The organism is Pseudazoarcus sp. NS34, assembly GCF_059703725.1.
This window is the reverse complement of sequence record NZ_BAAKIZ010000002.1, coordinates 339,495-396,484: the sequence shown is the minus strand read 5'-3', so window position 1 is coordinate 396,484 and position 56,990 is coordinate 339,495. Positions and strand designations below refer to the sequence as shown.

At 62.0% G+C, this 56,990-nt stretch carries 49 protein-coding genes, 2 tRNA genes and 1 pseudogene (2 of these 52 cut by a window edge); 32 read left to right on the top strand and 20 right to left on the bottom strand.

All coding sequences use genetic code 11. The features are described 5' to 3' along the window. The 7 genes in view from AC6H0N_RS08215 to AC6H0N_RS08185 are tightly spaced (at most 4 nt apart) and all read left to right on the top strand, a layout consistent with a single transcriptional unit that may run on beyond the window. On the top strand, nt 1–475 hold the final stretch of the coding sequence (locus tag AC6H0N_RS08215) for a hypothetical protein (RefSeq protein WP_497573608.1). 515 nt of this gene lie to the left of the window's left edge; only the last 475 of its 990 coding nucleotides appear in the window; its start codon lies off the left edge, out of view; its stop codon occupies nt 473–475. Next, on the top strand, nt 472–870 hold the full coding sequence (locus AC6H0N_RS08210) for a hypothetical protein (RefSeq protein ID WP_497573607.1): 399 nt from the start codon (nt 472–474) through the stop codon (nt 868–870). The genes AC6H0N_RS08215 and AC6H0N_RS08210 overlap by 4 nt, the downstream gene beginning before the upstream one ends. Continuing rightward, nucleotides 867–1,646, top strand: a complete 780-nt coding sequence (locus tag AC6H0N_RS08205; RefSeq protein WP_497573606.1) for an SCO family protein — start codon at nt 867–869, stop codon at nt 1,644–1,646. The genes AC6H0N_RS08210 and AC6H0N_RS08205 overlap by 4 nt, the downstream gene beginning before the upstream one ends. Further along, nucleotides 1,643–2,587, top strand: coding sequence for a cytochrome c oxidase subunit II (coxB, locus tag AC6H0N_RS08200; RefSeq protein WP_497573605.1), 945 nt, complete (start codon nt 1,643–1,645; stop codon nt 2,585–2,587). The genes AC6H0N_RS08205 and coxB overlap by 4 nt, the downstream gene beginning before the upstream one ends. After that, complete coding sequence (ctaD, locus tag AC6H0N_RS08195) at nt 2,584–4,245, top strand: cytochrome c oxidase subunit I (protein ID WP_497573604.1); 1,662 nt, start codon at nt 2,584–2,586, stop codon at nt 4,243–4,245. The genes coxB and ctaD overlap by 4 nt, the downstream gene beginning before the upstream one ends. Next, entirely contained in the window at nt 4,238–4,873 is a 636-nt protein-coding gene (locus tag AC6H0N_RS08190) for a cytochrome c oxidase subunit 3 (RefSeq protein ID WP_497573603.1), read from the top strand. Before ctaD ends, AC6H0N_RS08190 begins: the two co-directional genes overlap by 8 nt. Nucleotides 4,874–4,877: 4 nt before the next feature. Continuing rightward, nucleotides 4,878–5,156, top strand: coding sequence for a cytochrome C oxidase subunit IV family protein (locus AC6H0N_RS08185; RefSeq protein WP_497573602.1), 279 nt, complete (start codon nt 4,878–4,880; stop codon nt 5,154–5,156). Here AC6H0N_RS08185 and AC6H0N_RS08180 read toward each other — a convergent pair. The 4 genes from AC6H0N_RS08180 to AC6H0N_RS08165 are packed head-to-tail and all read right to left on the bottom strand — an operon-like array spanning nt 5,153 to nt 9,625. Further along, entirely contained in the window at nt 5,153–5,794 is a 642-nt protein-coding gene (locus AC6H0N_RS08180; protein ID WP_497573601.1) for a 3'-5' exonuclease, read from the bottom strand. The genes AC6H0N_RS08185 and AC6H0N_RS08180 overlap by 4 nt on opposite strands. Next, on the bottom strand, nt 5,791–7,686 hold the full coding sequence (locus AC6H0N_RS08175) for a DUF294 nucleotidyltransferase-like domain-containing protein (RefSeq protein WP_497573600.1): 1,896 nt from the start codon (nt 7,684–7,686) through the stop codon (nt 5,791–5,793). Before AC6H0N_RS08175 ends, AC6H0N_RS08180 begins: the two co-directional genes overlap by 4 nt. Before the next feature lie 26 nt (nt 7,687–7,712). Beyond that, nucleotides 7,713–9,125: a PhoH family protein gene (locus tag AC6H0N_RS08170; RefSeq protein WP_497573599.1), complete on the bottom strand. Its 1,413-nt coding sequence runs from the start codon at nt 9,123–9,125 to the stop codon at nt 7,713–7,715. A 41-nt stretch (nt 9,126–9,166) separates the two neighbouring features. After that, on the bottom strand, nt 9,167–9,625 hold the full coding sequence (locus AC6H0N_RS08165; RefSeq protein ID WP_497573598.1) for a peroxiredoxin: 459 nt from the start codon (nt 9,623–9,625) through the stop codon (nt 9,167–9,169). A gap of 147 nt (nt 9,626–9,772) precedes the next feature. Here AC6H0N_RS08165 and AC6H0N_RS08160 point away from each other — a divergent pair, with 147 nt between their 5' ends. The 6 genes from AC6H0N_RS08160 (at nt 9,773) to thrC (ending at nt 18,902) form a co-directional block, all read left to right on the top strand. After that, nucleotides 9,773–10,567 carry an undecaprenyl-diphosphate phosphatase gene (locus AC6H0N_RS08160; RefSeq protein WP_497573597.1) on the top strand — a complete coding sequence of 265 codons (795 nt, stop codon included), beginning with the start codon at nt 9,773–9,775 and terminating at the stop codon, nt 10,565–10,567. A 138-nt stretch (nt 10,568–10,705) separates the two neighbouring features. Next, on the top strand, nt 10,706–12,007 hold the full coding sequence (locus tag AC6H0N_RS08155; RefSeq protein WP_497573596.1) for a pyridoxal phosphate-dependent aminotransferase: 1,302 nt from the start codon (nt 10,706–10,708) through the stop codon (nt 12,005–12,007). 45 nt (nt 12,008–12,052) lie between these two features. Then, nucleotides 12,053–13,363, top strand: a complete 1,311-nt coding sequence (locus AC6H0N_RS08150; protein WP_497573595.1) for a homoserine dehydrogenase — start codon at nt 12,053–12,055, stop codon at nt 13,361–13,363. Nucleotides 13,364–13,540: 177 nt separating this feature from the next. Next, on the top strand, nt 13,541–16,243 hold the full coding sequence (locus AC6H0N_RS08145; protein WP_497573594.1) for a putative bifunctional diguanylate cyclase/phosphodiesterase: 2,703 nt from the start codon (nt 13,541–13,543) through the stop codon (nt 16,241–16,243). A gap of 103 nt (nt 16,244–16,346) precedes the next feature. Then, nucleotides 16,347–17,384: a DUF3080 domain-containing protein gene (locus AC6H0N_RS08140; RefSeq protein WP_497573593.1), complete on the top strand. Its 1,038-nt coding sequence runs from the start codon at nt 16,347–16,349 to the stop codon at nt 17,382–17,384. 84 nt (nt 17,385–17,468) lie between these two features. Beyond that, nucleotides 17,469–18,902 (top strand): threonine synthase, encoded by a 1,434-nt coding sequence (gene thrC, locus AC6H0N_RS08135; protein WP_497573592.1) that lies wholly within the window; start codon nt 17,469–17,471, stop codon nt 18,900–18,902. A 68-nt stretch (nt 18,903–18,970) separates the two neighbouring features. Here thrC and nadC read toward each other — a convergent pair whose 3' ends face one another. Together nadC and AC6H0N_RS08125 are read right to left on the bottom strand one after the other, a co-directional pair. Further along, nucleotides 18,971–19,819 (bottom strand): carboxylating nicotinate-nucleotide diphosphorylase, encoded by an 849-nt coding sequence (nadC, locus tag AC6H0N_RS08130; protein ID WP_497573591.1) that lies wholly within the window; start codon nt 19,817–19,819, stop codon nt 18,971–18,973. Nucleotides 19,820–19,845: 26 nt separating this feature from the next. After that, nucleotides 19,846–21,363: an NAD(P)H-hydrate dehydratase gene (locus AC6H0N_RS08125; protein WP_497573590.1), complete on the bottom strand. Its 1,518-nt coding sequence runs from the start codon at nt 21,361–21,363 to the stop codon at nt 19,846–19,848. A gap of 213 nt (nt 21,364–21,576) precedes the next feature. On the opposite strand from AC6H0N_RS08125, the gene tig reads away from it, so the two are divergent. The 8 genes from tig to AC6H0N_RS08085 all read left to right on the top strand — a co-directional run bounded on the left by tig (nt 21,577) and on the right by AC6H0N_RS08085 (nt 29,790). Beyond that, on the top strand, nt 21,577–22,884 hold the full coding sequence (gene tig, locus AC6H0N_RS08120; protein WP_497573589.1) for a trigger factor: 1,308 nt from the start codon (nt 21,577–21,579) through the stop codon (nt 22,882–22,884). A gap of 22 nt (nt 22,885–22,906) precedes the next feature. Then, the gene (clpP, locus tag AC6H0N_RS08115) at nt 22,907–23,542 is read left to right on the top strand and encodes an ATP-dependent Clp endopeptidase proteolytic subunit ClpP (protein ID WP_497573588.1); all 636 of its coding nucleotides are present in this window, start codon (nt 22,907–22,909) and stop codon (nt 23,540–23,542) included. Nucleotides 23,543–23,559: 17 nt separating this feature from the next. Next, nucleotides 23,560–24,828: an ATP-dependent Clp protease ATP-binding subunit ClpX gene (gene clpX / locus AC6H0N_RS08110; RefSeq protein ID WP_497573587.1), complete on the top strand. Its 1,269-nt coding sequence runs from the start codon at nt 23,560–23,562 to the stop codon at nt 24,826–24,828. A gap of 201 nt (nt 24,829–25,029) precedes the next feature. After that, complete coding sequence (gene lon, locus AC6H0N_RS08105) at nt 25,030–27,438, top strand: endopeptidase La (RefSeq protein ID WP_497573586.1); 2,409 nt, start codon at nt 25,030–25,032, stop codon at nt 27,436–27,438. Nucleotides 27,439–27,635: 197 nt separating this feature from the next. Further along, nucleotides 27,636–27,908, top strand: coding sequence for an HU family DNA-binding protein (locus AC6H0N_RS08100; RefSeq protein ID WP_497573585.1), 273 nt, complete (start codon nt 27,636–27,638; stop codon nt 27,906–27,908). 39 nt (nt 27,909–27,947) lie between these two features. Further along, a tRNA-Val gene (locus AC6H0N_RS08095) sits at nt 27,948–28,023 on the top strand. A gap of 227 nt (nt 28,024–28,250) precedes the next feature. After that, a complete protein-coding gene (ectB, locus tag AC6H0N_RS08090) occupies nt 28,251–29,534 on the top strand; it encodes a diaminobutyrate--2-oxoglutarate transaminase (protein WP_497573584.1) in 1,284 nt (427 codons plus the stop codon). Nucleotides 29,535–29,604: 70 nt separating this feature from the next. Next, entirely contained in the window at nt 29,605–29,790 is a 186-nt protein-coding gene (locus AC6H0N_RS08085) for a putative motility protein (protein WP_497573583.1), read from the top strand. Nucleotides 29,791–29,799: 9 nt separating this feature from the next. Here AC6H0N_RS08085 and AC6H0N_RS08080 read toward each other — a convergent pair whose 3' ends face one another. Together AC6H0N_RS08080 and AC6H0N_RS08075 are read right to left on the bottom strand one after the other, a co-directional pair. Next, nucleotides 29,800–30,333, bottom strand: a complete 534-nt coding sequence (locus tag AC6H0N_RS08080; protein ID WP_497573582.1) for a lipocalin family protein — start codon at nt 30,331–30,333, stop codon at nt 29,800–29,802. Nucleotides 30,334–30,368: 35 nt separating this feature from the next. After that, nucleotides 30,369–30,512 (bottom strand): DUF2256 domain-containing protein, encoded by a 144-nt coding sequence (locus tag AC6H0N_RS08075; RefSeq protein ID WP_497573581.1) that lies wholly within the window; start codon nt 30,510–30,512, stop codon nt 30,369–30,371. Between the two features lie 92 nt (nt 30,513–30,604). On the opposite strand from AC6H0N_RS08075, the gene AC6H0N_RS08070 reads away from it, so the two are divergent. Next, nucleotides 30,605–30,679 (top strand) — tRNA-Val (locus tag AC6H0N_RS08070). 434 nt (nt 30,680–31,113) lie between these two features. Here the strand turns inward: AC6H0N_RS08070 and AC6H0N_RS08065 are convergent. After that, nucleotides 31,114–31,272 (bottom strand): DUF4113 domain-containing protein, encoded by a 159-nt coding sequence (locus AC6H0N_RS08065; protein WP_497573580.1) that lies wholly within the window; start codon nt 31,270–31,272, stop codon nt 31,114–31,116. A gap of 206 nt (nt 31,273–31,478) precedes the next feature. On the opposite strand from AC6H0N_RS08065, the gene AC6H0N_RS08060 reads away from it, so the two are divergent. From AC6H0N_RS08060 to AC6H0N_RS08035, 6 genes are all read left to right on the top strand, one after another. Beyond that, complete coding sequence (locus AC6H0N_RS08060; protein WP_497573579.1) at nt 31,479–31,721, top strand: hypothetical protein; 243 nt, start codon at nt 31,479–31,481, stop codon at nt 31,719–31,721. An 888-nt stretch (nt 31,722–32,609) separates the two neighbouring features. Then, a complete protein-coding gene (locus tag AC6H0N_RS08055) occupies nt 32,610–33,008 on the top strand; it encodes a hypothetical protein (protein WP_497573578.1) in 399 nt (132 codons plus the stop codon). A 7-nt stretch (nt 33,009–33,015) separates the two neighbouring features. After that, a complete protein-coding gene (locus AC6H0N_RS08050) occupies nt 33,016–33,345 on the top strand; it encodes a hypothetical protein (protein ID WP_497573577.1) in 330 nt (109 codons plus the stop codon). Continuing rightward, on the top strand, nt 33,335–34,036 hold the full coding sequence (locus AC6H0N_RS08045; protein ID WP_497573576.1) for a hypothetical protein: 702 nt from the start codon (nt 33,335–33,337) through the stop codon (nt 34,034–34,036). The genes AC6H0N_RS08050 and AC6H0N_RS08045 overlap by 11 nt, the downstream gene beginning before the upstream one ends. 61 nt (nt 34,037–34,097) lie before the next feature. Then, the gene (locus AC6H0N_RS08040; protein WP_497573575.1) at nt 34,098–35,897 is read left to right on the top strand and encodes a radical SAM protein; all 1,800 of its coding nucleotides are present in this window, start codon (nt 34,098–34,100) and stop codon (nt 35,895–35,897) included. 2 nt (nt 35,898–35,899) lie between these two features. Beyond that, nucleotides 35,900–36,502: a dTMP kinase gene (locus AC6H0N_RS08035; protein WP_497573574.1), complete on the top strand. Its 603-nt coding sequence runs from the start codon at nt 35,900–35,902 to the stop codon at nt 36,500–36,502. A 666-nt stretch (nt 36,503–37,168) separates the two neighbouring features. Here AC6H0N_RS08035 and AC6H0N_RS08030 read toward each other — a convergent pair. The 8 genes from AC6H0N_RS08030 to AC6H0N_RS07995 are packed head-to-tail and all read right to left on the bottom strand — an operon-like array spanning nt 37,169 to nt 48,371. Then, a complete protein-coding gene (locus tag AC6H0N_RS08030) occupies nt 37,169–38,434 on the bottom strand; it encodes a DUF2868 domain-containing protein (protein ID WP_497573573.1) in 1,266 nt (421 codons plus the stop codon). Next, the gene (locus tag AC6H0N_RS08025) at nt 38,431–39,501 is read right to left on the bottom strand and encodes a hypothetical protein (protein WP_497573572.1); all 1,071 of its coding nucleotides are present in this window, start codon (nt 39,499–39,501) and stop codon (nt 38,431–38,433) included. Before AC6H0N_RS08025 ends, AC6H0N_RS08030 begins: the two co-directional genes overlap by 4 nt. An 8-nt stretch (nt 39,502–39,509) precedes the next feature. After that, nucleotides 39,510–42,632, bottom strand: a complete 3,123-nt coding sequence (locus tag AC6H0N_RS08020; protein ID WP_497573571.1) for a type I restriction endonuclease subunit R — start codon at nt 42,630–42,632, stop codon at nt 39,510–39,512. After that, nucleotides 42,629–43,060, bottom strand: coding sequence for a hypothetical protein (locus AC6H0N_RS08015; protein WP_497573570.1), 432 nt, complete (start codon nt 43,058–43,060; stop codon nt 42,629–42,631). The genes AC6H0N_RS08020 and AC6H0N_RS08015 overlap by 4 nt, the downstream gene beginning before the upstream one ends. A 19-nt stretch (nt 43,061–43,079) precedes the next feature. Next, on the bottom strand, nt 43,080–43,961 hold the full coding sequence (locus AC6H0N_RS08010) for a GIY-YIG nuclease family protein (RefSeq protein ID WP_497573569.1): 882 nt from the start codon (nt 43,959–43,961) through the stop codon (nt 43,080–43,082). After that, nucleotides 43,958–45,178 (bottom strand): HNH endonuclease, encoded by a 1,221-nt coding sequence (locus AC6H0N_RS08005; protein ID WP_497573568.1) that lies wholly within the window; start codon nt 45,176–45,178, stop codon nt 43,958–43,960. Before AC6H0N_RS08005 ends, AC6H0N_RS08010 begins: the two co-directional genes overlap by 4 nt. Then, entirely contained in the window at nt 45,175–46,539 is a 1,365-nt protein-coding gene (locus AC6H0N_RS08000) for a restriction endonuclease subunit S (RefSeq protein ID WP_497573567.1), read from the bottom strand. The genes AC6H0N_RS08005 and AC6H0N_RS08000 overlap by 4 nt, the downstream gene beginning before the upstream one ends. After that, nucleotides 46,536–48,371, bottom strand: a complete 1,836-nt coding sequence (locus tag AC6H0N_RS07995) for a type I restriction-modification system subunit M (RefSeq protein WP_497573566.1) — start codon at nt 48,369–48,371, stop codon at nt 46,536–46,538. Before AC6H0N_RS07995 ends, AC6H0N_RS08000 begins: the two co-directional genes overlap by 4 nt. Nucleotides 48,372–48,630: 259 nt before the next feature. On the opposite strand from AC6H0N_RS07995, the gene AC6H0N_RS07990 reads away from it, so the two are divergent. The 3 genes and pseudogenes from AC6H0N_RS07990 to AC6H0N_RS07980 all read left to right on the top strand — a co-directional run. Then, the gene (locus AC6H0N_RS07990; RefSeq protein ID WP_497573565.1) at nt 48,631–48,885 is read left to right on the top strand and encodes a hypothetical protein; all 255 of its coding nucleotides are present in this window, start codon (nt 48,631–48,633) and stop codon (nt 48,883–48,885) included. Then, entirely contained in the window at nt 48,882–49,202 is a 321-nt protein-coding gene (locus tag AC6H0N_RS07985) for a hypothetical protein (protein ID WP_497573564.1), read from the top strand. The genes AC6H0N_RS07990 and AC6H0N_RS07985 overlap by 4 nt, the downstream gene beginning before the upstream one ends. 83 nt (nt 49,203–49,285) lie before the next feature. Beyond that, nucleotides 49,286–49,531 (top strand): annotated as a pseudogene (locus AC6H0N_RS07980) (CIA30 family protein); the annotation flags it as partial. Here the strand turns inward: AC6H0N_RS07980 and AC6H0N_RS07975 are convergent. The 3 genes from AC6H0N_RS07975 to AC6H0N_RS07965 all read right to left on the bottom strand — a co-directional run bounded on the left by AC6H0N_RS07975 (nt 49,454) and on the right by AC6H0N_RS07965 (nt 56,355). Continuing rightward, nucleotides 49,454–49,693 (bottom strand): hypothetical protein, encoded by a 240-nt coding sequence (locus AC6H0N_RS07975; RefSeq protein ID WP_497573992.1) that lies wholly within the window; start codon nt 49,691–49,693, stop codon nt 49,454–49,456. The pseudogene AC6H0N_RS07980 and the gene AC6H0N_RS07975 overlap by 78 nt on opposite strands. Before the next feature lie 27 nt (nt 49,694–49,720). After that, nucleotides 49,721–55,189, bottom strand: a complete 5,469-nt coding sequence (gene hhe / locus AC6H0N_RS07970) for a DUF4011 domain-containing anti-phage protein Hhe (RefSeq protein ID WP_497573563.1) — start codon at nt 55,187–55,189, stop codon at nt 49,721–49,723. A gap of 239 nt (nt 55,190–55,428) precedes the next feature. Next, the gene (locus tag AC6H0N_RS07965; protein ID WP_497573562.1) at nt 55,429–56,355 is read right to left on the bottom strand and encodes a PcfJ domain-containing protein; all 927 of its coding nucleotides are present in this window, start codon (nt 56,353–56,355) and stop codon (nt 55,429–55,431) included. A 201-nt stretch (nt 56,356–56,556) separates the two neighbouring features. Here AC6H0N_RS07965 and AC6H0N_RS07960 point away from each other — a divergent pair, with 201 nt between their 5' ends. Further along, a protein-coding gene (locus AC6H0N_RS07960; protein WP_497573561.1) for a CIA30 family protein crosses the window boundary here: on the top strand, nt 56,557–56,990 show its 5' portion. 67 nt of this gene lie beyond the right edge of the window; the window shows 434 of its 501 coding nt (coding positions 1–434); it begins with the start codon at nt 56,557–56,559; the stop codon falls past the right edge of the window.

Here is a 56,990-nt window from a genome sequence, read left to right as displayed (position 1 = left end):
CGCCGTTCTCGTTCCGGTGCATCTGAGTGCGGAGGCGAGAGCGCAGCACACCGGCGTGCTGGGCGCGCTTTTGCTGTGCATGCTGCTGCTGTGGGGCTACTTCGCCTTCATGCAGTTCTTCATCATCTGGTCCAACAATCTGCCGCACGGCGTGCTGTGGTACCAGCACCGCGCCGCGGACGGATGGTCTCTGGTGGCTCAGACCATTGCCGCGCTGCATTTCGTGCCGGCCTTCATGCTGCTCTTCGCGCCGTTGCGGCGCGGCCGCAAATGGCTGACCGGTCTCTGCGGCGCGGTGCTTGTCGGCAAGGCGCTGGAGGTTTGCTGGCTCGTGCTGCCGGAGACCTCCGCAGGCCTCGCCGCGCTCAGCGTTGCGGTGCTCTCGCTCGGCGGTCTTGGTGCGCTCGGTGTCGCCGGGTTCGCTGCTGTGCAGCGCAGGCGCGACCAGGGCGTGGCGGGAGGGCGCGTCGCATGAGCCATCTCCACCAAACGCCGCCGGACGACATCGTGCGCAAAGGCCACGAACCGCGCGACGCATCGGTGCGGCTCATAGCCCGCGTGGGAATCGGCCTGTTCGCGGGCATTGTCCTTTCCGGTGCGGTGGTGGCGGGGCTGTTGTCGCTGTTTGCCCATCTCGATCGACCCGAACCCGCGACGCCTGTGGAAACGACACAGCTCGTGCCGCCCGCGCCGCGCCTGGAAACGGTGCCGGCGCAAGGCCGCGCCGCGGTCGAACGCGCGGCCAACAGCAGGCTGCACGGGTACGCGTGGGTGGACCGCGCAGCGGGCACGGCGCGCATTCCGATTGAGCGGGCGATGGAGCTTCTCGCGGCGGAAGGCTGGCCGGACGACGCGGGGGGTGAGCCATGAGATGCATCGCCGCTGTTGTGCTCGCCATTTTCGTTTGTGGGCCGGTGCTCGCCTTCGATCCGTTTGAAGACGTCGGCATCGACCGGCGCGCCGGCGCGCGTGTGCCGCTCGAGCTTGCGTTCGTCGATGCGTCCGGGGCTTCGGTGTCGCTCGAGCAGCTTGGTGACGGCAAGCCCATCGTGCTCGTGCCCGTGCTGCATGCCTGCCCGAATATCTGTGAGGTGACGCTTTCCGGCATGGCACAGACGGTTCGCGCGCAAGCGTTTGAAGCCGGCAGTGACTTCAGCGTCGTGGCCTTTGGTATCGATCCCAGCGAAGGCCCCGAGCAGGCGCGCGCTGCGCTGACAAGGCTGACCGCCGCCTTCCCCGAGTTCGGTCAGGCAGTCCACGCGCTGACCGGTAGCGAGCAGAACATCCGGGCCGTTGCCAGCGCGCTTGGATATCGCTACGCCTGGGACGAGCGCATCGGGCAATACGCTCACGTGGCCGCCGCCGCCGTGCTCACGCCGGACGGTCAGCTGGCGCGCTGGCTGTACGGCCTTTCGCCGGCGCCGACGGACCTGCGCCTCGCGCTCACCGAAGCCGGCCGCGGTGAGATCGGCGACTGGCGCGACCAGCTTCTGCTGCTGTGCTACCACTACGACCCGGAGACCGGGCGTTACGGTTCGCTGGTGTGGATGCTGCTGCGCATCGGGGGTGGGCTGACCGCGGCCCTCGCGCTTGGGCTGATCGGGCTTGCGCTGTACCGCGAGCACAGGGCAGGGGCGCGGCGATGAGCGATTTCGTGCCCCTGTGGCCGGTGCAGGCGTCCGCCCATGGCGAGAGCGTTGATCTGCTCGTCATCGGGATTTCGGGCCTCAGCCTGCTTCTTTCCGCGCCGGTCTTCATCCTCATCGTGGTCTTCGCCGTGAAGTACCGACGCGGCAAGTCGGCCAACCGCGAACACCCGGTGGACCGCAATGTGTGGCTCGAGACGTCGTGGGCGCTGATCCCGTTCGCGCTCATCCTCGTCTTCTATGTCTGGGCGACGTGGCTGTACTTCGATCTGTCGCGCGTTCCGTCAGGGGCGCTGGAGGTCAACGTCGTGGCCAAGCAGTGGATGTGGAAGTTCGAGCATCCCGGTGGGCAGCGCGAGATCAACGAGCTGCACGTGCCGGTGGGGCAGCCGGTGAAGCTGACCCTGGCCTCGCAGGACGTCATCCACAGTCTGTTCATTCCCGCGCTGAGACTGAAACAGGACGCGGTGCCCGGGCGCTATACGACGATGTGGTTCACCGCCGAGCGGCCGGGTAGCTATCGCCTGACGTGCGCCGAGTTCTGCGGCACCGAGCATTCGCTGATGGGTGGGCGCTTCATCGTCATGGAGGCGCGCGACTATGCGCGCTGGCTGGAGGAATCCGAGGCGGGTCAGCCGCTGGCCGAGGCTGGCGCGGCGCTCTTTCGCAGCCATGGCTGCAGCGGCTGCCATGGGCCGTCGGCGACCGTGCACGCGCCGTCGCTGGACGGGCTCTACGGCAGCCCGGTGGCGCTCGATGGCGGGGAAATCGTCACCGCCGACGAGCACTACATCCGCGACAGCATCCTCCTGCCGCAATCGCAGATCGCCGCCGGCTACCCGGAAATCATGCCGACGTATCGCAACGTGCTTTCGGAGGAAGAGGTGCTCAAGCTTGTCGCCTACATCAAGAGCCTGGGGAGCCGGGAGGTGCAGCCGTGAAGCACGTCAGCGACGCAGCCACCGACGCGCAGTCCGAGCGCCCCAGTGAGTACGAGACGGGGGCCGAGCGCGCGAGTTATCTGCGTGCCGGCCACACCTTGAAATCGTGGCTCTTCACCACCGACCACAAGCGCATCGCCATCCTCTATCTGATCTCGGTGACGCTGTTCTTTTTCATCGGCGGCATGGCTGCCGCGCTGGTCCGGGCCGACCTGCTGACGCCGCAAGGCGACCTGCTGAGCAACGAGGGCTACAACCGCGCGTTCACCATGCACGGCGTGATCATGGTGTGGTTCTTCCTCATACCGTCCATTCCCACGACCTTCGGCAATTTCCTGCTGCCGCTGATGATCGGCGCGCGCGACGTGGCCTTTCCCCGGCTCAATCTACTGAGCTGGTACATCTACATGCTCGGCGGATTGTTCACTCTGTATGCGCTGGTTGCTGGCGGTGTGGACACCGGCTGGACCTTCTACACGCCGCTTTCCTCGATGTTCGCCAACGGTCACGTGGTGCTGGTGGCGGTGGCGGTGTTCATCGTCGGCTTCTCGTCCATCCTCACCGGGCTCAACTTCATCGTCACCGTGCACAAGCTGCGTGCGCCGGGCATGACCTGGGGGCGGCTGCGCCTGTTCGTGTGGTCGCACTATGCCACCTCGATCATCCTCGTGCTGGCCACGCCGGTGCTGTCGATCACGCTGCTGCTGATCGCCGCAGAGCGCGTGTTCGGACTCGGGGTGTTCGACCCCGCGCGCGGTGGCGATCCGCTGCTCTTCCAGCACCTGTTCTGGTTCTACAGCCATCCGGCGGTCTACATCATGGTGCTGCCGGCGATGGGCGTGGTGAGTGAGCTGGTCTCGGCGGCGGCGCGCAAGCCGGTGTTCGGCTATTGGTTCGTTGCCGGCTCATCGATCGCCATAGCGATCATCGGTTTTCTGGTGTGGGGGCACCACATGTTCGTGGCCGGGCAATCGATGTATGCGAGCGCGGTGTTCTCCTTCCTCAGCCTCGCCGTGGCCGTGCCCTCGGGCATCAAGATCTACAACTGGACAGCGACGCTCTACAAGGGCCACATCTCGCTCGATACGCCTTTCCTGTTTGCGGCGGCCTTCATCGGCCTCTTTGTGGTCGGCGGGCTGACCGGCCTGATCCTCGCGATGCTGGCGATCGACGTGCATGTGCACGACACCTATTTCGTCGTCGCCCACTTCCACTACATCATGGTCGGCGGCACGGTCTCGGCCTATTTCGGCGCGCTCCACTATTGGTGGCCGAAGATGTTCGGCCGCCGCTATTCGCACTTGTGGGGGCGGATTACGGCGATCTTCATCTTCCTCGGTTTCAACCTCACGTTTTTTCCGCAGTTCATCCTCGGCTATCTCGGCATGCCCCGGCGCTACCACGTGTATCCGGACGAGTTCCAGGTGCTGCACGTCTTTTCGTCACTCGGTTCCGGGGTGCTGGGCGTCGCCTATCTGCTGCCGTTCGCCTATCTCCTCTATTCGCTCCGCCACGGCGAGCCGGCTCCGCCAAATCCGTGGAATGCGTCAGGGTTGGAATGGACGGTTCCCTCGCCGCCGCCCAAGCACAACTTCGAGGAGCCGCCGGTGGTCGACGGGCCGCCGTACGAGTACGAGATGGAGTACCGGAATGGCTGAGCAGCTGAACGTGCGCGAGCCCTATCGCGATGCCCGGCAGCAGCGCGAGGCCGACATGTTGGGCATGTACGCCTTTCTGGCCACCGAATTGATGCTGTTCGGCGCCATCTTGGTGGTCATCTTCGTGATTCGCGGGTTGCATCCCGACGAGGCGATCGCGGCGTCACGCAAGCTGCACGTATGGATAGGCGCTGCCAATACCCTGGTGCTGCTTACATCGAGCCTCGCCGTGGCGCTGGCGGTCGCCGCGGCGCGCGAGGGCAGGGCGCGCCTGGCGGTGGGTTTGCTGTGGAGCGCCGCCGGCCTGGGGTGGGTGTTTGTGTGCGCGAAGGGCGTCGAATACTGGCTGGAGTACCGCGAAGGTCTGCTCCCGGCCGTGAGTTGGCCGACGCAATTCTCGGGGCCGGTGCACGAGTTGTTCATGAACGCCTATTTCATCGCCACGGCGCTTCACGCCTTCCACCTTCTCGTCGGAATCTGCCTGCTGCTGTGGCTCAGCTGGCGGATCGCCCGCAAAACCCTGCGCTTGCCCGGCAACGTCGCGACCGTTGAAGTCTGCGGGCTCTACTGGCACCTGGTCGATATCGTCTGGGTCTTCCTCTATCCAAGCCTCTACCTCATGCGGTGACGGGATGATCGGCATTCGATCGTATATCGCTGCGTGGGCCGGTCTTGTGGCGCTTCTGGCGGCCACTGTGGCGGTGAGCTTCTTCCTCAGCGGCGCGGCCAGTCTGGTGGCCGGCATGGGTATCGCGCTGGCCAAGGCGGCGCTGGTGCTGTGGTACTTCATGCATCTGCGTGAGGAGCGCGGTCTGGTCCGGCTGTTCGCCTTTGCCGCCTGCGCGTGGCTGCTGATTCTGGCGATTCTGATCGCCGCCGATTACACCACTCGCGTTGTATTGCCCGCCTAGCGGCGCTCGAAGTTGCGTGCCGCGCGCTCTACGGCGAGCAGGCTTTGAGGCGTCTGCAGGCCGCGCTCACGGGCGCGCGATTCCACCGCGAGCATCAGCCTTGCCACGGCGTAGGCATCGCCGAGTGCGTGAAAGCGCTGAAACGTCTCCACATTGAGCAGCGTCATCCACTGCGCCAGTCTCAGCGGCTCGCTCGAATGCTCGTCGAACAGCTGCGGCAACAGCCAGTAGAGGTCGATCCAGGTCCATTCCGGGGTAAGCCCCAGGTGTGATTCCAGCGCCCGTTCGATCAAGACCCGGTTGAATCCGGCGTTGAACACCACGACCGGGCCGGCACGCGTGAATTCCAGCAACTCGACCAGCATTGCTCGCGGGTCGTCGCCGAGCTTGCCGTGAAATCCGTCGGAAGATGCAACGCGGCCGGAATCCACCGCGATTCCGCCGATCGACAATAGCGTGTCACTCCCGATGTCCAGTCCCGTGGCATGCGTGTTGAGGACGACATAACGGGTTTCCACGTGGCTACGGCCGAGATCGGGCTCGGCCACCGCGCGCCAGTGGGCAAGTCTCTCGCGTGCTGCGGGGTCGAGTTCCGGTTTTGCCGCACGGCCTGCTCGCAGGCGCGAGAGCCAGTTCATAGCTGGTAGTCGAGCTTGAGGCGAAGCTGCAGTTTGCGCGCCTGGCGGAAGGCTTCCTTGAGGATGCGGCGGTCCAGTTCGTTGAGGTCTTCGGGGCGCACGCAGTTGTCGCCGGGCGCGTCGTGCTCGGTATCGAGATGCTGGGAGCGCAGGCGCAGAAGCTGGATGAAGTGGAATCCGTCGAGGATGGCCGAGATCTCCTCGCTGCGAACGCCCATTCTGGCGCCCGCCTGGCGCAGACGCTGGGCCGTGCCGCTGACGCTGACTTCCGAACGCAGCGCGAAGATGCGGGCGGCGTCGACAAACAGCCGTGCGCCGGACTTCTTCAGGTCGATCAGGCCGTCGTCGTCGACCACGAAATCGCGGAAGCGGCCCAGTGGCGGCGTGACCTTGAGCGCGTTCTCGGCCATCAGGCGAAGGAAGGTCGGGTTCTTGCGCGCGGCCTTGTTGAGTCCGTCGCGCAGCGCTTCGCCATGGCGTTCGTTGCCGGCGAGCACGCGGAAGTCGAAGTAGATCGAGGCGTTGAGCAAGGCCTGCGGCTCGGGGGTGCGGATCCACTTCGCGAAGCATTGCTGCCACTCCTCGAAGCTCAGGCACAGATCCGGGTTGCTGGCCATGATGTTGCCCTTGCACAGCGGGAAGCCGCAGGCCGCAAGATGCAGGTTCACGTCGCCGGCAAAGGCCAGCAGGCGCGCACGCAGCGCGTCGACCTGCACGGCCGGCGCACTGAACAGCAGGCCGTTGTCCTGATCGGTGGACAGCGTCTGTTCGTGACGGCCTTCCGAGCCGAAGGCGAACCAGGCGTAGTCCACGTCCTGCAGGTCGTGGCGCTCCAGTTCGAGGTTGATGATGCGTCGCGTCAGCGCGTCGTTGAGCGCCGAGATGAACTGCGTGAGCTGTTCGGCGGCGACGCCCTGGGCGATCAGGTTGAGCGCGAGCTGGCGGATGTCGCGGGCGGCGCGTTCGAGCGTGTCGATGTCGGTGGCGCCGTCGATGCTGGCGCGGATCTGGCGCAGGCTGATGCGCTGCAGCGAGAACAGGTCACGCTCGGACACCACGCCGGCGGCGCGCCCCTGGCTGTCGACGACGATCAGGTGCTGGACGCCGTGGGTGGCCATTTCGAGCGCCGCATCGTAGGCCGTGGCGGTGCTCGCCACCGTGATCGGTTGCGCGGTCATCAGGGATTCGATCGGCGTGGCCAGATCGGCTTCGGCAAGCACCACGCGCGGGATGATGTCGCTCTGCGTGAGGATGCCGACCGGACGACGCGCGGCGTCGACCACCACCATGCAGCCGATGTGATGTTCCGCCATCTGTTCGAGCACGCTGCGGGTGGGCGTGTCGGGCGCGACACTGATCAGCTCGTGGGCGAGCAGCCGTCCGAGCGAAGTGGTCATGGTCTGCTGCTCGGCGGCGCGCTGCGTGAAGGTCGCCTGCAGCTGCTGGCGCGACTGGCCGAGCAGGCTGGCGATGAAGCGCGTGCAGAACAGATGGAACTCGGGGCTCATCTGCATCAGCGCCAGAAAATCGGCGGCGGGCAGCTCGTAGAGGTAGCTGTCCTCGATGGCGGTGTAGGTATTGGTGGTGGGGCGCTGCGCCGACAGCGCGCCGATCGGAAAGCACTCGCCGGCGTCGAGCGTGAGCGTTTCGTAATCCGTGCCGGCCAGCACGCCATGCTGCAGGGCCTGCACGCTGCCGCGTTCGATGATGAAGAAATGCCGCGGCGGGCCCATTTCGGGCGTCAGGATTTCGCTGCCGGCGGGGTGGTGGGTGAGCTGAACCCGCTCCGCCAGAAACTGCAGCGCCTCCGGCTTCAGGCTGGCGAACGGGGTGTGGCGCAGGAGGAATTCGAGGTTGGCGCTGGCCAGCATCTGTGGAGCGGTCTGTTCCATCGAATTCCTCCCGCGAGGTCTCGCGGCTACAAGACTTCGGCGGCGTGATCCGCCAGGCGTGAGCGCTCGCCGCGTTGCAACGTGATGTGGCCCGAGTGCGCCCAGCCCTTGAAGCGGTCGACGACGAAGGTGAGGCCGGAGCTGCCTTCGGTGAGGTAGGGCGTGTCGATCTGCGCGATGTTGCCCAGGCACACCACCTTGGTGCCGGGACCGGCGCGCGTGATCAGCGTCTTCATCTGCTTGGGCGTGAGGTTTTGCGCCTCGTCGATGATCAGGAACTTGTTGAGGAAGGTGCGTCCGCGCATGAAGTTCAGACTCTTGATCTTGATGCGGCTGCGGATCAGGTCGCGGGTGGCCGCACGGCCCCATTCGCCGCCCTCGCCGGTGGTGCCGTTGAGCACGTCGAGGTTGTCTTCGAGCGCGCCCATCCACGGCGCCATCTTCTCTTCCTCGGTGCCGGGCAGGAAGCCGATGTCTTCACCCACCGGCACGGTCACGCGCGTCATGATGATCTCGGAGAAACGCTTGGTCTCGAGCACCTGCGTGAGTGCCGCAGCCAGTGTCAGCAGGGTCTTGCCGGTGCCGGCCTGGCCGAGCAGGGTGACGAAGTCGATCTCGGGGTCGAGCAGCAGATTGAGTGCGAAGTTCTGCTCGCGATTGCGGGCGGTAATGCCCCATACGCTGTTCTTGCTGTGGCTGTAGTCGGTGAGTGACTCGATTTCGACGGTGTTGCCGCGCTTGTCGCGCACCCAGGCCTGCAGTGGTGTGGCGCCTTCCTGGTAGAGGAACTCGTTGAGCAGCAGGTCGGCAGCCAGCGGACCGGAGAGGCGATAGCGGGTGTGGCTTTCTTCCTTCCACGACTCCATGCCCTTGGCGTGGGCGTCCCAGAAGTCGGCAGGTAGTTCGCGCGCGCCGGTGTACAGCAGGTCGCTGTCTTCGAGCACCTTGTCGTTGAAGTAGTCCTGCGCTTCGATGCCCAGCGCGCGGGCCTTGATGCGCATGTTGATGTCTTTCGACACCAGGATTACCGGCCGGCCCGGCTGGCTCTCGGCCAGATGCATCACCACGGCGAGGATCTGGTTGTCGCCCTTGACCGTCGGCAGCGCCTCGGGCAACTGGAAGTTGATGGCTTCGGCCTGCAGGAACAGCTTGCCGCTGGCCAGACCGTGCGAGGGACCTTCGAGCTCGATGCCCGCGCGGATGCCTTCTTCCGAGGACGACACGATCTCGTCCATGGTGCGGCTGGCCTGACGCGCGTTGCGCGCCACTTCGGACATACCCTTCTTGTTCGAGTCCAGTTCTTCGAGCGTCATCATGGGCACGTAGATGTCGTGCTCTTCGAAGCGGAACAGGCTGGTCGGATCGTGCATCAGCACGTTGGTGTCGAGGACGAACAGTTTGGCCTTCGGGGCAGACTTGCGGGTGGCGCGCTTGGTCATCGAGTGCTCTCTCTCTCGGGGGTGCCTTGTGGGCGAAAGGGTTACAGGGCCTGCGCAGCAGCAAGGACCTCGGCGGCATGGCCGGGTACCTTCACACCGCGCCACGCCCGCGCGATGTTGCCTTGTGCATCAATCAGGAAGGTGCTGCGTTCGACGCCGCGCACCTGCTTGCCGTACATGTTCTTGAGCTTCATGACGTCGAAAGCCGCGCAGGCGCTTTCGTCGGCATCGGAAATGAGTTCGAAGGGCAGCTCCAGCTTGCTCTTGAAGTTCTCGTGCGACTTCATGCCGTCGCGCGAAATGCCGAACACCGCGCAGCCGGTGGCCACGAAGTCGGCGTGCAGGTCGCGGAAATCCTTGCTCTCGTTGGTGCAGCCGGGGGTGTTGTCCTTGGGGTAGAAGTACAGCACGACCTTGCTGCCGCGCAGTGCGGAAAGGGTGACGCTGTGGCCGCCGGTGGCGGGCAGCGTGAAGTCGGGCGCTGGGGTGGTTTCGCTCATCGCGGCTCCGTTTTCTTGTTGTGTGCGACGCCAGCGTAGCGGACATTCGACGACATTGACAATCGTTGCATTTGGCCATGCTCCGGCCGCCGCGAGGGCCCGTGGCATGGGCTATCATGCTCGGCTGAATCAGTTCGCGGAGCGCCGGTGGATATCTTTCAAACCCTCATTCTTGCGTTGATCCAGGGGGTCACCGAGTTCCTGCCGATTTCCAGTTCGGCGCATCTGATTCTGGTGCCGGTGCTGACTGGCTGGCCCGATCAGGGGCTGGCCTTTGACGTGGCCGTACACCTCGGGACGCTGGTGGCGGTGGTGGTGTATTTCCGGGCCGAGCTGGCGCGCATGACGGTTGCGGGTTTCGGTTCGCTGGCCGGGCGCTGGACGCCGGACGCCAGGCTGGCCTGGGCAGTGGTGCTGGGCACGCTGCCGGTGGTGTTCTTCGGGCTGGTCGGCAAGGCCTACATCGAGACCGCGCTGCGCGGACCGGTGATCATCGGCGTGACGGCGATCGTGTTCGGTCTGGTGCTGTGGTGGGCCGATGCGACCGGGCGGCGCAGCCGCGACGAATTCAGCATCGGCTGGCGCGAAGCGGCCTTCGTCGGGCTCGCGCAGGCGCTGGCGCTGATTCCGGGGACTTCGCGTTCGGGCATCACGATTACCGCCGGGCTGATGCTGGGGCTGACGCGTGAGGCCGCGGCACGCTTCTCTTTCCTGCTGTCGATTCCGACCCTGCTGGCGTCGAACGTGCTCGTCGGCCGCGATCTGCTGGCCTCCGATGTGCCGGTGGCGTGGCTGACGCTGGCGCTTGGTACGGTCGTGGCGGGGGTGTCGGCCTATGCCTGCATCGGGCTGTTCATCCGCCTGCTGTCGCGCACCGGCATGCTGCCCTACGTGATTTATCGCGTGGTGCTCGGCGTCGTGCTGCTGTGCTTGTTCTGGTAGCGCCAAAACGCCGGCAAATTGCCGGAAAGTCGCGCGTTCTGTACCATTGAGCCCTTTTCCACACGACGCATCCGGCCTTTCGCGCCCGGGCGGTCCACCAGACCTTTAGCGCGACCTCTCTCCCATAGGACGGGCATCATGACTGTGACCAGCAAACTCTCGCTTGCACCGGTTTCGCCCGCAGGGGCCGCGCCGGCCGTGAGCAGCCCCGAGGGGCGCGCGATCCGCAAGTCGCTCAAGCTTGCCGACGTCTGCTATGACATTCGCGGTCCGGTGCTCGAACGCGCGCGCCAGATGGAAGACGAAGGTCATCGCATCATCAAGCTGAACATCGGCAATCTGGCCTCGTTCGGCTTTGACGCGCCCGAAGAAATCCAGATGGACATGATCCGCAACCTGCCCAATTCGTCGGGCTATTCGGACTCCAAGGGAATCTTCTCCGCGCGCAAGGCGGTGATGCACTACACCCAGCAGAAGAACATCAAGGGTGTGGACATTGAGGATATCTACCTCGGCAACGGCGTGTCCGAGCTGATCGTGATGGCCATGAATGCGCTGCTCAACGCCGGTGACGAGGTGCTGGTGCCGGCGCCGGATTACCCGCTGTGGACGGCTGCGGTCAGCCTGTCGGGCGGCCGCCCCGTGCACTACCTGTGCGATGAGGAGCAGGGCTGGTTGCCGGACATCGCCGACATGCGCGCGAAGATCACGGCCAACACGCGCGCCATCGTCGTCATCAACCCCAACAACCCGACCGGCGCGCTGTACCCCGATTCGGTGCTCAAGGACATCATCGCGCTGGCCCGCGAGTTCGACCTGATCCTGTATGCCGACGAGGTCTACGACAAGGTGCTGTACGACGGCGCGGTACACACCTCGCTGGCCGCGCTGTCGGAAGACGTGCTGACGATCGTCTTCAACGGCCTGTCGAAAAACTATCGTTCCTGCGGCTATCGTGCCGGCTGGATGGTGGTGTGCGGCGACAAGCGCCGCGCCGGTGACTACATCGAGGGCCTCAACATGCTGGCCTCGATGCGCCTGTGCGCCAACGTGCCAGGCCAGTACGCGATCCAGACCGCACTGGGCGGCTACCAGAGCATCGACGATCTGGTCGCCGAAGGCGGCCGCATGCGGCGCCAGCGTGATCTGGCCTACGAGCTGATCACCGCCATCCCGGGCGTCACCTGCGTCAAGCCCAAGGCCACGCTGTACATGTTCCCGCGGCTCGACCCCAAGGTGTATCCGATCGAGGACGATCAGGCCTTCATCGCCGAGCTGCTTGAGGAAGAGCGTGTGCTGCTGGTGCAGGGCACCGGCTTCAACTGGCCGAGTCCGGACCATTTCCGGGTGGTCTTCCTGCCGCATGAAGACGACCTGCACGACGCCGTCGGCCGCATCGCCCGTTTCCTCGAAAGCTATCGAAAGCGCCACGGCACCTGAGCGCGCGCCGCGCGCGCTGCATTTTCAATCCTTTTCCGGCAGAACATGAAACCAATCAACGTAGGACTTCTCGGCATCGGCACCGTCGGCGGTGGCACCTTCAACGTGCTCAAGCGCAACGAGGAGGAGATCTCCCGCCGCGCTGGCCGGCCGATCCGCATCAGCGTCATTGCCGACAAGAACCTCGAACACGCCCGCCGCGTGGCCGGCGACGATGTGCGCATCACCGATGACGCCTTCGCGGTGGTGGCAGACCCGGAAGTGGATATCGTCGTCGAGCTCATCGGCGGTTACGGCATCGCGCGCGAGCTGGTCATGAACGCGATTGCCAACGGCAAACACGTGGTCACTGCCAATAAGGCGCTGCTGGCCATGCACGGCAACGAGATCTTCGAGGCCGCCCAGCGCAAGGGCGTGATGATCGCGTTTGAAGCGGCCGTGGCCGGCGGCATCCCGATCATCAAGGCGCTGCGCGAAGGCCTGTCGGCCAACCGCATCGAATGGTTCGCCGGCATCATCAACGGCACAACCAACTTCATCCTCACCGAGATGCGCGACAAGGGTCTGCCCTTCGACGAGGTGCTGCGCGAAGCGCAGGCGCTGGGCTACGCCGAAGCCGATCCGACCTTTGATATCGAGGGCGTGGACGCCGCGCACAAGGCGTCGATCATGAGCGCCATCGCATTCGGCGTGCCGATGCAGTTCGGCGCCGCCCACGTGGAAGGCATTTCCAATCTGGACAGCGTCGACATCGCGTATGCCGGCCAACTCGGCTATCGCATCAAGCTGCTCGGCATCGCCAAGATGCGCCCCGAAGGCGTCGAACTGCGCGTGCACCCCACGCTGGTGCCGAAGGACCGCCTGATCGCCAACGTCGAAGGCGCCATGAACGCAGTGCTGGTGCATGGCGACGCCGTTGGGCCGACGCTTTACTACGGCAAGGGGGCCGGTGCCGAGCCGACTGCCAGCGCGATCATCGCCGACCTGGTGGACGTCACGCGCCTGCACACCGCCGACCCCGAGCACCGCGTGCCGCACCTGGCCTTCCAGGCCGATCAGGTGCACGACGTCAAGGTGCTGCCGATGGAGGACGTCATCACCTCCTACTACCTGCGCATGCGCGTCGACGACAAGCCTGGCGTGCTCGCCGACATCACGCGGATCCTGGCCGACAGCGGTATTTCCATCGAGGCCATGATCCAGAAGCAGGCCGAAGAGGGCGAGTCGCGCACCGACATCATCATGCTCACGCACCGCACGGTAGAGCGCAACGCCAACGCTGCCATCCGCAGCATTGAGGCGCTGCAGGTCGTGCGCGGCAAGGTCACCCGCCTGCGCATGGAGAGCCTGCAGTAAGGGTTCGGATTTCGCCTTCCCGCAAAGCCGCGGCCACGTCCGCGGCTTTTTTACGTCATGCGTCGTTCCGGCGCTACAGCTGCCCTGCGATATAGCGATACTGGCAGCATGGTTTTTAGTGCGCGTTGCCCGCAGGTGTCGTATCGTCGGTCTGCCTCCCTACGAGCTGCCTGTTTGATGAGCCCAAGCCGAATCAGAGCAAACGCGCGCGCCGCAAAACCCGATCAGCCGGTCTCGCTGCGTCCGTCGTCTGCGGTGATGTGGCTGTTCGCGGCCTTGCTGCTGTTGCTCGGGGTGCTGGGCCTGTTTCTGGTGGCGGCGCATCGTCAGTCGGTTCAGACGGCGACCTTGACCACCAGCAATCTGGTGCAGGTCATCGAGTCCAGCCTCGCAAATGACTTTGAGCGCATCGAGGGCTTGCTGGCCTTTGTAGAGCGTGAAATCGCCGCGCAGAGTCGGCTGCGCGATGCTGCAGGCGGGGAAGACCCGCACATCCATTTCGTGCTGCAGCGTCTCGAGGGCAGCTTCGAGAAAATCGCTGCGCTCAATGTCTTTGATGCAAACGGCAAACTGCTGGCCTCTTCGCGGCCGGTCGATCGTGCAGTCGAGATCGGGGAGTTGGCTCATTTTCGTGCCCTGCGCGACGACCCCTCCGCCCGCATTGCGTTTTCCGTGGTTCGAGTGGCGGGCACCACCGGGCGCCGTTCGCTCGCCATGGCGTACGCGATGCGTGATGACTACGGAAACTTCCGCGGGATCGTTGGAGCCCTGATGGATATCGACGCCGTCGGCGAGTTGTTGCGTGGCATCGATGTCGGCGAGGACGGAGTGGCGTTGCTGCGCCGCAGTGATGATCTGACCTTGCTGCAGCGCTATCCGCCAATGAATGAAGCGGACTTCAATCAGCCGTTGCCGCCTGACAATCCGATCCGTCAGCGTATCGAAGCCGGTGAGCGTGCCGGCACCTTGCGCTACACGGCCAGCACCGACGGCATGGCGCGTATCGGCAGCTTTCGGGTGATGGAGCGATACCCCTTCTACGTGCAGGTTGCGCTGGCGGAACCGCACTATCTGGCCGTCTGGTGGAACGAAGTGCGCGCTGTCGGCCTGGTGGCCTTGATCGTGCTCGGCGCCTTCGGCTACGCCATCGTGCGGCTCAAGCGCGACGACCGGCAGTTGCTGCACATTGCCCATTTTGATGGGCTGACCGATCTGCCCAACCGGGTGCTGCTGGCCGACCGCCTCGAGCAAGCCATGTACCGCGCGGAACGTGGTGAACGCCAGCTCGCGCTGGCGTATCTCGATCTGGATGGATTCAAGGAAATCAATGACCAGCACGGTCATGCCGTTGGCGATCAGCTGCTGGTGGAGGTCGCGGCCCGCATGCGAGCGTGTTTGCGTGAGGGCGACACGGTGGCGCGTGTGGGTGGGGACGAGTTTGTCGTGGTGTTGTCCGACGTGCGTACGCCGGCAATCTGCATGAGCCTGGTGCGGCGGCTGATTGCGTCGATCGATCGGCCGGCCGAGGTGGGCGGCTTGAGCCTGCACGTGACCAGTAGCGTCGGCGTCACCTTCTACCCGCAGCGCGAGCCGGTCGAAGCCGAGCAGTTGCTGCGCCAGGCCGATCAAGCCATGTATCAGGCCAAGCTCGCCGGTCGCAATCGCTTCCACGTGTTCGATCTGGAACAGCATCAGTTGCTGCGCGGCCAGCACGAGCAGCTGAAACGCATTGCCGTGGCGCTCAAGCGCGAAGAGTTCGTGCTGCACTACCAGCCCAAGGTAAACATGCGCAGCGGCGAGGTCGTGGGCGTCGAGGCCTTGCTGCGCTGGCAGCACCCGGATGAGGGTTTGCTGGCGCCCGGAGAGTTTCTGCCGGTCATCGAGCAGCATCCACTCGATATCGCCATTGGCGAGTGGGTGATCGAGGCGGCGCTCAGGCAGGGCGAGCAGTGGCAGGCAGAGGGTATCGGGCTGCCGGTCAGCGTGAATGTGTCAGCGCACTTCCTGCAGCACCCGACCTTCATCCAGCGGTTGAAGGCGGCGCTCGCGCACCATCCGGCCCTGCCGGCCGGCTGGCTGGAACTGGAGGTGCTGGAGAGCAGCGCGCTGTCGGACGTGTCGCGCGCATCGTCGGTGATCGAAGCGTGCAGCGGTCTCGGGGTGAGGGTGGCGCTCGATGATTTCGGCACCGGCTATTCCTCGCTCGCCTATCTCAAACGCCTGCCGGCCAATGTGCTCAAGATCGACCAGGGCTTTGTGCGCGACATGTTGCACGATCCGGACGACCTGTCGATTCTGGAAGGGGTGCTGGGGCTCGCCCGCGCGTTTCGTCGCGAAGTGATTGCCGAAGGTGTGGAAACCCTTGAGCACGGTCTGTTGCTGCTGCACCTTGGCTGCGAGTTGGCGCAGGGCTATGGCATCGCGCGGCCGATGCCCGGCAGCGAGATCGCGCACTGGCGCTCGAACTGGCGCCCGGATATGGCCTGGAGCGAGGCGCGTGCGCTCGATGCCACCGGTCTTGCGTTGTTGCGCTCAGGCGTGGAGCAGCGAGGCTGGTTGTCACGTCTGCAGAGCTGGTTCGAGCAGCGTCAGGGGGCGGTGCCGAATAGCGGCCAGCAGCATTGTCGGTGCTGCGATTGGGTCGGGCTATGGGTAGCGGGGGCCGGCCGGGACGCGGGCGAGGTGGCCAGCATGCACCGCCAGATGCACGAGATTGCGGGTGCGCTGGTTGCCCACGTGTTGGCGGGCGAAACCGAACTGGCCGGGCGCTGCCTGGTTGATCTGCAGGTGCTCGAAAAGCGCTTTGTGGCCGAAGTCGCCGTGCAATTGCGGCGCGCGTCCAGTGTCGCGCATCCGGCCGTTGCTCCGCTGTCGGTGTGAGCCGGCGGATCGGCTGAACCGCCAGTGCTGTGTGGTGGTCCATCAAACACGCTTTCCCGTCGCTGAGCTGTTGCCTCTCATGCCTGCTGTCTGCAGATCCGTCGTGTTGTCCATCGCAGCCTTGCTGCTTGCCGCCTGCGATCCGTTTTCATCGCCGGAAGGGCTGTTCGACGAATATGTCGAGCGCAGCGCACGGGTGCTTGACGGCGAAGCGGTGTTGAGTCCGGTACCGACGGTCGACCAGTTGCCGCGCAGGCGCGAACGCGTCGTCGATATTCCGCCGCTCGATGTCAGCATGCTCGACTTCCTCGGTCTGTATGGCTGCGAGTTGCAGCACGTCGTAGGCGAGCGCAACTCGATCATGGGGCGGGTCATGCACCCGGCCACGGTGTTCGATTACGAAGTGCGATTTCTGCGCGCAGCGGCGGCATGCGTGAAGCAGGTCGAGAGCGAAGCGCTGGCAGGGCGCATTGACGAAATCATCGACGCCAAGCGCGCGCAAATTCCGGATGCGGCGTGGAATGCGGTGTGGGGGACGAGCGAGATCGAGGAGTTCCTGACGCGCTCGCGTGGCGCCCTGGCCGCGCAGCCGGATCGCGACATGGCGAGTACTTTGGCGGCGGATCTGCGTGCGCTGGTCGATGTGGTGGGGCGCGTGCAGAGCGGGGATCTGGATGTGGACGTGAAGGCGCTCGATGGCGTCTATCAGCGCTGGCAATCGCGTCCCTTGGCCGGGCAGGCCTTGCGCGGGGCGGTGTTGGCGACGACGCGACTGGATGACGCCTCGCGCCTGATCGAAGCGCGGCTGGGGGGGCGTCCGATGTGCGCCAGGCCGGACGTGCAGCCGCGGGCGGCGGAGAACATGCGGGGCATGTTCATGAGCGTGTACGTGGGGCGCGTGCAGCCCTACCTAGCCGACCTGCAACGCGTGCGGCGCGAGCTGATGCCACCGCTGCGCGAACTGGCGGCAATCGGCGGGGGGCGCAGTGAGGCGGTTGTGGCGTATGCGCGCATGACGCTGGGCGAAGAGGATGAGGCCAGCCTGTGGGGGCGCTTTGACCGCGCCGTGGCGCGTCATACGCGGGCGTGGCAGGACTTGCTCGAACAGTGCGGTATGCGGCCGGGGCAGGAATCGGATTGACCGCCGGCGTGTGCATTGGACAGCAGTGGCAGTGGGCGGGATAATCGGTGGCTGTCTTTTCGTCGGCTTTTCAGGAATAAAACCGTGAAATACCTCTCGACGCGCGGCCAGCCGGCCGGCCCCGAATTCTGCGACATCCTGCTCGGCGGGCTCGCCCCGGACGGTGGTCTGTACCTGCCCGAGTCTTACCCGCAGATCACGCGCGCCGAACTCGACGCCTGGCGCAAGCTCAGCTACGCCGAACTGGCCTTCGCGGTGCTGTCGAAATTCATCACCGACATTCCGCCGGCCGATCTCAAGGCGATCTGCGACAAGACCTATACCGCCGAGGTGTACCGCCACGTGCGCGACGGCACCGATGCGCGCGACATCACGCCGGTGTCGTGGCTGCAGCCCGGCCGGCTGGGCTTGCTGGAGCTGTCCAACGGCCCGACGCTGGCCTTCAAGGACATGGCCATGCAGCTGCTCGGGAACCTGTTCGAGTACGTGCTGGCCAAGCGCGGCGAGGAAATCAACATCCTCGGCGCAACCTCCGGCGACACCGGCTCGGCGGCCGAGTACGCGATGCGCGGGAAGCGCGGCGTGCGCGTCTTCATGCTGTCGCCTCATGGGCGCATGAGCGCCTTCCAGCGCGCGCAGATGTATTCGCTGACCGACCCCAACATCTTCAACATCGCCGTCACCGGCATGTTCGACGACGCGCAGGACATCGTGAAGGCCGTGTCGAACGACGCAGCCTTCAAGGCGAAGAACCGCATCGGCGCGGTGAACTCGATCAACTGGGCGCGTGTCGCCGCGCAGGTGGTGTATTACTTCAAGGGCTATTTCGCCTCCACGCAGAGCAACGACGAGCAGGTCGCGTTCTGCGTGCCGTCGGGCAACTTCGGCAACATCTGCGCGGGCCATATCGCGCGCCAGATGGGCTTGCCGATCGGTCGCCTCATCCTTGCGACCAACGAGAACAACGTGCTCGACGAGTTCTTCCGCACCGGCGTATACCGCCCGCGTGCAACGGCCGAGACTCACGTGACGTCGAGCCCGTCGATGGACATTTCCAAGGCCTCCAACTTCGAGCGCTTCGTGTTCGATCTGGTCGGGCGCGACCCGAAAGTGGTGGCCGAGCTGTGGCGCGAGGTCGATGCCGGCGGTGCCTTTGATCTGAACGAAACGCCCTACATCAAGCGCATGCCGGGATTCGCATTCACGTCCGGCAGCAGCTCGCATGCCGACCGTCTCGCAACCATCCGCAAGGTGTGGGAGGAATACGGCGTGATGATCGACACCCATACGGCCGATGGCGTGAAGGTGGCGCTGGAGAACCTCAGCGACGACATGCCGATGGTGGTGCTCGAAACCGCCCAGCCGGTGAAATTCGCTGAGACCATCCGCGAGGCCCTGGGCCGTGAGCCGGTCCGCCCGGACGGCTTCGAGGGTATGGAAGAGCTACCGCAGCATGTCGAGGTAATGGCGCCGGATGTTGCGGCGGTGAAGGAGTTCGTACTCCGTCACATCGGCTGAGGAAAACCCGCCCCTGCAAGATAAAACGGCCACCTTCGGGTGGCCGTTTTGCATCGACGGGGGCGCGCTTACTCTTCGATATGTCGCAGCGACAGATCGATGGCGCGCACGTCCTTGGTCAGGCCACCGATGGAAATGCGGTGCACGCCGGTGTCGGCGATGGCGCGCACGCGTTCGAGGCTTACGCCGCCAGAGGCTTCGAGTTCGGCGCGGTCGTTGGTGAGCTCGACGGCGCGACGCATGGTATCCAGATCCATGTTGTCGAGCAGGATCATCTTCACGCCGGCGGCCAGCGCGGTTTCGAGCTGATCCAGGGTCTCGACCTCGACTTCGATGAACACGTCTGACGCAGCGATTTCGCGTGCCCGCGTCACGGCGGACTCGATGCCGCCGGCCGCGATGATGTGGTTCTCCTTGATCAGGATGCCGTCGTACAGGCCGACGCGGTGATTGCAGCCGCCACCGGTGGCCACGGCGTATTTCTGCGCCAGACGCAGGCCGGGCAGGGTCTTGCGCGTGTCCACAATCTTCGCGCGGGTGCCCATGACGGCTTCCACGTAGCGACGCGTGACGGTTGCGGTACCGGACAGTAGCTGCACGAAGTTCAGTGCGGTGCGCTCGGCGGTCAGCAGCACGCGCGCGTTGGCGACGATGTCGCACAGTGGCTGGCCGGGCTCGAGCACGTCGCCGTCCTTCACATCCCACAGCACGGTGGCAGTGGGGTCGAGGGCGAAAAAGGTGGCGTCGAACCACGCGGCGCCGCACATCACGGCAGCTTCGCGTGTGATGACGCGGCCGCGCGCGTCGGTGGCGAGCGGAATCAGGCGCGCGGTGAGGTCGCCGGTGCCGACGTCCTCGGCCAGTGCGGCAGCCACGCTGCGCTGAATTTCGATACGGAGTTGCAGGGCGTTGAGCATGGGTTGAGTGTCCGTGATGGCGTGGGTCAGAGCAGTTCTGAAGGAGGCGCGCAGGCCTGCGTGATCCATGCGTTGAAGGTGGCGCGGGCGGCGTCGATGGCTTCGCCGGCGGTCAGCCCGATCGGGCCGATGCCGGCGGCGGCCAGCTGATCGGCGGCCGCCCCATGCAGATGCACCGCCGCAATCAAGGCCGACTCGGGCGGCCAGTGTTGCGCGATCAGTGCCGTGATCATACCGGTGAGCACGTCCCCCATGCCGGCGGTTGCCATGCCGGGGTTGCCGGTGCAGTTGATCAGCCAGCGTCCGTCGGGCAGCGCGATGATGGTGCCGCAGCCTTTGAGGGCCACCAGGGCGTTGAAGCGCTTGGCCAGTTCGAGCGCCGCGCCGATGCGGTCTTTCTGGACGGCGGCGGTGTTGCTGCCGAGCAGACGGCCGGCTTCGGCTGGGTGGGGCGTGAGAATGGTCGGTGCGTGGCGTGCGGCGCAGATCTGTTCGAGGCGGTAATCCTCGGCGATCAGGTTGAGCGCGTCGGCGTCGAGAATCAACGGGATCGGCAAGGGCAGGGCGCGATCGATGACACGTCGGGCCTCATCCGAAATGCCCAGGCCGGTGCCGACCGCGCAGACGTCGGCGTTGTCGAGCACGACGGCCGGTGTGCGCAGCATGAGCTCGGGCTGCATGGGGTCCACGGTGGGGGCGTCGCGGTCCATCATGCCGACGAAAATGCGTCCGGCGCCGAGCCTGAGCGCGGCGCGTCCGGCCAGCAGTGCAGCGCCGTTCATGCCGCTGGCGCCACCGAGTATGCCGGCGTCGCCGAAGCTGCCCTTGTGGGTGTTGAATGGCCGGGGCATGAGGTGCGCACGAAACAGCGAGGGGCGCACGCGCAGCCCGCCGGCCGCGAGATGAGCCTCGGGGTCGATCTCCAGGCGGTTAACCGTCACGGCGCCGGCGTGGTCGGGTCCGTCAAGAGTCAGCAGACCGGGCTTGAGCGCGAGATAGCTCAGGGTGTGCGTGGCGCGGAAAGCATAGCCATGCACTCGCCCGGTGTCGGCGTCCAGACCGCTCGGGATGTCGATGGCCAGGCGAGGGCCGGGCAGGGCGTTGAGGCGCGCGATCCAGTAGGCGTAATGCCCGTCAACGGCACGTTTGAGCCCGATGCCGAAGAGTGCGTCGACCACCAGCGCCCAGCCTTCGGCAGGAGGTGTCGGCAGATCGGTGAGCGTCTCGCCGCCGGCTTCGTGCCATGCGTGGTAGGCGGCGTGCGCATCTTGCGGAAGCTGATCGGCCTTGCCCGCAAAGGCGACAACCACGGGGCGGCGCGCCTGCAGCAACCTCCGCGCCATGACGAATCCGTCGCCGCCATTGTTGCCGGGGCCGCAGGCAATCAGGATGGTGCCGGGGCGATCCATCGTCAGGCGCACGGCTTCTTCAGCCGCGATGCGGCCCGCGCGCTCCATCAGCGTAGGGTCGGCGCTGGCCTTCGCGCGGGCTTCGATGCTGCGGATGCCGGCGACCTTGTAGATGGGTTCGGGGCGGGCGAACATGGTGTCTCCGGGGCTGTGGTTTGCGAATTGTAAAGCGCGTGCCCGGTGGCGTCTGTGTCAAGTCTGCGCGAGCGGGCAGGCCGTGCCGGTGTGCTAGAATCGGCGGTTAGCGAAAACCTGGGTGTCTCGGCCCAAGCGCCCGTATCGGGTGGCTTTTTCCCCCGCGTTGCGGTGGCCGGCGCCTGTAACTTTGACCTTGTCGGGAAGCAATTGATGGAAAACAACCAGGAAACTTCGAGCGCGCTGGAGCGCCGCATTGACATGACCGTGGCGGTTGCCGATATCGAGAAGGATGTCGAGGCCCGCCTCAAGCGCATGTCCCGCACGGTGAAGATGGCCGGCTTCCGCCCGGGCAAGGTTCCGATGAAGATCGTGGCCCAGACCTACGGCGGCCAGGCGCGCTCCGATGCGATCGGTGCCGCGGTCGAAAAGGCTTTCACCGAGAAGATGCGCGAGAGCGAAGAGCGTATCGCCGGTCAGCCGCGCATCGAGCCGGGTGACAAGGCTGAGGACGGCATGCTGTCGTTCACCGCGATTTTCGAGGTGTACCCGCAAGTGCAGCCGGGCTCGCTGACCGAGCAGACGCTGGAGCGTCCGGTGTTTGCCGTGGGCGACGCTGAAGTCGATCAGACCATTGAAGTGCTGCGCAAGCAGCGCACCAAGCACGAAGCCGTCGAGCGCGCTGCCGCCGAGGGTGACCGCGTGGTGATCGACTTCACCGGCCGCAAGGACGGCGAGGAATTCGAAGGCGGCAAGGCTGATGATTTCCCGTTCGTGATCGGCGCCGGTTCGATGCTCAAGGATTTCGAGGAAGCGGTGACTGGTCTGTCGGTCGGCGAATCGAAGACCTTCGAGATGACCTTCCCGGACGATTACCACGCCGAGAATCTGGCTGGCCAGAAGGTCGAGTTCGATGTCACGCTGAAGGCCGTTGAAGGCCCGATCCTGCCGGAAATCGACGAAGAGTTTGCGCGTGCCCTGGGCGTTGCCGATGGCGATGTCACCAAGCTGCGCGACGAAGTGCGTCAGAACCTCGAGCGCGAGGCCAAGCGCCGTATCCAGGCCCGCGTCAAAGAGCAGGTCATGAACGCACTGATCGCCGTCACGCCGATCGAAGTGCCGAACGCGCTGGTCGAGAGCGAGGCTGGCTTGCTGGCCGACAACACCCGTCGCGACATGGAAATGCGCGGCATGAACATGAAGGACATCCCGCTGCAGACCTCGTGGTTCACCGAGCAGGCCGAACGTCGCGTCAAGCTGGGCCTGATCATGGCCGAGCTGGTCAAGGCCAACGAACTGTTCGCCAAGCCCGAGCAGGTCAAAGGCGTGATCGAGGACATGGCCCAGAGCTACGAGGATCCGTCCGAACTGGTGCGCTGGTATTACTCGCAGCCGGAGCGTCTGTCGCAGGTTGAGGCCGTCGTGATCGAGGACAACGTCGTGGAGTGGGCGCTCGGCCAGGCCAAGACTTCGGATAATCCGATTTCCTTCGATGAACTCATGGGCAATACTGCTGCCTGAACGTACTCAACACGGGACAACGATGAGCAAAGCCAGCGAAATGCACAGCAATTGGGATCCGCAAGCCCTCGGCCTGGTGCCGATGGTGGTCGAGCAGAGCGGGCGCGGTGAGCGCGCCTACGACATCTATTCGCGCCTGCTCAAGGAGCGTGTGGTGTTTCTGGTGGGTCCGGTGAACGACGCCACGGCCAACCTCATCGTTGCCCAGTTGCTGTTCCTTGAGTCCGAGAATCCGGACAAGGACATCTATTTCTACATCAACTCGCCGGGCGGGTCGGTGACGGCCGGTATGGCGATCTACGACACCATGCAGTTCATCAAGCCGGACGTGTCGACGCTGTGCATCGGCCAGGCCGCGAGCATGGGCTCGTTCCTGCTCGCCGCGGGTGCCAAGGGCAAGCGTTTCTGCCTGCCTAACTCGCGCGTGATGATTCATCAGCCGCTGGGTGGTTTCCAGGGTCAGGCGTCGGACATCGAGATCCATGCCCGCGAGATCCTGTACATCCGCGAGCGCCTGAACGGCATGCTGTCCAAGCACACCGGTCAGCCGATCGAGCAGATCGAGAAAGACACCGACCGCGACAATTTCATGAGCGCCGAGGCCGCCGTCGAATACGGCATTGTGGATCGTGTACTGACTTCGCGCGCCGACGTCTGAACAGCGGAGAGAACGACATGACGGACAAGAAGACGGGTAACGACAAGCTGCTCTACTGCTCTTTCTGCGGCAAGAGCCAGCACGAGGTGCGCAAGCTGATTGCGGGTCCGTCCGTCTTCATCTGCGACGAGTGCATCGAGCTGTGCAACGACATCATCCGCGACGAGATGATGGAGAACGTCAGCACCGAAGCCGGTAAAGGCAGCCTGCCGACACCGGCCGAGATCTCGCGCATTCTCGATCAGTACGTGATCGGGCAGAAAAAGGCCAAGCGCAACCTGTCGGTGGCGGTGTACAACCACTACAAGCGCCTGCGCCACATGTCCAACGAAAAGGACGAGGTCGAGCTGTCGAAGAGCAACATCCTGCTGATCGGGCCAACCGGCTCCGGCAAGACGCTGCTTGCCCAGACGCTCGCGCGCCTGCTCAACGTCCCGTTCGTGATGGCCGATGCCACGACGCTGACCGAAGCCGGCTATGTCGGTGAGGACGTCGAGAACATCATCCAGAAGCTGCTGCAGAAGTGCGATTACGACGTCGACAAGGCCCAGCAGGGCATCGTCTACATCGACGAGATCGACAAGATCTCGCGCAAATCCGACAACCCCTCGATCACTCGTGACGTGTCGGGCGAGGGCGTTCAGCAGGCGCTGCTCAAGCTGGTCGAAGGAACGCATGCCTCGATTCCGCCGCAGGGCGGGCGCAAGCATCCCAACCAGGATTTCATCCAGGTCGACACCACCAACATCCTGTTCATCTGCGGTGGCGCTTTCGATGGTCTTGAAAAAGTCATCCGTCAGCGTACCGAGCAGGTCGGCATCGGCTTCGGTGCCGAGGTCAAGAGCCGTGACGGCCGGGCCGCGTCCGAGTTCTTCAGTCAGGTGGAGCCGGAAGATCTGGTCAAGTTCGGCCTGATCCCTGAGTTCGTCGGCCGTCTGCCGGTGGTCGCGACGCTGGAGGAGCTGGACGAGGACGCGCTGATCCAGATTCTCATCGAACCCAAGAACGCGCTGGTCAAGCAGTACCAGAAGCTGTTCTCGATGGAAGGTGTGGAACTCGAGATCCGTCCGGCTGCGCTGCACGCGGTCGCAAAGAAGGCCATTGCTCGCCGCACCGGCGCGCGCGGCTTGCGGTCCATCCTCGAGGCTGCACTGCTCGACATCATGTACGACCTGCCGCAGCTCGAAGCGGTTGAAAAGGTGGTCATCGATGAGGGCACCATCGCAGACGGCGCCCAGCCGCTGCTGATCTACGCTGACCAGCCCAAGGTTTCCGGTTCCAACTGAGCGGTCGTCTGTACGGCATCCCGGCTTGCACTCGACGCCGGGCAGTACCTAAGCTGAAGCCTGAAAGGGCTTCAGCCGCCGCGTCATCTGCCGTCAACATCATCAAGATCTTCAAAAGGCGCGCAGACGCCTGTCCGCAAAGCTTGAATTTCCGGTTCCCGCCCCCAGATGGCTTGGACCGCACCCCTGAGGTTACGAATCATGGCTAGCCAGTCCGAAGTTTCCGCCGATCAGAACGTCCTGCCGCTGCTGCCCTTGCGCGACGTGGTCGTTTTTCCGCACATGGTCATTCCGCTGTTCGTCGGCCGTCCGAAGTCCATCAAGGCGCTCGAGCAGGCCATGGAGGGCGACAAGAGCATCCTGCTGGTCGCGCAGCGCTCGGCCGCCAAGGACGAGCCGTCCGCGGACGATCTGTACGACGTGGGTTGCGTGGCCAATGTGCTGCAGATGCTGAAGCTGCCTGACGGCACCATCAAGGTGCTGGTCGAAGGCGTGCATCGCGCCCACGTGTTGTCGGTCGAAGAGCAGGAAGAGCTGTTCGTCTCGCGTGTTGCGCCCGTGCTGGTTGCCGAGGCTGCCGATAATGAAGTCGAGGCCATGCGCCGCGCGATCATCAGCCAGTTCGATCAGTACGTGAAGCTGAACAAGAAGATCCCGGGTGAAATCCTGGCGTCGCTTGGCGGTATCGAGGACGCGGGCCGTCTGGCCGATACCATCGCCGCCCACCTGCCGCTCAAGCTTGAGCAGAAGCAGGAAGTGCTGGAGATTTTCGAGACGGACGCACGTCTTGAGAAGCTGCTCTCGCAGATCGAAAGCGAGCTCGACATCCTGCAGGTCGAGAAGCGCATCCGTGGCCGCGTCAAGCGCCAGATGGAGAAGAGCCAGCGCGAGTACTACCTGAACGAGCAGGTCAAGGCCATCCAGAAGGAGCTGGGCGAGGGCGAAGACGGCGCCGACCTCGAGGAGATGGACAAGAAGATCCACTCCGCCGGCATGCCCAAAGACGCGCTGGCCAAGGCGGAAGGCGAGTTCAAGAAGCTGCGGCTGATGTCACCGATGTCGGCGGAAGCCACGGTCGTGCGCAACTTCATCGAAACCCTGGTCGGTTTGCCGTGGAAGAAGAAGTCCCGCGTGAGCAAAAATCTGGCCAGCGCCGAGAAGGTGCTCGACCAGGACCATTACGGGCTCGAGAAGGTCAAGGAACGCATCGTCGAGTATCTTGCCGTGCAACAGCGCGTCGACAAGGTCAAGGCGCCGATCCTGTGCCTGGTCGGCCCCCCGGGTGTCGGCAAGACCTCCCTGGGTCAGTCCATCGCCAAGGCCACCAATCGCAAGTTCATTCGTATGGCGCTCGGTGGCGTGCGCGACGAGGCCGAAATCCGCGGTCATCGCCGCACCTATATCGGCTCCATGCCGGGCAAGATCATCCAGAACATGATCAAGGTCGGCGTGAAGAACCCGCTGTTCCTGCTCGATGAGGTGGACAAGCTCGGCCAGGATTTCCGTGGCGATCCCAGCTCGGCATTGTTGGAAGTGCTCGATCCGGAGCAGAACCACACCTTCCAGGATCACTACATCGAGGTCGACTACGATCTGTCGGACGTGATGTTCGTGGCAACGGCCAACACGCTCAATATCCCGGCCGCGCTGCTCGACCGCATGGAAGTCATCCGCCTGTCCGGCTACACGGAAGACGAGAAGACCAACATCGCGATGCGCTACCTGATCCCGAAACAGATCAAGAACAATGGTCTGAAGTCGGGTGAGATCGAGATCACTGAGCAGGCCGTGCGGGATATCTGCCGCTATTACACCCGCGAGGCTGGCGTCCGCAGCCTTGAGCGCGAGATTTCCAAGATCTGCCGCAAGGTGGTCAAGGCACTCGTGATGGCCAAGAAGGGCGACCACATCCAGGTTACGTCCGACAACCTCGACAAGTATCTGGGCGTGCGTCAGTACTCGTTCGGTATGGCCGAGAAAGAGAATCAGGTCGGTCAGGTTACCGGGCTTGCGTGGACCGAAGTGGGTGGCGAACTGCTCACCATCGAGTCTGCCGTGATGCCGGGTAAAGGCGCCATTCAGCGTACCGGCTCGATCGGCGACGTGATGAAGGAGTCCGTCGAAGCTGCCCGCTCGGTTGTGCGCAGCCGTGCTCGCAAGCTTGGGATCAAGGATGAGGTGTTCGAGAAGAGCGACATTCACATCCACTTCCCGGAAGGCGCGATCCCGAAGGATGGCCCTTCCGCGGGTGCCGCCATCACTACCGCGCTGGTGTCTTCGCTGACTGGTATTCCGGTGCGCTCGGATGTCGCCATGACTGGCGAGATCACCTTGCGTGGCGAGGTGTTGCAGATTGGTGGTCTCAAGGAGAAGCTGCTTGCCGCAGTGCGCGGTGGCATCGCCAAGGCATTGATTCCTGAAGAAAACGTCAAGGATCTGGCCGAGATTCCGGAGAACATCAAGAACGCCATCGAGATCATCCCGGTGCGTTGGTTCGACGCCGTGATGGAGCATGCTCTTGAGCGGCAGCCCGAGCCGCTGACGGATGCGGAGGCGGCCGCCGTACCGGCTCCGGCTGCCGAAGGCACCTCGGCTTTACGCGCTCACTAAGCTTCTTCGGGCTCACACCCGCTTACGATGCCGCGCCTTGAGCGCGGCATCGCTTGTTGACACGCTGGAATTGGCCACGCTATAAAAACCTTGCAGCATGGAGGAGATTGCCCGCACAGAGAATTACGGCACACCGTACAAGCGGGTCCGTTCCAATGACACAGCAAGTGATGTCCAACGCCAAGAGGGGGTTCTAAGTGAATAAATCCGAACTGGTCGATGCAATCGCTGCAAGTGCAGATCTTTCCAAAGCAGCGGCTGGCAGGGCGCTCGATGCAACCATCGACGCCGTGCGCAAGGCGCTCAAGAAAGACGACACCGTCACGCTTGTCGGTTTTGGTACGTTTTACGTCGGCCAGCGTGCCGCCCGTAACGGCCGCAACCCCCGTACCGGCAACAGTATCAAGATCAAGGCCGCGAAAATTCCCAAGTTCCGCGCTGGCAAAGGGCTCAAGGATGCAGTAAAGTAGCGCCCCTTGCCGTCGCAACCGTTCGGTTGCGTTCAGCGCGGGTGCTTAGCTCAGTTGGTAGAGCGTCGCCTTTACACGGCGAATGTCGGCGGTTCGACCCCGTCAGCACCCACCAAGCATTGCAGAAGCCCGGGACTTGTCCCGGGCTTTTTCATGTCTTTTCGCAGCGTCTTCTCGTTCATCCAGCGGCCATGTGGTTTGACCCGACACGGATGGTCCGGGATACTGGAACACCCCCGAGTCGTGAAATGGATTGACGTTGCCGCGCAAAATGTTGCCGCAGCGTCTGTTTGTCCATGATCCGATTTTGTACGAGAACAAAACGAAACAGAGGTGATTGCGATGCGAATTTTCGATGAGATGGAATCCGAAGTACGCGGCTACATCCGCTCCTTTCCGGTGGTTTTCGATGTCGCGCGCGGTTCCGAAATGTTCGATGAGCATGGCAATCGTTACATCGATTTCTTCGCCGGCGCGGGAGTGCTCAACTACGGGCACAACAACCCGCGTCTCAGCCAGGCCATGGCCGATTACCTGCAGCGTGGCGGCATTGTGCACGCGCTCGACAAGGCGACGGTAGCCAAACGGGCCTTTCTGACCAAGCTGCGCGACACCATCCTTGCGCCGCGTAATCTCAATTACAAGGTGCAGTTCACCGGCCCGACCGGCACCAATGCGGTTGAAACCGCGCTCAAGCTCGCGCGCATGATCAAGCGCCGCTCAAACATCATCGCCTTCACCAACGGTTATCACGGCCTCACGCTGGGCTCGCTCGCGGTCACCGGTAATTACTACTACAAGGACGAGTCCTACGGCTCGCGCAGCAACAGCGCGTTCATGCCTTTCGATGGTTTCCTCGGCGAGGGGGTCGATTCCGTCGATTACATGCGTCGCTTCCTGGAAGACGGTAGCAGTGGCGTCGACCTGCCGGCAGCGGTCATCGTCGAGACGGTGCAGGGCGAGGGCGGGGTCAATGTCGCCAGTATCGAATGGCTGCAGAAGCTCTCGGCGCTGTGCCGCGAGTTCGACATTCTGCTGATCATCGACGACATCCAGGTCGGTAACGGTCGTACCGGAACCTTCTTCAGCTTCGAGCGTGCCGGTATCCAGCCTGACATGGTGACCTTGTCGAAATCCATTGGTGGCGGCCTGCCAATGGCGTTGCTGCTGATGCGCCCGGACCTCGATCAGTGGAAGCCGGGCGAGCACACGGGTACGTTCCGTGGCAACAATCTGGCGTTCATTGCGGCGACCGAGGCGTTGGCTTACTGGGAGAACGATGACCTTGCCGCGGCCGTCGCCCACAAGGGCGAGATTATCCGCAGCGAGCTTCAACGCATCGCCGAGCGCTTCCCGCAGTTGCAGGCGAGCGTGCGTGGTCTGGGCATGATCTGGGGGCTGGAGCTGCCGCAGGCGGGCGTTGCAGGCGAGACCTCCGCCGAGGCGTTCTCGCGTGGTCTGGTTATCGAGACGGCCGGCGCGGACGACCAGGTGCTCAAGTTCCTGCCGTCGCTGCTGATCGAAGAGGAGACCCTGCGCGAGGGCCTCGCCATTGTCGAAGCGTCGCTGGAAGCCTTGCTCGACAAGCGGCACCGCATGCTCTCGGGCCAGCACGAAAATGTTTGAGTCAGTGGCCTCAAGTTTTTCCGGGCGCTGCCGTTAACACCAGAGAGTTCCACCTTTACGGGATATCGTCATGGATGTTTCTTCGATCGCTGCTTATGCCTCGGCCAATGCGCGTCAGCAAGTGCAGGCCGAAGCCTCGGTGCTGATGCTGAAGAAAGCACTGGAGATGCAGGAGCAGAACGCAGCCTTGCTGCTGCAGGCTCTTCCGGCCATTCCGTCCGGATCAGCCGGTAGCGTCATCAACACCTGGGCGTAAATGCCTCGATCAGCGCGCAGTGTGCGGCGAACGCACGATGCGCGCTGGGTCGAAGCCGCGCTCCGACAGTCGCCCGATCAGATCATCGACCCGCTGCTCGGCCACTTGCGGGTCGCGCGCAAGAATCCACAGATACTCGCGAGAAGGTTCGCTGACGGCGACCAGCGTGTAGGCCTCGTCCAGTTCGATCACCCAGTAGTCACCCCACACCAGCGGCAGCCACGACAGCCAGGCCGGCGCGAAGCGCACTTCCAGTTTCGGCGAACCCGGCGCAGCGATCAGACGGGCGACACCCTTTGCCTCATCGAATTCTCCGCTGGCCGTGCGACAACGGTTGAGTACCGTGATCGTCCCGTCGGGCTCTCGTGCGTAGCTTGCCGTCGTGTCCGAGACGCATTGCTTCTGGAAGCGGTTTGGATACTTCGCGATTTCGTGCCAGGTGCCGAGATAGCGCTGCAGATCCAGCTGCTCGATCGTGCGCGGCGCGTCCGCATGTGCCAGAGGCAGGCAAAGGAGGAGCATCATGCCGAGGTACTTGTTCATTGTGCCGATTCCATTTGGATGAGTCTTCCGGGCGTTCAGTGTGTGCGCTTCGCCGAGTATCGGCAGCGCTCGGAGCAATAGCGCACCTCTTCCCAGGCGCGAGCCCACTTTCGACGCCAGCTGAAGGGCCGGCCGCAGTGCAGGCACGGCTTGCTCGGCAACTCTGATTTTCTTCGCATGCGCGTTCGATGGTTGCGCCGGGATGTGGTTCCCGCGTCGGAGTGTGTTGACGCGTCGCGCCTGCGCACATAGAATCCCGCTTCTTCTTCCGGGGCGGTTAGCTCAGCGGTAGAGCACTGCCTTCACACGGCAGGGGTCACTGGTTCGATCCCAGTACCGCCCACCAAAAGAAGTAAATAAATCAACGGTTTGAGCTTTCGGCTCAAACCGTTTTTTATTTCGTACGGAAACGGTACGGAAAGACGTTAAGGCGACTACGCATCCAGTTGCGTGGATTCCAGGTAGGTTTGGCAGCCGTCGGACGATCGGTTGGCTGCGTACTATGGTGCGTACCTTCAACTGCGTACCAGCTACAGGGAACACTGTCGGGAGCTATCGCCAATTCGCGAATGGAGGGTTTCGGTTGCGCCTCCCGTGAATCGGATCGCTCTGATTCCGCCAGTAGGTTGGTTTGCGGGGGGCCGTTGCTCTGAACGCCACGAACGGGATGCATTGCCCACGTTGGCCTTCCCGGCGCATAGCAGCGGCATCACGCACTGAACACGGCAAGCCGGCTCACGGCGCCGATCAACCAAGTTGCCTTTCGTTGAGCGTCGCCAATCATTCAAGCGTCTGCACGGTCTGGCAGGTCCTGCTCATCGCCTGATGAGGCGTATGCGCCGTCACCGTCGGCAGGTCATCCCAGTCGGTCGTGTAGCTCCGTGACTGCCATTCCCGACGTATCCGCTTCCGTGCGAGTGTTGATGCACAGGTGGGCAACCCGTTCTGGTAACGTCGGCACGAGACACTGCTAGCGGGGCGCCTGGTGTTTGATCTCAATATTTACAGGCGCAGGTGCCAATGATCAGAGGCTCTCCTCGGTGGCTTTGAGCACCGGGAATGCAGAGCGTGCCGGTTGTGGCTAGACTCTGTCGAATCGGCCGCCGACGCCCGCGTGCATGATCTGTTAGCTGAGAAGGCAATCCATGTCGCTTGAAGCTTCATCGCTACTGGGTTCATCTGCCGATGAACCGGAGATCGACGAGATCGAGACGCTTTCGTACAGTATGTTGCCAAACACGCCGGAGAATCAGCGTCGCGCTATTGTGGCCGAGGCGCGACGCTTGCGTGCGCGGCTCTTATCGATACCGTTCTACGCGGACAAGGAGCGTCGCAATGGGCCGCGCTGCTGGATTCAGTTGGCGATGAGTTACGGAGGTGAGGAGTAGCCCGTGCACGACTCAAACATAGCTCCAGATGTAGCTTTGTTGGTTGGCCTGCCGGGTGACGGCAGGGTGCGAGACCCGATTGCTGACGCAGCGGATGTGATGCTGGACGGGATGGAGCCCAAGCGTCGCAGTGCTATTGAGGCGGAAGCGCGCCGCTTGCGAGCGCGGCTCTTGTCAATACCTTGGTACTCAGCCAAGGAAGAGAGGCGTGGCGCGCGGTGCTGGATCATGTTGGCGCTCAGCTACGGGGGCGAGGACTAGACTGCGAGTCTTCTGAGATCTTATGCAAGCGCACGGACAGCCCGGTTCGCGACGGACTGACGTCAAAGCAGTTCCGCGCCGCGCTGGAGGGTCGGCGCACTGAGGCCGGCGTGACTGCGCTCGAAGCGCAAGGCTCGCTCAACATCGCTGAAGGCTGAGGCCGGGTCACGCCGAATTGATATGCTCGGGAGGTGGCCGTGCCCCTACCGTATGCCGACTTCGCGGATGTCGCTGCGTAGCCCGGCACGAGGGACTATCTTGTGGTAGCCGCCAGAATGAAGGGTGGGGCGCCTGGCCTTCCCCGCCCGCGAGGCTGCGGAAACCTCGCCACCATCGCTCAAAGTCGCCAGACCGATGAATCTCCGCGATCCGACCGCAAATGGCTAGGGGAGAAAACTGTATCGGTGGCGTTACAAGAGCGCAATCGTGTTGCGTTTTATCTCAAATGAATGTGGGACATATACTTCGCATCGTGTCTTGAGTGGTCATAGCTCAGACATTTCCGTTTGGGCGGCCCTTGTGCCAGCCATCCTTACTGGACTTACCCTTGGAGTGGCTTTGCGAATCCTTGCAAACGTTGTGCTGTCAGTGATTGGGGTCCTCGCATTGTATTGGACGCTCGACTCCATGTTCCAAGGTACGGTTGGATTGATAGAGTTGTCCGGCATGGAGTTGATGTTCCTGGCCCTGTACGCGGCGGCGGCCAGACGCATATGGCATCGATTGGCATCGCATGGTGCTGGCGTTGCGGCATCCGTGCTGACCCTTCTGAAGTCTGCAGCCTGGTGTTTTCTTGGCATCTCGTTGCTTCTGGTGGTGGTGTTCGTGATTGCGCAATTTGATAGTGCGCCGTCGTCCGCACCTTATCGCGCCGACGATTTGTCGGAGGAAACCTGGTTGCAGGCGGCATGGCTTGGCGCGCTGCTGATTAGTGCTTACCTCGCAGCCCCGCGCCTCGAGGTGGCGACACCCAGCCAAAGCGTGCAAGAAGCTGACCTTCCTTTTTCAGAAGAACCTCGGACCTAAGATCGGAATGAAGTACATCATCGCGGCTTTTTCTGTATTGGCGCTTTCCAACTTGGCTCACTCGGAAGACCCGGCACGCCTGATTGAGGGGTGCAAGGAGCTGGTGAGGATTTACGATAAACATGGTGAGCGGCAAGCGATGGTGGGCTTCACCACATCGGTTTCTGACGCAATGCGGGCTGGATACTGTCGTGGCGTGATCGACGAGTATCGCCGTGCAGGCCGGTCTGCTCTGTGCAGATATCAAGGTTGGCACAGCCAGGCGATGAAGATTGCAAGCACCACGACCACCGGTCAGACAGTAAGCGAGTTGTTGGAGCGTTCTTGTGGTCGCTAGCGACGGACTGACACTCCAGCAGGCGGTAGGGGATGCGCTGGGCGTGAAGCTGTCCGATTACCCATCTCTGCGCAACGCCGCAAATACCTTGTTGAAAGCGTTGGAGAAGGACAGGGTTTTCGTTATTGCGAAGGTGGATTTCGAGTCGGGACACAACAACAAGAAGAAAAACCTGATTTCGCCCAGAGACGCCGCATGTTTGACGAATGCAGTGATCCTGAATGGTATCTACGCACAACCCAAGGTCGTGGTCGGTTTGATCGCTGGGAAGCTCGATCGCGTCCGCTACGCAGTGTGCGCGCGGGATCTACTGCTTGGCCGCCAAACCGTCGCAGGTATTGGCTTGGTCAGGCCGGAGCTGGTTCGGCTCCTGGATATGCTCGGTTCAGAAACAGTTGATTTGCGCACTGAACCGTTGCCAAACCCGTTTGCAGATGCCTTGCCGCAGATGGGTGTTGGCCCGGTCGCGGAGGCAGGTTCGCTTTTTCGTCTCGTCGCGCTGCAGTCGGCAACGCTAGAGCTTGGCGACAGCATGTTGGCCTACTACCTGGATGGGGCGCTTGAGCAAGCCTATCAGGCAGCGATGGAGGTCGAGACGGATAGCCCGATCTTGACGAAGTACAAGCAGCTCATCGTTTCGGAGTACAACGAAGCAAAAGCCTTTGCCGACTTGCTCGACGAATGGCGATAGTGATGCTTGTGTGTGGATTCCACACATCAAAACTGGCTCTGTCTTTATCACGGAGCCCATCATGGCCAAGCATGCTGCTTCAAACATCTCGATCGACCCCGCGGTCGCAAGCATCGACCTCTCGGCGGTTCGTCGCCATCTGACCAGTAGCTCAGCAGCGACTTTTTCTCAGGAGCAATGGGAGGGGGCGGAGCTTGAGTACCGGCAGTACTTGACGATACGGCGGCAGTTCCCAGGCCGCTTTCTGATGCCGCTCGGGGTGGCACGCACGGTGTGGCAGGCACACATCGTTGATACGCGGGCATACCGCAGTGACTGCACCCGTATTTTTGGCCGATACCTCGACCATTTCCCATACCTCGCGCTTTCGAGCGATCAGGGGGTGCAAGAGCAGCAAGAGGCCGAGAGTAACTACACAGCGCTTCTTCGTCGCCAGCATCAAACCTCAGTCCAGCACTGCTCGTCATCGCCGGCCTCGCGCTCTGGCAGCGATGATCTGGGAGGCTTGGAGTTACGGGCCCGTCCCAAGGTTGTTTTGGTGGCATTGCCCTGGGCTCGTGAGGGACGGCAACTTGCCCCGCTTGGTCACGCGTCAATTTCGGCGCGACTACGAACTGATCCCGCGATCTGCCTAGAAGAGATCGTGCGGCCGGTCGGTGATCGACCATTCCCCTCGGCGACCGTCGCAGCGGAGATCATGGCTTGCTTTGCCGCGGGGGACGCGAATTCGACGGTGGCAATAGGCGCATACGTTTGGAACGACGAGCAGGTCAAGGAGCTTGTTGGTCATCTGCGTAGCCTTGGCTTCTCGGGCCGAATCATTCTCGGCGGGCCTCAGATTTCCTACGCCACAGGTGGTCTTGAGCAGCTTTACCCAGGCGTGGACTGCTTCGTCCGGGGAGCTGGCGAAAACGCACTTTATGCCCTCGTGAGCGGTCGTGATCCTGCCGCTATCGCTGGCGTTCATGTTGTTGGAGCATCTGATAAGGGTATTCAGGCCCGCGCGGATCTTGACTCGCTCCCGTCGCCGTATCTCACTGGTCTGCTTGACCCTGCAGCCGGCGGGTCAATTCACTGGGAGACACAGCGTGGATGCCAGTTTCGCTGCTCGTTCTGCCAGCACCGCCAGCCGGGGAAGGAGTCTGCGGTGATCAAAGTTGATCGTGCGCGCGTGTACGCAGAGATTGCCCTGTTCTGTGCAGCCAAGACCCCTCGAATCTCTGTTCTTGATCCGATCTTCAACCGAGACAAGCAATGGGCGACGGACATCCTCGATCGTTTCGCGGAGAGAGGCTTCAGCGGCGAGATAGCGCTTCAGTGTCGTCCCGAGATGATTGATTCAAGTTTTCTTGACGCTGCAGCCAAGCTTGATGTGACCTTGGAGTTCGGCCTTCAGTCGGTTGTGGATGCCGAAGCTCGTGCAGTTGATAGGCCGAACAATCTGGGGAGGGTTGAGGAGGTCTTGTCGCAAGTGCAGCAGCGTGGAATTCGCCATGAAGTGTCTCTGATCTATGGACTGCCTAAGCAGACCTTGGCGACGTTCCGTCAGAGCATTGACTGGTGTCTCAAACGCAACGTCCAGACTCTTCGTGCGTTTCCGCTACTCCTGCTTCGCGGTACTCCGCTGGCGGATCAGCGGCTGAAGTGGGGCATGGAGGTAAAGCCTGGGCCGGTCCCACTCGTGACTGCTTCGGCAAGCTTCAGTGCTGACGAATGGAGGCAGATGGACGCCCTTGCACATGCGCTTTCCGCGACGGAGGGAGCTCATCCCGGTTCGGTCGAAGAGCTGTTGATCCCTTCGGCACAGAACAGCCGAGTGGGCATTCCTGCCGAAATTCGAGCATTGGAGAAGAGCCTGTGAGCATGAAAAAAGGAATCTTCGTTGTTTTTGAAGGGCTCGACGGATCTGGAAAGAGTACTTGCGCACAGCGCACGGCCCAGCTGCTCGGTGCGCGTCACATGAGAACGCCCGATGGTGATTTGCTAGAACACCGCGAGAGAATTCTGAACTCATTTGAGGGGAGTCAGGAGGCTGCGCATTTGCTCTATTTGGCTTCTGTGGCAAGCGCATCGGCCAAGATCACAAAGTACCTGGACGCCGGGGAGTCTGTTGTCTTGGATCGATACCTGCTTTCTACCCAAGTTTATGCAGAGTTTCGCGGCTCCACGCTCCAGATTGAAGACTCGGTTGCCCACGTACTTCGTTCGGCAGATCTCACCGTGTTCTTGGATGCGCCTCTCAATGTGCGATGTGCGCGGGTGCGCTCAAGATCGCAGATCGTGGCGAATGACGATGCGCAAACGCTTGTGGCCGACGCGGATTCGTCCTTGCGTAAAGGCTACATGCGGCGCTTAGAGTCGCGGATTGTTGGCCGGGCACTTGTTCTCGATTCTTCGACCTTGACGGCCGAGCGCGTCGCCGAGGTGGTTGCTCGGGAGGTTGCCGAGCTGGGAGGGGCGCTGTGATGGGAGTCGAACTGTCAAAACATGCTCAAACACGGCTTCAGCAGCGGGCCATTCCTGAGTTAATCGTTGACTGCCTCGTTAGATTCGGGAGCCGCCAGCCAGCCGGTGACGGCGTTTGGAAATGCTTCTTCGACAAGAGATCACGACGCAAGCTAGCGGGCTACGCCGGACCGCTAGCGAATCAGTTGGACGCTTACTCCGATGTGTACGTCGTGGTGTCGGCAGACGAGAAAGTCGTCACAGCGGCACATAGATTAGAGCGCATCAGGAGGGCCTAGCATCCCTATGGGGCGGAGGGCGCACTTTGCACGTGCCAGCCGTCCCTCGTGCTTCGTCGCGGCGTAAATTTGGTCGCTTGATATCTGGTCGGGTCAGCAGACGTACGGTGTGAATTGGGCGTGAATCGCTGTTTGAATTTTTCTTGCAGACTTAGCACCAAGAATGCGCACGGCAAAGCGCACAAGAAAGCGCACAAAGCGTCGCGTCGACGTTGGCCATACTCGTCATCGAGAACTCCATGGGGATGCGTTGAACGGACGCAGCATGCTGTCTGTCTTTCTACCCGTCCAGCGAGCAATCGCACGTCAGATCGTTCTCGCGCAGCGCTGCTTACGGATCGTCGAGTGCTGTAGGTGCCGCATCCAGTGCCTAGCGGACATCTTCAGATTAAGGCTGTTTCGGTCGTATTGTCGCGAGCAGCAGCAGGACGCAAAGTCCTCCCGCAAGAAGCCAAGGGCTCCGGACAAATACGAAGCTGGCAGCCAAAACGATCCCTATCGTCCATAAGATCGGCCTTACGGTATTCGCGATTCTTCGCATGACCTTGTGCGCGGGTTCGGCAGCCCGATCAACGTTTTGTTTCCCGAGTTCCTTCAGATTTTCTAGCTCAGCCGGTGTTTCCGTGGAGTCTTTTGGAAGATCGGTTTCAACTGGATCCGATAGTCCAGTTCTCTGCTCACCGAATTCGTTAGAGTCCGGCCGGATCGACTGGAACGTCTCGCGCCGTTCTGGATCACCCGGTACTCCCTCGCAGACGAGGTGAGCGAACGTGCGATCAGCGGGGTCAAGACGAAGCTTGCGTCGGCCAGCCGTCAGGCGCATCCAGCACATCAACCAAAGCAGCAGTCTTGGCAGAAGACCATAGACCGTCAGGCAGCCGACGAACCAACCGGTCCATGCGCGGCGTGCTGCTTCATCGGTTAGAGGCACGTTGCTCGACGAGACGACACTTGCGTCGGGGACGGGGAAGCCGATCATCGCTGGAGCGATGCCGAAGAACTGGACCATCCAGACCAATGTGTCCTGCGTCAGCCAGGTCGTCTCCCAGACGAATGTGTACCCGCGAAAAGCGAGCGCGCCTACAAGGCCGGCCAGCATCCCGAGCGTCGCGACTGCCCAAACCCCGTGCGTCATACTTCCGAACCACCAGCGGGTAAGGCCCGACTTGTCGTGGAGAGTTAACAAGGGTTGGACGAACTGATCAGATTGCCCCGGGAAATGCGAAATGACCCAAGGCCATAACGCACCAACACCGATGTGCCGCCGGCCTGACGAAAAGAAGCCGCAAGTCCACACCGCGAGCATGAGTAGGTTTGAGCCCAAAAGACCTAGAAGTGCCCACAGCGCGTTGATCTGGCGTGAGCCCTCATCGAAGCCAAGCGCAGCAGCTATTCCCGCGAAGAAAATCAGGACAGCCAGGACGAGCATCAGGGAGCGACTGATCGACAGCCATCGGTTGAGCTTATCGACTAAGCCTTCCCGATCAGCAAGAAGCACTCCGCGCGCGACGATCTGTCCTTCGGGGTCGGAGGTTTCAGCAGTAGCTTGTCGTACCTCGTCGTAATCGGACAGTCGCCCGTCGGTACGCTCGATCTCGCTAATGGCTTGAGCAAGCCAGCGAGACTCGAAGCGACTGAGCTTATTGGGGTTCAAGCGGGCTCCCGCAAAGTGTGTCGCGTGATCCGGATGAGCGTAGAAGACAACACCGACCAGAACAGTCCGATGAGTGCGACTAAAAGTCCTAGGGTGGCGGACACAAGAAACCACACTTCATTCGAGTAGCGCATCGAAGCTCGAATGATTCTGCTTTTGCCGAGCAGTTCCAGCCGGCCGACGACCTTGTCGGCGCCGAGGGCTTCGGTTGCTCGTTGCAGATGCCTTGCGTCTGACGCAGAGTCGATGTGCTGTATTACGTGCAGCCCGCGCGCGAGGCCGAGGCGGTCGTAGATCGAGCCCATGTTACCGACGACGCGGCTTGCCCCTGCGATGCGAGGCGTTTTGATCACACGCAGCAATTCATCCCTGGAGCGAACGCTGCCCATACGCTTCCAGTCGATGCTCTTCGCTGCATCTGTGAAGGAGGCGGTTAGCTTGTTGGAGAGTTTGCCCATCCGGCGAGCAGTCTTCGCTGCGCTCGCACCGATTTTCACTGAGTAAGCTGTACCCCCACTGAAAACTGCCGCCCCAGTCGCTGCTAGTCCGACTGCGGACAGGGTCAAATCCACAGCGTCTACCTCAGCCCCGCTCGCGTACCTCCCGCCCTCACGTGCGACGCCCACCACATCTCCAATCGGCGTCAGGTCGGTGATTCGACAGAACAGTACGGCGGAGAGGTCGCAACTCGCTGCGTCCCATACGCAGGCCGCGCAGCGTTCTGCCCTAGCGACGACACTGTGATCCTGTGAACGCAAGTCTTGCTCACGCGCAAGAAGTGGTGGGAATAGCTGGAATCCGCGTTCACTCGCAACGGCCAGAACCCCGTCGATTGCCACCCAGTTGCGCTGCTCAGCCGCGAGTAGATCATTCAGGCGCTGTTCAACGGTCGATTGCGACACGTGCTCTGCCATCATTCGATCAAGCACCGCGCTTAGCTTGTCGCGCTTCACCTGCATCGCGTCCGCCAGGATCGGCTCTCGACTGATCTCCCAGACGGACCAAGCCGTTGCAGCGGACGACGCCACGAGCAATACGGCAAACGCCTTCCGCAGGAATGCTTTCACGCGATCGTTCAGCCTTTGGTGGAAGCTGTTTCTCGCAGCGTCTCATACAGACGACCCGGCCCCATCAGGATGGCCTTGATCTCTGCCCGGATGCGCTCCGATTCCAGCGCCTGCTTGCTCATGTGCGTGAAGGATGCCAATGCGTCCATCACGGCGTCGAGGATGCGCGCGTCGAGGTCGGGGGAGTTGTTGAACTGCTCCTTGGTGTTGTTTACCGCCTGTTCGATCAGCGTCTCGCATTCGAGCAGCTTGCCCTTGATGGCGTTGTTCACATACACGAGCTTGTCGCCCGGCGTCAGTTCGCCCTCAAAGAGCTGATTCACGCGAGCGATGATCTCTTCGAGCAGCGCCTCTTCCTTGTCCTGAACCTTACCGCTGCCGCTCTCGCCGGTGGGCAGGATGCGGTAGTCGCGGTCGCCCGAGTCAGCGGTGCCAAGGCCGTGCTTGCGGGTGCCGAGGTCTTTGAGCGTGTAGTGCGTGAGCGCCAGCGACGACAGATCGACGCCCTCGTGCTCCCGGCCGAAGTCGAGCAGGCGGTGCAGCATCTTGAAGAAGATCGCGCGTTTCTCGATGTCGGTGTTGCCGTAGTCGATCATCTGGCTGAGGAAGGCATACAGGCGCGTGAAGGTGCCGATGTCGCGCTTGAAAAGTGTCAGCGCGTCCATCTCGTCCTTGGCATCCTTCGCCGCCTTGGAGCCTTCTTCCGATTCGCGGAACACCGCCAGAGCGTGCTTGAAGCGCGTCAGCAATCGGTTGGCAACCGGCGCGATGGCGGCATCAAGCTCTGATTGCTTGTTATTCGTGAGCACCGCCTGCACCACCCGATCGACCTCGAACGTGTCGTACAGCCCCTGGCCGTCGAGCTTCGCGCGCAAATCGAGGATGAGCGCGGGGTCGGTTACGTCAGCCAGTTCCGCTGTGGCGTGGTACTGCCGGAAGGCGGCGAGGATTTCGTCCGGGTCATTCACGAAATCGACCACGTAGGTGTCTTTCTTGCCGGGGTGCGCACGGTTCAGGCGCGAGAGCGTTTGCACCGCCTGCACGCCGCCAAGGCGCTTATCCACGTACATGCCGCACAGCAGCGGCTCGTCGAAGCCGGTCTGGAACTTGTTCGCCACCAGCAGGATGGCGTACTCACCCTCTTTGAAAGCGCTGCGGATGTCCTGGCCCTTCAGCATAGGGTTCAGCTCCTTGCTGAACTCCGTCACGGCTTCGGGGAACGTGTCCGTATCAAGCACCTCACCCGAGAACGCCACCAGCGTGTTCAAGCCGTAGCCATGCTCGACGATGTATTTGCGCATCGCCACCTGCCAGCGCACAGCTTCCTTGCGGCTGCCGGTCACGACCATTGCGCGCGCCTTTCCGCCGAGCAGCGGGGCAACATGCTTGCGGAAGTGTTCCACCACGATCTGCACGCGCTGCGCGATGTTGTACTCGTGCAGCCGCACCCAGCCCATGATGCCCTTGAGCGCCGCTCCCTGATCGACCGCCTCAACCACCTTCCCCTCATGCACGAGGTTGAAAGCCATCTTGTAGCTCGTGTAGTTGCGCAGCACGTCGAGGATGAACTCCTCCTCGATGGCTTGGCGCATCGAATACACGTGGAAGGGCGCGGGCAGGTTGTCGCTGGCGGCCGGCCGGCTCGGGTCAGGCCGCGTGCCAAAGAGTTGAAGTGTTTTGTCCTTGGGCGTGGCGGTGAAGGCCACGTAGGTGATGCCCTGGCTGTCGGCGTTGGCCTTGGCCGCCATTTGTGCGGCGAGCAAGTCTTCAGTGCCGAATTCGCCGCCGTCCGCCAGCTCCGCCTGTTCCTCGGCCGACAGCACCAGCTTGAGCTGCGCCGCCGTCTCGTTGGTCTGCGAGGAATGCGCCTCGTCCGCAATCACCGCAAAGCGCTTGCCTTGCGTCGCCGCCAGCTCGCGCACCTTCTCCAGCGCGAACGGGAAGGTCTGGATTGTGCACACCACGATCTTCTTGCCGCCCGCCAGCGCCTGAGCCAGCTCCTGGCTCTTGGACGCACCTTCGCCCTTGATGATCGCTACTACGCCCTTGGTACGCTCGAAGCCTTCGATGGCCTCCTGCAACTGCTGATCCAGCACATTGCGGTCGGACACCACGATGACCGAGTGGAACACCTTGGCGTTGTCCGCGTCGTGCAGGTCGGCCAGAAAGTGCGCCGTCCAGGCAATCGAGTTGGTCTTGCCCGAGCCGGCGGAATGCTGGATCAGGTACTTGCCGCCTGGCCCCTCGCGGCGCACCGCGGCCACGATGGCGCGAGTACCGTCGAGCTGGTGGTAGCGCGGGAAAATCCAGCCGGTCGTCTGATGTTTCTTGTTCTTCACCGGCACCATGTAGCGGCCAAGAATCTCCAGCCACGAGTCGCGCTGCCACACCTCGCGCCACAGGTAGTCCGTGGCATAGCCCGCCGGGTTCGGCTGGTTGCCTGCGCCGCCGTTGCAGCCCTTGTTGAACGGCAGGAAGACCGACTGCAGGCCGTCGAGCTTGGTGCACATCTTCACTTCCGAGTTCGACAGAGCGAAATGCACCAGCGCCCCGCCCGGAAAAGCCAGCAGTGGTTCGGCCACGTTCTTGCCCGGCACTCGCGGCAGGCGGTCGGTCTTGTACTGATAGACGGCGTTCTCCACCGCCTGTGTGTAGTCGGTCTTGATCTCGACGGTCGCCACCGCCAGCCCGTTGAGCGTCAGCACTACGTCGATACGGTTCTCGTTGTGCTGCGAGTAACGCACCTGCTGGATCACGCGCAGCCGGTTGGCGGCGTAGCGGGCCTGCAAGTCGGCGTTCATCGCCAGGGCAGGGCGGAACTGCGCCATCTGGATCGGCTGCCGTAGCCCGACCATCTCAAAGCCTTCGCGCAGCACGTGAAGCGTGCCGTGGGTGTCCAGCGTCTTGCGCAGGCGAGACGCCACCTCGTTGGTGGTCTTGCTGCCATAGGTCTTCTGCAATTGCTCCCACACCTTGGGCTGCGAGGCTTCGATCCATGCTGCCAGATCGCCGGGGTGGATGGCGTTGGCGCGATCCCAGCCGGCGTCGTTGGCGTCATGCAGCCAGCCGACGGCGGCCAGGTCGGCGCAGATTTCAGTCTCAAAGACGATTTCGGTGTGGATGGCGGTCATGAGAGTCCGATGCCCTTTTTGAGCAGGCTGATGATTGCGTCTTTGCCAAGGTGCCGGGCACCCTCGCGGAGCCAGTAGAGCAACTCTTCGTCGGCATCAGGCGCGTCAAATACGACGCTTTGGCCGGTCTTGAACGTGAAGTGCTCGGCCATGCGTTGTGCCTCGAATCGGGCCGCACTTTTAGGGTGGGAAAAGGCCGTGTGCAGTTCGGCGTAGCGAGCGATCGCGTTGCTGGCGATCAGAAAGCTGAGCACTCGGCTCGTGCGGGATTCGTCGCCCTGCCAAAGCACATCGACCCATGCATCTTCCTCGTCCTCTTCCATGGGAACGGGCTTGATCAAGGTGCCGTCGGTCAGCGAGCGAGCACACTTGACGCCTTCGACCTGCTCGCCGTCATACAGCGGTATCAGGTTGGCGATGAAGTTCACCACGCGTTCGCTGAGGGTGTTATTCATCGTTGTTCGCGCTGCCGCGCTTCAACTCGTCCAGCGTGATCCCTTGGACGTTTCTCCATTCTCGCCAGCCGTTCGACGCACCTCCGCATACGACGGCCGATGCGCCGCTGGGCGACATGAACAGCACGTCCTCTTTGAAGACTAAGGCTCCGTTCTCTACTAGCAGTTTGCCTTGCTCAATCAGCGTGGCGCGCACCTTGGCAAAGGCGTGCCCCTCGAAAGCGCTCAGCGGCTGCAGGCGGGCGCGAGAGCCTTTCAGCACCACGAAGCCCTCGGACGTGTATTCGCCCCGCGCGTCCGTGCCGCCGCGCTTGCAGTAGAACAGCTCCGAGGCGTCCGCCTGTCCGATCGGCTTGGCCACAGGCTCGAACAGCGGATAGCCGAGCGTGGCGAGCAGGGTGCGGCCGGTGTCGAAGATCTCCATGCAGTCGGCTTCGAGCGGAGCGGGGGTGTGCGGTTTGCTGCCGTCGTTGCCGTTCTCGGCGGTGTAGCGGCTGGCCTTCTTCCCTTCCTGAAGGCACAGCCATTCCAGAAACAGGGCATGCGTCTGCGTGAGGCTGTTGGTGCGCGAGATCAGCACCAGCGCGCGCTGCCAGAAGTCCTTTTCCTTGTTGTGCTTGGCCAGCCGCGTGCGCAGGTCGCCGGTCTGGCCGATGTACACCGTCGGTGTCGCGCCATCCTCGCCCTGGCCGAAAAGGAAATACACCGCTACTTGATCGCTCACGGGCATCGCGATGAAGTCCGTCAGCGTTGTTCGCGGCACCTCGATCACCTGCACGATGCGGGTCGTGATTTCGGCCACGCGGATGCCGCGCGGGTCGCCGAAGGGCAGGAAGATCTGGATGGTCTGCGGACGGAGAGCGTTTTGGCTCATCGGTCCAATCCGTGTTCCTGGCGGTGAGCAGCCAGATAGGGTTTGTGGCGATCGCACACGAAGCGAAGCCGCTGGGTGCTGTTCAGACCCAGTGCGCGGAGATCGTCCGCGCTGATGCGGTCCTTTGTCAGCATGGCCCCATCATCATCAAATCCAATCAGCCCAGCGTCGAACAATCGGTCGATCGATGCGCTGAGCAGTAGGCCGTTGTATTCGTCGAGGCGTTCATGATTGTTGCTGGGTTTCCATGGCTTGGCGTGTGACGCGATGAGCACCTTCGTGATGGCACACCCCGTGACAGCGCAGCGACCGTCCCACAGTTGCAGCATCCGGTTTCGGTAACCGCCCTGGCCGATTCGGGCGTTTGTGAGCGCGCGCCGCTCTGTTTCACCGATGTTCTTCGTGAGCGGGTCGGCCTGCAGTTCCGCGGCGGCTTCGACAATACCCGGTTGGCGGTCGAGGGCCGGCTCCAGCCTGCCAAGCATGTCGAGAGCAGCGACGACTTCGGGGCGTATCTTCCACTGCAGATCACCCCGAGCATCTTTGGGGCCGCTCGTGCAGATCACGTTGGTCCAGAAACGCTGTTCCGGTACCCCGAAGGCTTCGCCCAAGCGATGAGCGAGCTTGCCGTATTGGGCGTTGGCCGTCTGATAGCTGGTGTATCCGCCTAGCTGCGCAATACGCGTCATCGACAGGCAGCCTTCCTCCGATGATGCGTGACCGATCAGCATCCATCGCTGACCGTCCGAGAACTCATTCCAGATCGACTCGAACGCGCGCCGAAAGTCCTCAGCAGTCAACGATTCAAGTGCCAGAAGGTCTGTGCGAGCCGCTTGCTGGGCGTCGATCATGCCCGGGCGCTCTCCGGGCAGCGCGTCGATCGGTGGGATCGCGGCTCCGTCGGCCAGATGGCGAAGCTCGGGGGTGATCCAGTACCCCGTGATCACCCGCTCGCCGAGCTTGTAGGTATTCCCTTGTATGCCTTTGCCTGAACCTTCGGGCCTTGCTCGCACCCCCCAGCCTTTGAGCGCAACGCCCCGAATCACCTCTTCGATGTCCATCGTGTAGTACCCGCCGCCGTTGCGGTCGCGACCATGTTCAGGCGTCGAAAGAGCGAAGCCGTGGCGGCCGGTAGTGGTCTGATTCTTCAGGTAGGGGTAAAGGACGCGGCTGTCCTCGGCGATCAATGCGAAACGCTTGTCGATGTCCGCTGTCATGTGGTGGCTTCCTCCATGTGGGCGACGGCTTTGCGCACGTCGATCTTGCCGGTAACGGCGGCGGAGATCAGGGCGGTGCGGCGTTCCTGGAGCAGGGAGACGGTGGATTCGGCTTCGGCTTGCAGATCTGCGATAGCCTTCGTCTGGTCGTTCAGGAAACTGACAATCTCAGCCTGCTCTGCTACGGGCGGTATCGCGGCGATTCTGGTTCCCATCACGCTGAGTGGAATCCGGGATCTGGTTGATCCTGTGGCCAACCGTCCCGAGTCAATGTGTGCGCTACAGTTGAGTTGAAAGGCCGCAAAATCAGGCAGTGCCTTTGCATTGTTGAGTCGAAATCGGAAGCAGTCAGCTTTGACAAGCGCCGGACCTATATCAGGAGGGGCGACGCACGCACGCCCGACTAAGTTGTTGTCGTCGCCAAGGCCCGCGAGCAGCAAATCACCGGGAAGAACCTCATGTCTTGTCAGTTCCCGCTGAAAGTAGGACATGTCGAGATATGCCGGCTCGCCAGCATAGAACCCATCAGCGCGGATGTTCTGAAGGCGTACTACCAGCGCGCCAGACTCGGTGTAATGCTCGGACTTGATGCCGGAGCCAAATGGGCCATCACATCGCTCTGTGGTCAACCTCGAAAGAGGCGCTACCTCCCAATGCGCCGGCACCTCCCCCAGCCACTCCACGCCCGAATCCTTCATCGGCGCGTTCGGGTTCAGGCCCTTGGTGACGGCGTGCGAGATCAGCGCCTGGCGCTTTTCCTTGAGCAGCGCGATGAGGTTCTGCTGCTCGGCCACGAGGTCGTCGATCTTGGCGGTTTCGCGGTCGAGGAAGGAGGCGATGGCGATTTGTTCGGGTGGCGTGGGTAATGGCACTTTCAGCCCCATCAACTCGCTTGCGTTGATCGCCGGGTAGCTCACGCCGACTGAACGGCTGATGATCTCGTCGATCAGGAATTCGCTTTGGAAGAGATAGCCGGCGTATCCGGTAGCGACAGCGTTCGGACGGATAACCGCAAACCCGGTCGAGACGACCATGTTCTCAGGCGGTCGATGAACTGGCGCAATGGCGCGCAAATACGTGCGCACCGTTGATACGATCACGTCGCCGTCTCGGACGATCCGCCGAGCACGTGACGGGGTCGCACTGAACTGCAGTGCGGTGCTGCTTGTGATCCCCTTGCCGGCGGTTACGTCGGAGATTTCGACGTATTCGATCTCAGTCTCGGGGGCTGTTGCTTCTGGCAAGACCTCATCGTTGCAGGTACTGACCGACTTGATGCGAGCGACCTCCCAATGCGCCGGCACCTCCCCCAGCCACTCTACCCCCGAATCCTTGTACTCGTCGTAGCGCGGGAAGCTCATCCAGCCAGCCCCTCGATCATCTGCTTGATGCGGTCGGTAGCGCGCTTCAGCTCAGCGTCGATCTCGGCCAGCGGGCGGGGCGGCTCGAAGACGTAGAAGTGGCGGTTGAACGGGATCTCGTAGCCGACCTTGGTCTTGTCGTGGTCGATCCAGGCGTCCGGCGCATGCGGCAGCACTTCGCGCTCGAAGTAGGTTTCCACGCCCTCAGCGAGCGGCACGTTCTCGGTGTCGCGCAGGGACGAGTCCGGCTGCGGCTTGCCCTTGGCCTTGCCCTTCTGGCCGACGACGACATTGCCGGCCTCGTCGCGCAGCGGGCGCTCGACGGTGATCGTGCGGTAGCCGAAGGACTTGTTGCAGAAGATTCGGGACAGCGGCACGCGCTTGAGCTTGCCGCCTTCTGGCACGGCCGGCAGCGGTAAGTCGGGTAGCAGGGTGACGCGGGTGCCTTCCTTGCCGTTGGCGTCCAGCACGACGGCCTGCTCGGCTTCAAGACAGTGGCCGAACAGGTGGGTGATCTCGCGGATGTGGTCCTCGGCCAGTTCCTTGCGCTTGGAGCCGAGGCTCTTGCGCATCTTCTGCCAGAAGCCCGAGGCGTCGATGAGCTGCACGTGGCCGCGGCGGTGATCGGGTTTGTGGTTGGACAGAATCCACACGTAGGTGCTGATGCCGGTGTTGTAGAACATGTCGGTCGGCAGCGCGACGATGGCCTCGACCAGATCGTTCTCCAGCAAGTAGCGGCGGATTTCCGATTCGCCCGAGCCGGCGCCGCCGGTGAACAGCGGCGAGCCGTTCAGCACGATGCCGATGCGGCTGCCGCCTTGCTCGGCCGGGCGCATCTTGGAGATGAGGTGCAGCAGGAACAGCAGCGAGCCATCGGACACGCGCGGCAGGCCGGGGCCGAAGCGGCCGGCAAAGCCCATCTGCTCGGCCTCGCGGCGCACTTCCTTCTCGACCTTCTTCCATTCCACGCCAAACGGCGGGTTGGACAGCATGTAGTCGAAGTGCTTGCCGGGCAGGCCGTCGTCCGAGAGCGTGTTGCCGAAGACGATGTTCTTCACGTCCTGGCCCTTGATGAGCATGTCGGCCTTGCAGATGGCGTAGGACTCGCCATTGAGTTCCTGCCCGTGCATGGTGAGACGCGCGCCGGGGTTGTGGCTGTGCAGATACTCGCCTGCCACGGAAAGCATGCCGCCGGTGCCGGCGGTGGGGTCGTAGATGGTGCGCACGACGCCGGGCTTGGCGAGCGCGTCGTCGTCCTCGACGAACAGCAGGCTGACCATGAGGCGGATGACCTCGCGCGGCGTGAAATGCTCACCGGCCGTCTCGTTGGAGATTTCGGCGAAGCGGCGGATGAGTTCCTCGAACACCATGCCCATCTGCGCGTTATCGACACGCTTGGGGTGCAGGTCGATGTGCGCGAATTTCTCGGTGACCAGATACAGCAGGTTGGCCTTGTGCAGGCGCTCGACGGTGTTGAAGAAGTCGAAGCGGTCGAAGATGTCATGCACCTCGGGCGCGAAGCCGTCGATGTAGCTGCGCAGGTTGGTGCGCAGGTTGTCCTGATCGCCCATCAGCGTCGGCAGGTCGAGGTCCGACACGTTGTAGAACGGCTGGCCGGCCTTGCGTAGCACGAACGGCTCGAATGCGATGCCGGCCTTCTGCTTGTCGCGGTACTCGCCGAGCACGTTGGCCTTGGTGGGCGCGAGCACGCAGTCCAGCCGGCGCAGCACGGTGAAAGGCAGGATGACGCGACCGTACTCGGATTGCTTGAAGTCTCCGCGCAACAGGTCGGCGACTGACCAGATGAGGGCGGAGAGGGCTTGCTGATTCATGACGGGTGGCTTTGTAGGTGGTTGCGCCGATTATGGACGACAAACCCGTCTGCGACGACCTCAGCAGTCACTGCGCTGCAGGGGCGCAGCTGAAGGGCAGACTATTGGAGATGCAGTTGGGCCGCGGATCTAATGCTCAATAGCGAGAGCTTCTATGCGAAAAGTATGGGTGTCCAAGCGCTGCTACAGTATCCTCGCGGCCGCATGGTTCCACGGCGCCATCAATCTACTCATCTGAGGCGATGTGCAGAGAGTGGCTTTGCCCGATCAAGAACTCATCAATTCCATGCGTTGGCAGGAGTTGCCTGAGATCCAGCATCCGACGGCCAAACTCGGTGCTGCTCTAGATGTGTTCTGGCCCGACTGGAGCAATCCCATCACATTGCGGGATGAAGCCTCGGAGGTGGAAGTTCTGAAGCTCTGCAAAGAAGCCAAGGATGCACTGAAGCAGGCGGCATGCCGCGCCAGGATGACTAGGGAACCCCGGTCACCCAATCCCTTGGAGGTCGTATGAAAAAAATCGCCCTTGCTTTGACGTTCGTAGCGGTATGCCCGCCAGCGTTTGCTGAGGACAAGTACATCGTCAAAGGAAGCACCCTGTACCAAATGGTCAAGGAAAAAGAGGCATTTCCAGGAACTATGTTTGTTGCGGGAGTCCTCCAAGTTGCGCGCATGAATAAACTGGTCTGCTATACCGACACCAGAGATGCTGTAGGAGTCACTTATGGAAGACTGGTGGCCTACTACACTGACAACCCCAAAGAGTTGCAAAAAGAGGCAACGCAAGCGGTCCTTGAAATTGGCGCGAAGTCCTACCCTTGCAAGCGCTAACTCATCCAGCACCTTCTCAGCTCCTCTTCGGCCGGTTTTTTTTGGACCTATGTTTCAGCTAGGGGAGGCGCAGAGCCCGGCTCATGCAATCCACGATGATCGACTTCTCGAATCCCGAAGCCGTCGTGCCCTGGCAAGCCATCGACGACCGCGTGATGGGCGGCGCGTCGCTGAGTCGCCTGCGCCATGATCCGGCGGGGCATGCGGTGTTCGATGGTGAGGTTTCGTTCGACAACGGCGGCGGGTTCGCATCAGTGCGCAACACGCAGTTCGCCATCGAGCAGCCCGAAGCTGACGCGCTTCGCCTTGAAGTCCGCGGAGACGGGAAACGCTACAAGCTCAACCTGCCAACAGATGACGGCTTTTACGGCATCAACTACCAAGCCGCCAGCCGGAGAGTGGTCGGTCATGACGCTGCCGCTGGCGGCCTTTGCGCCGCCTCTCGATGCGCCACAGGTGCGGCAGTTGGGGAGCAGGTCAATTGCAAGCATCCCAAGTTCGGTCTCCTTGAGCTTCGGTCACGAACGTTGCAGGGACGTGTTGATGATCTCGAATACTTGTTCAATGTACTTCCCTTCCTTAGCGTCGGTGGCCTGACGAAGGTAGGACGGCACAAGCTCCAAAAACTCATACTTACTGGTCGGCAAAAACTCTACCAACGCCTCGAGCATTGCGGGCCTAAGGAGACGTTTGGCGGCGGGCGTATCGGGTAGCGCGGGTTCGATGACTTCTACGTTGAATCGACTCAATCGCTCGCGTAGTGAATCTTCCTCGTTTGCGTATGACCGGGTAGCAGCTGGCATTGGCTCCTCCACGGTTGGGGGTTGCTCTACCTCTAGGTCTACCGAAACTGCTGAAATGCGTTCTGTGGTGGGTTCCGACTTCATGTGATGCAGCTCACGAATGATCGGCGCCAATTGGGCTTGCGGGTCCTTGAACCAGTCGGTCGACCAGATTCTGCGAATGCGCCATCCAAGACGCTCCAGGATGGCTTGGCGCAGGCGGTCGCGGTCGCGGGACGATTTTGCCGAATGGTAGGTCGCGCCGTCGCACTCGATGCCCATAAGGAAGCGACCAGGGTTGCCCGGGTCGACGACCCCAACATCAATGAAGAAACCCGATACGCCGACCTGAGGTTTGCATTCGAAGCCCTGCGTTCGGAGTGCATTCATGACGGCGATTTCAAAGTCGCTGTCAGGCGCTCGTCCGGTGTCTGGCTCGACTCGATGGATATAGCCAGTCTCGCAATAGCGCAGGAAGTTCTGCAATGACTTCACCCCTCGGTTCGTGCCGGGGCCGACGACGATGCTATCTGCGCCCATCGAGCTGAAGATGTGCATCCTCTTGCGGGAGCGTGTGAACAACACATTGAGGCGCCGCCACCCCTGTTCGGAATTGATCGGGCCGAAGCGCTGGTATACCGGCCCGGCAGGCTCCTGCGGACCGTAGGTCATCGAAATGAAGATGACATCCCGTTCGTCACCCTGGACGTTTTCGAGGTTCTTGATGAACAACGACTCGCTTCGACTCTCATCGCGATCCAAGCATGCTTGGAACGTCGGGTCGTCCTTCGCCAGTGTTTCGATGGCGCGCTCGATATGCTGGCGCTGCTCCGCGCTCATGGCGACTACGCCAAGTGTCTCCTCCGGGCATTTCTTGAAGTGGTCGCGAACTGCCTCGGAGATCTGTTTGGCCTCTTCAATGTTCTTGCGATTGACGAAGCACCCACGCTGAACCCGCACATATCGAATTCCGTACTGTTTCGACTCGCTATGCGGAGAGGGAAAAAGTACGAGGTCGCTATCGTAGAAAGAGTGGTTTGAAAACGCGATCAGCGCTTCGTGCTGCGATCGGTAGTGCCAGCGCAAGCGACGCGCCGGGAACATGGGCAGCGTTGCGTCGAGGATGCTCTCGGATTCTTCGAGGCCGGTGGGGTCCTCGGAGTCCTCGTCCAGCATGCGGTCGAAGAAGCTTGTTGGTGGCAATTGTTTCGGGTCGCCGACCACGACCAGCTGGGACCCGCGCGCAAGCGCTCCGAGTGCGTCCTGTGGTTTGATCTGCGATGCTTCGTCCATGATGACCAGGTCGAACTTCACTTTGCCTGGGGCTAAATACTGGGCCACGGACATCGGCCCCATCATGAAGCAAGGTTTCAGGGCTGCCAGCGCGCCTCCGGCCCGCTGCAACAATTGCCGAAGTGGTACGTGCTTCTTTTTCTTGGAACATTCTCGTTCCAGCAAGGCGAGTTCGGTAAGTTCACTGGCGCGCGGCGATAACATGCCAGGCGGGATTTTGGCCTGATCAATCTTCCAGGCGATCTCCTCGCATTGCAGTTTCTTGAGATCGTTGTCGTATTGTTTGAACTGCGATTGCAGGGTTTGCTGGTTATGCCCCGAGAACTGCGCCAGTTTAGGGTCTTCGCGAAGGATCTCGCGTGCGAGTAGATCAAAGACGCCCGCCTTGTATGCGTTATTGACTTCATCGATTCTGATCACTGATTGCTCGACAGCGTCAGCGAGCGGATGCAAACCAAGCGATTCAAGCCGGTCGCGTACCCGCACGTAGTCCAGCCAGTTAGCGAGCGTTTCCGGTGCGCCGAGGGCGCGAGCGTTGCGCTGAGCTAACGCGTCGAGATCCTCGCCGGATTGGAGGAGCCAAGCATTCTGGTCGAGTCGCCCCAGTTCGCTGAAGGTGCCTCGAGACCGTGTTTCGGATTCGAGCAGAGCATTCAAGGTCGCGGCATGCGTAGAAAGCGCTTCGAACACACTTACTGTCGGATTGGCGTAGATGGACGCAATCAGCGAGGCATGCCGCAGTTGGCCATCAACTCTGTCCGCAATCTGGAGCGTATTACGCAGGGCATTCACAGTGGCGGTGTTGTCGGACCCAGGGCCGACGGACAGTCTCAACTTGCCTTCGAACAAGCGAGCGTCGATATCCGGTTTGCACCATTCCTCGACGTCGGTCATGAGATGAGCAAGTGCTTCAATACGGCTGGCGACTTCAGCAATGGAGAGCGTGTCGTCGGAAACGAGCGTCCCGCATGCTTCGATCGCAGATGTGACTTCTGACTGAATCTTCGGTAGGACGCCTCCATCTCCGACAAGCAGACAATCTGCTCTCCGCAATTCGGAGACGGGCGAGAACACTTCGCGCAGGCTCGCCAAGTCATCGAGCAGGTCTTGTACTTGTCGCTGGACATCGCGCTCAGCCAGCGACCGGATGGCTTTGCCGAGAGCGGTGTCGAACCTGAGAATGGCGTCGCCTATAGCCACCCGACCTCCAAATCCAACGCCATACTGCCCGCGGACGCGCTTGTACCAAGCACGCACGTCTGTCAGCGCAGCAATGTCGGTATCTAGCCCATGCCAAAGCTCGCCCAGGGCTTCGTGGTAGCCGGAATCGTTCTCAAATTTGGTGAGACCGCGGACGAACGTGGTCGCATTACCAAGATGTTCGCGCAGCATTGGCAGCTTCACGCTTGGCCTCGCCGCATAGTCCAGAAGCGCAGCTTTTGCTTTCCGCCAGTCACGTTTGAACCACCGAAAAAGTCCGCCAGCGTCAAGCCGTGCGTCCAAATCGCGCAGCGTTGTTTCGTCGGGCAACTTTTCAAGTGCGAACACGCTTACCAAACTTTCGTGCAACGTCCGAAGTGCCGCTAGATCGTCGTGCAGGCGGGGTAGGAGGTCGTCGAGTTCGTCGTTATCCAAAGCCTCACTGCGAAGTTTCCACTGGGCTGGTTGGAGGCTTGAGACGATGTCGATGATTGTCTTGAACTCTCTCAACCCCGACTCGCTAGGGGTGAGGCTCTGGGCGACAGCTACTCCGAGTGCGCTGCCAACTCCTTCGAAGGGTTCGGCCAGTTGCTCTAGTTGTTCCAAGGTCGCACCCAGACGGCTAAGCGCCTCGGCTAGACGCCGAAGCTCTACGTCGTACCCAACCAGTTGTTTGAGTCGTGCGTTGCCGTCCAGCAGCGTGTTGACCTGTGACAGGTCATTGAGAACCTCATGCCCAACCTTGTTGCCAAGCTCCCCGTATTGCTTCTGGATACCTTCGAACAAGTGTAGGTATGCCTTGCATGCTTGGAGATCATCACCGCGTAGGTAGGGCAGGTGATCAAGCAACTCATTGCCGATCAGCGTAGGTATTCCGGCGAGATCGTTTTGAAGCGAGCGCAGCCCATTCAGATCCTGAGCCACAGCGTTCGGTGAGCAGTGAAGCGTCTCTGAGAGGGCATCTCGTTCCAGGAGGAGCGCGCGCAGGTCGGAGTGCCAAACTTCGAGTGATGTAAGGATCTGGTCTGCATCAAAGAACTGCAGGTCGCCATTCCGCAAGCCGAACCACGGGTGGGCTTGTAGCGGAGAGTCAGCCCCTAGTTGTTGCGCGATGGCTTCATAAATCTTTCGATAGGCGTCGACCTGATCTTCGTTTCGGCGTTGGGCTGTCGGGTCATAGTTGTTACCGTCGTAGCCCTTCGGATGCAATTGCTCGGGATGCGCTGCGACCTCGCCACGGTAGCGTGTTGCTCCAACGAGGATGTCGTGGGCAGAGCGGCCGGTTCTCTTCCAAAACGAGTTGATATGCTCTGCGTGGTTCTTCAGCTCGGTTTTGAGTTGTTCGAACCGAGCAATATCGACTTGAATTTCCTTCGGCGAACGATACTTTCCGCGATTCTTCAGGCGTACGTCGAGTTCATCGAGCACTCGACGCTTTTGCGTCTTGTGGCTGTGCAGCTCCAAACAGAAATCGCCAAGCCCAGCTGCGTCGAGGCGACTGCGCACCACTTCAAGCGCAGCCAGCTTCTCCGCTACGAACAGGACTCTCTTTCCTTGTGCCATTGCTGCGGCAATCAAGTTCGTGATCGTCTGCGATTTCCCCGTTCCCGGCGGCCCTTCGATGACCAAATTCTTGCCGTTGATGGCGTCGATCAGAGCGCTATGCTGCGAACTGTCCGCATCGTCGATGAGCGGGTACTTTGTGTGAATTTCGTCAATTTCATCGATCAGATATTCCTCTCCGAAGCCGGAGTGGCCATCTGTCTGAGCCTCGTCGTTCTGGTTAGATCCGGATAGGAATCGTGACACCACCGGGTGCTCAAGGATGCTTTCATCGTCCGGCCAGCGTGCTGGATCCAGATCGAGGTACATCAGTAGCTTGCTGAAATTCAGCAAAGTCAGCGAGACATAACGCCTGACTCGCCAACGATCCTGATTGTTGCTTTCTATGAGCGCCTGGACGTCTCTGAAATATGCTTCCGGTTCGGTGTCTTCGCCCAGGTCTGGTAATGCGAGGCCGAAATCGATGCGCATTTTCTCGCGTAGCGACAGATTGGGGATGATGTCCTCCCCGGAGTACGAAAGGGTGTAGGTATAGGTCCGCGTTTCTTGATTGAGCCGCCCCTTATGCAGACGCGCCGGCATCAGGTAGAGCGGAGCATGACGCGCCGCGTCGCTGTCGTTGCTCTCGAACCACTCCAAAAAGCCAAAGGCCAGATACAGGATGTTGGCGCCCATCTCTTCGATTGCCGACTCTGAGGACTGCAGCAACCCCTTCAGCCTGGCTTCCATTTCGTATGGGTACAGAAGGGTCTGAATGCTGAGGTCTGCATGTTTTGCAGCCTTGTCGTCGCTCCCAGGTGGCGGCACTTCGTAGCTCGTGGAAAAGCCCAAATGACGAGCCCACTCCTCTGCGCTCGGGTCATTCTTAATCCGGATGACCTCCCCAGTTTTTTCATCTTTCTGGAGGTGGCCTGATGCGACTAACTCCTTTTCAGTCGGTTCTGGCACCGCTACAAAGCGCATCTCCTTTTCCGACAGGAGGGTTTCCACGAGTTGATTGGGCAACTCGTCAATGACCCGCAAACTGGAGCTCTTACTATGCTTGAAGTTGATCAGACGATTTCTAGCCGTCAGGTCAAGTAAGCGCATGCGAAGATTTTGGAGTGCTTGTGCCCCGGCTGTTTGGCTGATCAAATTTTCTTGGGGCATCTGTAGACTCGCGTGTTAAGCATCTATCGGTCTCGATCATTGAGGTTCAGCCGGATCGGCGCAAGTGAGGGCCCGCTTGCCCTCTGCGCAAGCGGGCTGCCCTGCGTTGCGATGGGCTGCCAGACATCGGCCGCTGATGCTGGTTTGTAGATGATTATGCTGGATGAACTAGACATGTGCCATCGGTCACGGCCGCGTAAGCCGCGTCCAGACTCGGTTTGAGCGGTTTGAGCTGATCTTCATGCCCGCGTGCCGTAGGCGCGAGCCTTGTGTTCTGGAAAGAGCGTTCGCTGGGCCTGTGTGGCTACTGGTCCGTCGTCCCTTCGGTTGCTATGCAAGACGACGAGCCGGGCGAGCTCCCATATCCATTCGGGCGCGTCGGCGTTGTCTTGGCCGCGGATGTCGTCGATTACCCACCAGTGTTCGTCCAGTCTGACGCCGAGTGTGGCAGTGCGCTCGCCGGTGGTCCGCTTGCGCAGCGAGAACACGCGGTACTCGGTGGCGTCGCAGTCAGGCAGGTAGGAGGCGATGCAGTGGCGCATGGCTGCGCCTTCATCGTCTACCGAGTTTCGGTCGAGCAGTTCGACTGCCATGACGCCGCGCGACTCGACGGGAGTTTTCAGCAGCGGTTGCCACTGATCGAAGGAGAGGTCGTGGCCGCAGCGCAACGTCCATTCCAGCGCCTCTTCCTCGTACCAGCCCCAGTCGCGATTTGTTTTCTGGGCTGCACACTGTCCGCTCTGGAAGTACCACTTCACCACGTTGGGAAGCGATTCTTCGAAGAAATCCTCAAGATCGCAGCCCGAGTATTGCTCCTTGACCGCGTACAGCCATGCCGCGCGGAAAACGCCGACGGGCAGGTCCTCCAAGGATCGTCCATACGGGAAGCGCAGCATGGCTAGCGCGCGGACCAGTTCGGGCGGGGGAGGAACATCCATTTCACACTGCTGGACGAGACGCACAAACGCACAGACGGTGCGAAACAGGGATTCTTGTTGAACCTGCCTGCAGACGTCAGCAAGCGGGCGCACAAGCACGTCGCCGAACTTCGTCACCATCCGCCAGCCGCGCTGATTGATGCCGTGTGCGTTCATGGACGCTTTCAGGTCAGCCATGTCGGCCGAAGGTGAGAGCGCGCCCGCTTTTACACCCAAGGCGGTCAGCATTGGCAGAAGCCTGCTCGCACTCATACTCGGTTGCATGGCTTCACTCCTGAAACCGGGCTATGGGTGTGGCCCAAAGTATCGCGAACCACTGGCTCACCAGATGAGCTGCAGCGGCGGGTTCCTGTGCAGGATACGATGTGATGGTGCCGAGGCGCCGCGTTGCATGCTTCGCACTGTTCAATTCTTCGCGGGCAACCAGCAATGAACGCCACCTTGATGGACTTCTCAAATCCCGACGCCGTCGTGTCGTGGCAGGCCATCGACGACCGTGTGATGGGCGGCGCGTCGTTGAGCCGGCTGCGCCATGATCCGGAGGGATATGCGGTGTTCGAGGGGGAGGTTTCGTTCGACAACGGCGGTGGGTTCGCCTCTTCGCGCAACGCACAGTTCGTCATTGAGCCGCCCGATGGGCGCGCGCTGGTGCTGGAGGTGCGCGGAGACGGCAAACGCTACAAGCTCAACCTGCGAACAGATGACGGTTTCGACGGCATCAACTACCAGACCGCTTTCCTGCCGCCAGCCGGAGAATGGTCCATCATCACGCTGCCGTTGGCGGACTTTGCGCCGACCTTCCGAGGCCGCGTGCTGGCCGATGCGCCGCCTTTGGATGCATCGAAGGTGCGGCAGATCGGTTT

What these genes read in the sequence shown, in the direction of transcription:
- AC6H0N_RS08165 (WP_497573598.1), bottom strand. Translation starts at nt 9,625, where the DNA reads ATGAGCGAAACCACCCCAGCGCCCGACTTCACGCTGCCCGCCACCGGC.
- AC6H0N_RS08080 (WP_497573582.1), bottom strand. Translation starts at nt 30,333, where the DNA reads ATGAACAAGTACCTCGGCATGATGCTCCTCCTTTGCCTGCCTCTGGCA.
- AC6H0N_RS07995 (WP_497573566.1), bottom strand. Translation starts at nt 48,371, where the DNA reads ATGAATCAGCAAGCCCTCTCCGCCCTCATCTGGTCAGTCGCCGACCTG.
- AC6H0N_RS08185 (WP_497573602.1), top strand. Translation starts at nt 4,878, where the DNA reads ATGATCGGCATTCGATCGTATATCGCTGCGTGGGCCGGTCTTGTGGCG.
- AC6H0N_RS08000 (WP_497573567.1), bottom strand. Translation starts at nt 46,539, where the DNA reads ATGAGCTTCCCGCGCTACGACGAGTACAAGGATTCGGGGGTAGAGTGG.
- AC6H0N_RS08075 (WP_497573581.1), bottom strand. Translation starts at nt 30,512, where the DNA reads ATGCGAAGAAAATCAGAGTTGCCGAGCAAGCCGTGCCTGCACTGCGGC.
- AC6H0N_RS08145 (WP_497573594.1), top strand. Translation starts at nt 13,541, where the DNA reads ATGAGCCCAAGCCGAATCAGAGCAAACGCGCGCGCCGCAAAACCCGAT.
- AC6H0N_RS07985 (WP_497573564.1), top strand. Translation starts at nt 48,882, where the DNA reads ATGAAAAAAATCGCCCTTGCTTTGACGTTCGTAGCGGTATGCCCGCCA.
- clpX (WP_497573587.1), top strand. Translation starts at nt 23,560, where the DNA reads ATGACGGACAAGAAGACGGGTAACGACAAGCTGCTCTACTGCTCTTTC.
- nadC (WP_497573591.1), bottom strand. Translation starts at nt 19,819, where the DNA reads ATGCTCAACGCCCTGCAACTCCGTATCGAAATTCAGCGCAGCGTGGCT.
- AC6H0N_RS08055 (WP_497573578.1), top strand. Translation starts at nt 32,610, where the DNA reads ATGTTCCAAGGTACGGTTGGATTGATAGAGTTGTCCGGCATGGAGTTG.
- AC6H0N_RS08020 (WP_497573571.1), bottom strand. Translation starts at nt 42,632, where the DNA reads ATGACCGCCATCCACACCGAAATCGTCTTTGAGACTGAAATCTGCGCC.
- AC6H0N_RS08050 (WP_497573577.1), top strand. Translation starts at nt 33,016, where the DNA reads ATGAAGTACATCATCGCGGCTTTTTCTGTATTGGCGCTTTCCAACTTG.
- AC6H0N_RS08010 (WP_497573569.1), bottom strand. Translation starts at nt 43,961, where the DNA reads ATGAGCCAAAACGCTCTCCGTCCGCAGACCATCCAGATCTTCCTGCCC.
- AC6H0N_RS08155 (WP_497573596.1), top strand. Translation starts at nt 10,706, where the DNA reads ATGACTGTGACCAGCAAACTCTCGCTTGCACCGGTTTCGCCCGCAGGG.
- clpP (WP_497573588.1), top strand. Translation starts at nt 22,907, where the DNA reads ATGAGCAAAGCCAGCGAAATGCACAGCAATTGGGATCCGCAAGCCCTC.
- AC6H0N_RS07965 (WP_497573562.1), bottom strand. Translation starts at nt 56,355, where the DNA reads ATGCTGACCGCCTTGGGTGTAAAAGCGGGCGCGCTCTCACCTTCGGCC.
- AC6H0N_RS08170 (WP_497573599.1), bottom strand. Translation starts at nt 9,125, where the DNA reads ATGACCAAGCGCGCCACCCGCAAGTCTGCCCCGAAGGCCAAACTGTTC.
- AC6H0N_RS08210 (WP_497573607.1), top strand. Translation starts at nt 472, where the DNA reads ATGAGCCATCTCCACCAAACGCCGCCGGACGACATCGTGCGCAAAGGC.
- lon (WP_497573586.1), top strand. Translation starts at nt 25,030, where the DNA reads ATGGCTAGCCAGTCCGAAGTTTCCGCCGATCAGAACGTCCTGCCGCTG.
- AC6H0N_RS08150 (WP_497573595.1), top strand. Translation starts at nt 12,053, where the DNA reads ATGAAACCAATCAACGTAGGACTTCTCGGCATCGGCACCGTCGGCGGT.
- ectB (WP_497573584.1), top strand. Translation starts at nt 28,251, where the DNA reads ATGCGAATTTTCGATGAGATGGAATCCGAAGTACGCGGCTACATCCGC.
- AC6H0N_RS08005 (WP_497573568.1), bottom strand. Translation starts at nt 45,178, where the DNA reads ATGACAGCGGACATCGACAAGCGTTTCGCATTGATCGCCGAGGACAGC.
- AC6H0N_RS08125 (WP_497573590.1), bottom strand. Translation starts at nt 21,363, where the DNA reads ATGTTCGCCCGCCCCGAACCCATCTACAAGGTCGCCGGCATCCGCAGC.
- AC6H0N_RS08175 (WP_497573600.1), bottom strand. Translation starts at nt 7,686, where the DNA reads ATGGAACAGACCGCTCCACAGATGCTGGCCAGCGCCAACCTCGAATTC.
- AC6H0N_RS08205 (WP_497573606.1), top strand. Translation starts at nt 867, where the DNA reads ATGAGATGCATCGCCGCTGTTGTGCTCGCCATTTTCGTTTGTGGGCCG.
- AC6H0N_RS08085 (WP_497573583.1), top strand. Translation starts at nt 29,605, where the DNA reads ATGGATGTTTCTTCGATCGCTGCTTATGCCTCGGCCAATGCGCGTCAG.
- tig (WP_497573589.1), top strand. Translation starts at nt 21,577, where the DNA reads ATGGAAAACAACCAGGAAACTTCGAGCGCGCTGGAGCGCCGCATTGAC.
- AC6H0N_RS08190 (WP_497573603.1), top strand. Translation starts at nt 4,238, where the DNA reads ATGGCTGAGCAGCTGAACGTGCGCGAGCCCTATCGCGATGCCCGGCAG.
- AC6H0N_RS08060 (WP_497573579.1), top strand. Translation starts at nt 31,479, where the DNA reads ATGTCGCTTGAAGCTTCATCGCTACTGGGTTCATCTGCCGATGAACCG.
- coxB (WP_497573605.1), top strand. Translation starts at nt 1,643, where the DNA reads ATGAGCGATTTCGTGCCCCTGTGGCCGGTGCAGGCGTCCGCCCATGGC.
- AC6H0N_RS08180 (WP_497573601.1), bottom strand. Translation starts at nt 5,794, where the DNA reads ATGAACTGGCTCTCGCGCCTGCGAGCAGGCCGTGCGGCAAAACCGGAA.
- AC6H0N_RS08035 (WP_497573574.1), top strand. Translation starts at nt 35,900, where the DNA reads ATGAAAAAAGGAATCTTCGTTGTTTTTGAAGGGCTCGACGGATCTGGA.
- hhe (WP_497573563.1), bottom strand. Translation starts at nt 55,189, where the DNA reads ATGCCCCAAGAAAATTTGATCAGCCAAACAGCCGGGGCACAAGCACTC.
- AC6H0N_RS08040 (WP_497573575.1), top strand. Translation starts at nt 34,098, where the DNA reads ATGGCCAAGCATGCTGCTTCAAACATCTCGATCGACCCCGCGGTCGCA.
- AC6H0N_RS07975 (WP_497573992.1), bottom strand. Translation starts at nt 49,693, where the DNA reads ATGCTTGCAATTGACCTGCTCCCCAACTGCCGCACCTGTGGCGCATCG.